Consider the following 57671-nt stretch of genomic DNA (forward strand, 5'->3'; position numbering starts at 1 on the left):
GTTAATCCAAACGGAGTTTGGAAATACAGAAAGGAAACCAACAGCCTAAATCTGGTGTGGGCGAAGCGCCACGACGTTAATAAAACGGAGTTTGGAAATATTTAAAAAAATAAATCAGGTGTGAACGAAGCGCCACAATGTTAATCCAAACGGAGTTTGGAAATAAAGGATGTAGGTCTAAATCCGATGTAAATTAAACCAACACTTGTTTAAGCACTCTTTGCCAGTTACCACCTAAAAAGCGGTCTCTATCGCTCGACTTATAACGTGCTTTGGCCAGTGCATCGTCAATGCGACTCATTCTGTCGATATGGTTAAATTCTGGGATCACCACATGCTCTGGGGTATGGTCAAAGCCTAATACATTTTTATCAGCAAGACTTTGCCACCAACCCAGGTATTGTTTTACCCCTTCGGCGTTATTGTTATTTAACGCCAGTAAGTTTTCTTGGCCCCGCAGTGGGAAATCATTGGCAATGGCTACTGCATCCATGCCGCCCAGTCTAGCGACTCTATCAAGTTGACGAATATAATCATCAATACTCGGCACAGGCTTATTGGTGAGCCAAAAGCTCATCATGAAAATACCAAACACACCGCCAGTGTCGGCAATAGCGCGGATCACTTCATCGGGTGAGCAGCGAGCATTATTGACGATGGAGCGCACAGCGCCATGGCTTTGCACTATGGGTTTAGTGGAGACTTTAGCGGTATCCAGTGCGGTTTGCGGACTTGAGTGACTGACATCGATAAGAATATTGTGACGATTAAGCTCGGCGATTAATGCCTTACCATCAGCGGTCAGTGGCTTATTGAGGCTTTGAAAGCCATCATTGTCTAATGCGCCACCGGCAAAGCGGTTGCCGTAGTGGTGGGTTAATTGCAGCACCCGTAAACCATGTTGGTGAAATTGGTCTAGTTGTGGCCAAGGTTTATCGCCAATGTTAGTGATATCGGCATCGGCTTCAACACAGTCAGCGCCTTGGATTTGAAAGTACACCGCGGTGCGCTGCTCATTTCGGGCTTTGGCAATGTCGTTGCCTGTTAGCCCTTGTAATAAAACTGAAGGGTTATCATCGACCACTTTTTTAGCTTGTTTTATACTTTCAATACAGGCTTGGTAGGTGCGTTTGTAATTGGTGGTGCCATCGGGCTGTGTAATAGTTTCGATAGCGGAGATATCACAGATGTAAGCATCAAGTTTTGATTCGCGAACATCTGCTAGGTTTTCGGGCAGAAATGATAAACCATCAATATAGAGGCGCTTTTTGGAGGCGGCAAACACAGAAGTGCTATACAGCGGGCAAAGTAAGCTGGTTGCAGCGATCCCTTTAAGTAGGGTTCTTCTGTTTTGGTTACAAGCGCTTTCAGACATTGTTATTCCTTTTAACGCTCGTAATCATTATTGATTAGTTTGCGGCGTATTGCTTAATAGCATTGGCGAGTGCGGTAAGCCCATTGGTACGAGAGGGGCTTAATTGGCCGCTAAGTCCTAATTGTTCAAAATACTCAGTTAAGTCAAATGCACTAATGGCGGCACTGGTTTTTGTATGAGTTGCATATAACAGTATAGCAATTAGACCCTTAACTATACGTGAATCACTGTCGGCACAAAAAAAATGTTTGCCATCAATCGCTTTATGGTAAAGCCACGCTTGGCTTTCGCAGCCTTTTACTTGGGCTGACTCTAGCTTAAAGGCATCATCAAGTGTCGGTAGGGCTTTACCAACCAGCATGATTTGACGGTATTTATCTTGCCAGTTGCTTGCTGACTCAATCGCGCTGACGGCTTGTGCGACCTTATTATCTAGCGGTTTAAAACAGTGCTCTTGGGGTTGTGGTAATTGGTTAGTCATTTTCTCAATTTACTATCAGGTGGTGGAGAGTATTTGCAGCTATAAAGCTAAGGTTAAAAAGCCTGGCTAAAACATCAGGCTATAACATAAGGCTATAACTTAAGGCTATAACAGTAGATCTTTAACATTACCCAGCGCCGCGATAAACAGGTCAATGTCTTGCTTATTAGTATAGAGGCCAATGGATGCTCGGCAACAACCTTTAATGTTTAACTGCTGCATTAATGGCATGGCGCAGTGGTGGCCACAACGAACGGCTATGCCTTGTTGATCAAGTAGTATCCCAACATCTTGATGATGCTCTTGTGCCAAGTTAAACGCAACCACGCCAATATTATGCGGCGTTGCACCAATAAGGGTTATATCGCCTAAGTTTCTGAGTTCATTTTGCAAATAGTTCAGTAAGCTTTGCTCATGGGCCAGTAACTCAGCTTTTGGCAGTTCATTGATAAAACTAATTGCTGCGCCTAAACCGATAACCGCTGAAATCGCTGGGGTGCCCGCTTCTAATTTATTGGGCAGTTCCCCAAAGGTGGTAGCTTCAAAACTCACCGACTTTATCATTTCGCCGCCTGTTAGCAGCGGTTCAAGCTTATCGAGCTCGGCATAACGGCCGTATAAGATCCCAACGCCAGTGGGGCCATACATTTTATGGCCTGAAAACACATAAAAGTCGCAGTTAATTTGTTGTACATCGACATCGATATGGGCGATGGCCTGAGCGCCATCAACAAGAGTGAGTGCACCTACTTGCTGGGCAAACTCAACTAATTGGCTGACATCATTTACCGACCCCAGCGCATTGGTCACATGGCTTATGGCCACAAGCTTAGGTTTTAAACTAAGCAGTGCTGAATAGGCATTGATATCAATGGATAAATGCTCATTCAGTGGAATGGGTTTAACCACAGCGCCGGTATTTTTGGCCAATTGTTGCCATGGTACTAAGTTGGCGTGATGGGCGGCGCTATCAACTAAAATAATATCATTAGCTTTAAGCTGTTTGCTTAAGCCTGCAGCGACCATGTTGATCGATTCAGTGGTGCCGTGAGTGAAAATAACTTCTTCAGTTTGGCTAGCATTAATAAATTGCTTAACTTGATGACGAACGTGTTCATAGTTGGCTGTGGCTCTGGCTGATAACTGATGGGCGGCGCGATGCACATTAGCGTTATCATGCTGATAATACTGAGTCATTGCCTCAATGACACTAACAGGCTTTTGGCTGGTGGCTGCCGTATCTAAATAACACAATGGATTATCATCTAGCTGTTGATCCAATATTGGAAACTGAGATCGAATAGCTTGGTGATCAAAGGCATTATTAATTAAAACGGTATCCACAGGCACTGTCATTGAAAGCTCGTTAAGTTAATGATGAATCGCTGAAGTTATCGCTTCAGCATAAGAAAAGCGCTACGATCTTCATAGATTGTAGCGCTTATTGCAAGCATCAATATGCTGATTGGCAAAAGGTCTTATTAACCCCTGTTATCCACACTTGTTATGGGCAAGGCAAGCGATAAAGGTTAGACAGCTCGTTGATGCGGCCAATAAGCTCTGCGGACAAACTAACATCAAGGCTATCGATATTTTCTTTTAACTGTTCAAGATTGGTAGCGCCAATAATGTTTGAAGCGACAAAGCGTCTTGAATTAACAAAGGCTAAGGCCATTTGGGTTGGCGACAAACCAAACTCACGGGCTAAATCCACATAAGCTTGAGTAGCTTCAATTGCCATTGCTGTGCTGTTATAGCGGGCAAAGCGCTTAAATAACGTTAATCTGGCGTTTTCAGGCCACTGATTATTTTCATATTTACCTGTTAATGCGCCAAAAGCTAAAGGCGAGTAGGCCAGCAAAGGCAATTCTTCACGGTGGCTGATTTCAGACATGCCCACCTCAAAGCTGCGATTAAGCAAACTATAAGGATTTTGCACACTGACGATGCGGGGTAAGCCATGCTTTTCAGCTAATCGAAGGTATTGCATTAAGCCCCAAGGGGTTTCATTGGACACGCCGATATAGCGCACTTTTCCTTGGCGGATGACTTCAGCTAATGCTTCTAAGGTTTCTAAAATAGGGGTTTGATGTTCATCATCCAGTTGGTCGTAAAGTAGCTCACCGAAGTAATTACAGTGTCTATCAGGCCAGTGCAGCTGATATAAATCAATGGTATCGACTTGTAGTCGCTCTAGTGATGCATCAACCGCTTGGTGGATGTTGACCCAATCTAAGGCCATGTTTGGTCTAACAAAATCACTTTTAGGGCCTGCAGCTGACACTTTTGATGCAATGACTAAATTATCGCGATTACCTCTTTGTTTAAGGTAGTGACCAATAATGCGCTCAGTTTCACCTTGGGTGTCAGCACTGGGTGGCACAGGATACATTTCAGCGGTATCAATAAAGTTAATTCCACGACCAATGGCGTAATCCATTTGTGCAAAAGCTTGGGCTTGGGTATTTTGTTCGCCCCATGTCATGGTACCAAGACAAATCTTGCTAACATCAAGGCTAGAATGCGCTATGCGTTGATATTCCATTTAATTCTCCTATGGAAACGAGTTACTTCGAAGTTAGCAATCTTTATCCATAAAACAAAGTAACTTATTCCTATGGGCAAACTAATTGTTGAAAAATTCAGCATTCATAAAAGGCGCCATCGCTAAAATAATCGCTTGGGTGTAAATGCTTTCGCGGGTTGCTAAGCCGTGAGTGAGTAATCCAATTGCGCCGCCTTTTTGCTTAATGTTGTGGGTATTAAAGAGTTTATCCATTACATGGCCCAGCTCTTCACCTTGCTCTAGTGCTTGGTAAACTTGAGTGGGTAATGGCAGTAGCGCGCTGCGACCAACTGATAGTTGTTGCTTATGAATGATGGCCATATAAGCAAATGTCGCAGGGCCATGGTCAAAATTATCAACACCGCCTTCCATCGCGATAAAAAAGTCAGCCTCTTGGGCATTTGATTGGTATTGCGACTGGCAAAACTGGGCGCGATTAATGGCCCCTAATTTGGTTTCTGCATCTGTCATGGGTTGATCGGCCACTAACGAGGGGGCATGCATGCCGCTGCAATTGATTTTACGATCAGGAAAATACTGACTGATGGCCACTTTGGCGGCATTGATTTTTACGGGGTTATTTGAGCCGACAATAATCGTTAATGGTGCTTGAGGCATAAATTAGTATCCAAGTTTTACTGAACAGTTGGTGATTTTGCTACGTCATACGCTAAACTGGTGCGCATTGAGTATCTTAAGCGATTTTATAGAGAAGTCATTATGGCGAAGAAGTTTTATGTGGTTTGGGCAGGGCGTGAGACCGGCATTTTTACCAGTTGGGATTATACCAAGAAGCAGGTGGATAAATTTCCCCAAGCAAAATACAAATCTTTCCCGACTGAAGCAGAGGCTAAAGCGGCATTTGGCGCATCGGCAAGTAAAAGTATAGATAAAGCGGCTTTTAGCGCGAAAAGTAAAGCTAGCACTGCGGCTAAAACAACATCGACCAGCAAAGCTAAGATTGATTTATCCACTCATGAGGTGATGATATTCACTGATGGCGGCTGTGAGCCCAACCCTGGTAAAGCGGGCTCAGGCATGGCGATTTACCGTAATGGCGCAGTCGCTGAGTTGTGGTTTGGTTTATATAATCCCAATGGCACCAATAATAGCGCCGAATTGAATGCGCTTTATCAAGCGATATTAGTGGCACAAAAGGCCATTAAGGCTAATCAAACGGTTAAAATACTCAGTGACTCCCAATATTCGATTAATTGCATCACTAATTGGGCTTATGGCTGGAAGTCAAAAGGCTGGAAACGCAAGACTGCCGGTGATATCGCCAATCTTGAAGTCATTAAGCAGGCTCATGAACTTTATGATGCCATTAAAGATGATATGGAGATTGAACACGTTGCCGCTCATGTGGGGATTGAAGGCAATGAATTGGCCGACCGTATGTCGATTTATGCCATTGATCAAAAACTGACTGGGTTTGTCAAATATGACAAGGCGCTGGATGTCGCCGCCATATTAAGTTTAAGAACGGGCTAGCGATATTGTTATATCGTATATAACTTCAGTTGAGTCGAATTTACCGCTGTAAAAATGTAAATTCGACGCTTTTCTGGGTGAATATTAACTTTGCTTTTAGCTTACTTATCTATTTCCAGCTAACTTTCTTTTTCAAGCTAATCTTCTATTTCAAGCTAACCTTCTCGTTTCCCTTTCGACAGTGATAAGGCTATTTTATCATCGAAAAACCTTGAGTTACTTGATTGAAATAGTCAAGTATTCACTAGGTTATTAGTGTTTAAACCCCTTTGGCTTGTGACTTTGCAGTACATTCGCAGTTGATCATTTGTATCTAATGTTGGCAATTAAATTAATTGTTGTTAATGAAGCTGTATTAGTAACCAAGTTAATATTTGATCATGCGCACATTGCGCCTCTCTTATTGCTGTGTGGGATCAAAAAAATGAACTAGGTCACTATTCTCAAATAAGAACACTGTATTCTCCGCGCCAAATTAGTTACCTCAAAGGTTATTCCATGCAAAGAGATTCAATCAGTGCGCAGGATGTTGCTGTAGCAACTCAAGGTGAGCAAACTCAAGTTAAAGGCTGGAGTCGTCAAGATACCACTTGGATGTTAAGTCTATTTGGCACCGCTGTTGGCGCCGGTATTTTGTTTTTACCTATTAACGCGGGTATGGGCGGTTTTTGGCCTTTAGTCATGATGGCCGTTATTATTGGACCTATGACTTACCTTGCTCATCGCGGTTTATCTCGCTTTGTGTGCTCTTCTAAGAATCCGGGTAGTGATATTACTCAAGTGGTAGAAGAGCACTTTGGCGTTAATGCGGGTAAAGCGATCACGCTGTTATACTTCTTTGCTATTTTTCCTATTGTGCTTATCTATGGTGTTGGTATTACTAACACAGTTGATAGCTTTATTGTTCACCAGCTTGGCTTTGCCTCACCGCCACGTTTTTTATTATCGGCATTACTTATTATTGGCATGATGTCAGTGATGGTTGCGGGTGAAAAATTCATGCTGAAAGTGACACAATTTTTAGTCTACCCACTGGTTGCGATTTTGGCATTTATGTCATTTTACTTAATTCCTGACTGGAAAATGGATGCTTTGCAAGTGGTGCCATCGGCAGGTGAGTTTTTTGGTACTGTTTGGTTAACTATTCCAGTATTGATCTTTGCTTTTAACCATTCTCCTGCAATTTCACAATTCTCTGTGTCACTTAAGCGTGAGCATGGCAACAATGCAGCTAAAAAAGCAGATGTGATTTTACGTAACACCTCAATGATGCTTGTGGGCTTCGTGATGCTGTTCGTGTTCTCTTGTGTTTTATCATTAAGCCCAGCGCAACTTGCTGAAGCAAAGAGTGAAAACTTAGCTATTTTGTCTTACTTAGCCAATGTTCACTCAAGTGGTTTTGTGAGCTACTTTGGCCCTATTATTGCGTTTATTGCGATTATTTCTTCTTTCTTTGGCCACTACTTAGGGGCGACTGAAGGTTTAAAAGGCATGATCACTAAGCAATTACGTAGCAGTAATAAAGAAGTATCAGAGGCTAAGCTAAATAAATTCATTTTGGCTTTCATGTTCTTCAGCATCTGGATTGTTGCGGTTATTAACCCAAGCATTTTAGGCATGATTGAAGCGTTGGGCGGTCCGATTATTGCTGCAATCCTTTATCTAATGCCTATGTATGCTGTCCATAAAGTACCTGCGCTAAAAGCTTACCGTGGCCGCATTAGTAATGTGTTTGTGGTTATTGCTGGTTTACTGGCTATGACAGCGATTCTATTTGGCTTAATGAGCTAAATTAATTCAAGTTTTGCTGTAGTAGAGGAGTATCTTTGATGCTCCTCTTTTCTGTTTTATCTTTGCTGTTTTAGTGTGTTGTTTTGGTCCAAGTGAATTAAGTTAACTCAACTGATTAACTACAATCGATGTTGATTTGACATGATAGCCAAAACCGCGCGCTTAGATACAAAAGTGTTGAGGTACATCTATGTTTAGTGCATTTGAAATCTTTAAGATTGGTATTGGGCCATCAAGCTCGCATACCGTAGGCCCAATGAAAGCGGCTAATCGGTTTGTTGATGATTTAATTGAACAAGGACAGCTAACACAAATTACTAAATTTACCGTGGATGTTTATGGTTCTCTTTCACTAACGGGAAAGGGTCATCATACTGATATCGCTATTATTATGGGTTTAGCCGGTAATGAGCCTGAAACTGTGGATATTGAAGCTATTGAACATTTCATTGCTCAAGTGGCTAAAACCGAAGAAATTATCATTGGTGATGCGATTCATCATGTGGCGTTCCCTACTGATGCATTAGTGTTTCATCCTGAAACGCTGCCATTACATGAAAATGCGATGAAGTTGCATGCTTGGATTGGTGATGAGCGTGTTTACTCAAATACCTACTATTCAATCGGTGGTGGCTTTATTGTTGATGAAGCTGAGTTTAATCAAACACACTCTAATGGGGTAAAAGTACCTTATCACTTTAATTTTGCTGATGAACTCATGGCGCACTGCAAAGAGTCAGGTTTAAGCGTCAGCGGTTTGATGAAGCAAAATGAGCTGTGTTTTCGCACTGAAGAAGAGATGTACACTGGCTTTAGTTTAGTATGGAAAACCATGCAAAACGCCATTGAAAAGGGCTGTCATACTGAAGGGGTGTTAGCGGGGCCGCTAAAAGTGTCACGTCGAGCGCCAGCGTTACATCGTGAGTTATTACGCTGTGAGCGTTTAAGTAATGATCCAATGGAAATAATTGATTGGGTTAACTTATTTGCCTTAGCTGTGAGCGAAGAAAATGCTGCTGGTGGCCGCGTGGTGACGTCACCAACCAATGGCGCTGCTGGGATTATTCCTGCGGTATTAGCTTACTATAATAAGTTTATTCAAAAGGTTGGCCCTAAAGAATGCAGTCGTTATTTTTTAGCAGCAGCGGCAGTCGGCTCGCTTTATAAACGTAATGCGTCAATCTCTGGTGCTGAAGTGGGCTGTCAGGGTGAAGTGGGTGTGGCGTGTTCTATGGCGGCGGCGGGCTTAGCTGAGTTAATGGGCGGCTCACCTTCACAAGTGTGTATGGCGGCTGAAATTGGCATGGAGCATAACCTTGGCTTAACTTGCGATCCAGTCGCAGGTCAAGTGCAGGTGCCTTGTATTGAGCGTAATGCCATAGCATCGGTTAAAGCGATTAATGCCTCACGTATGGCGCTTCGTCGTAATTCAGAGCCTAGAGTAAGCTTAGATAAAGTGATCGCGACTATGTATGAGACTGGCAAAGACATGCACTCTAAATACCGTGAAACCAGTCAGGGTGGCTTAGCCATTAAAGTGACTAACCTTTGTGCTTGATTTTTAGCTTGAGATAACAGCTTGAACTCAATAAAAAGGCTTTCATTTGAAAGCCTTTTTTATTGAGATTTTTTGATAGTTGACGCTGATTAGTGAGCTTCTGGAAGCTGTTCAAACATCAAATAATGGCTTTGCTCCATGCCGAGTGCCTTATAGGTTTGCTGAGCGGCATGATTATCATGCTCTACATATAATCTGAAACTGGCCGCGCCGCCCATGTCCTCAGCCATTGCTTTAACTTGCTGATAAAGTTTGCCATATATTCCTTGGCGGCGGTTTTGCGGGCGTATATACACACTTTGGATCCAGCAATAGTTAGTTGCGCACCAATCACTCCATTCAAGGGTGACCATTAATGAACCCACGATGTCACCATCTATCTCAGCCACTAAATAAAAGCCTTTTTCTGGGCTGCTTAGCATAGTGCTCACCCCTTTAGTGAGCTGTTCATTATCCAAGTGAAGCTGCTCAGTTTCCATTGCCATGGCTTGGTTAAATTCAACTAATGCTGATAAATCTGATAGTTGGCCTTTTCTTATTTTCATTGTGGCTCCTTGATATAAAAATAGTGCTAATTTTTATTCGACTAAAGTCTAAGCTGCTATGCTTAATAATTATACTTGTTTTGTTTTTGGGGGCAGTTATGGCAAAGCCACATGCTCAATGTCAATCAGGATTAAATTCTACGGTTCAGGCTAATAAAGCTGTCAGCTCATCGATTTACCGACGCTATCAATTTAGGGTTAGGCGATATTTTAGCCACCCTAATAGGATTCACTTAGCTCATGCTACTACAGTCAGATCGCTTACACAGCCTTCGATTAATCATTTGTTGCATTTTTTGCTCACCATAGTCACCTTTGGCTGTTGGGGCATGGTCTGGTGGTGGTTAATCTTAAAATCACGTGGCGAGGGCAATAATTTTCTCGCGGGATTTGATGATGATTACTGGAGTTACTTAATTGAAAGGGAGCGACCTCCGGCAGCACTTTATACTCTAAAGATCGGTACTGATGAGGCTGAAACTGTTTTTGAAGCTTAATGCGCTTAAACCCTGTAATTTATAGTGTATAGACCTTATAAGGTGACCTAGATCATCTAATGTAGTTGAGGTGTCATGCTAGTATGCGTCGCCGATTTTTATCGTGATATATGCCACCTTTAGCGGTGCATTCGTTAGTCATATCATAAGCAGCGTACTTAATTACTCAACTATCAATTTTACAGGGTTTAAATCATGTCAAAACATGCTCCTTCACTTCTTGGTCGGGCCTGGTCTCGCTGGATGTCAGTTCCTTTGTGGTTACAAATCCTCATAGGTATGGTGCTAGGTATTATTACTGGGGTAAGCCTAGGTGAAGATGCCAACTATTTAAAACCCATTGGTACTTTGTTTGTAAATACCATCAAAATGTTAATTATTCCTTTGGTATTTTGCTCGCTCATTGTTGGTGTGACCTCGATGCAGGATACGGCGAAAATGGGCCGAATTGGCTTTAAGTCTTTTGCCTTTTATTTAGGTACCACTTCGATTGCTATCAGTATTGGCCTGCTTGTCGGTTATATCATGCAGCCTGGTGCAGGTCTTGGTCTTAAAGGGGCTGCAGCTGCAGCCGATGTAAAGCAAGCGCCAAACTTAATGGATACCTTGATTAATATTGTGCCGACTAACCCTGTCGCGGCACTAGCCAGTGGTCAAATTCTGCAGGTAATTGTATTTGCTGTGGCATTAGGTATTTCACTGGTGTTAATCGGCGAGCGTGGCAAGCCTGCGATTAAGCTATTTGAAAGCTTAGCAGAAGCCATGTACAAGCTGACTGACATGGTGATGAAGTTAGCACCTTATGGCGTGTTTGGCTTGATGGCTTGGGTTGCAGGTGAGTATGGCTTAGAGATGTTGTTGCCGCTAATTAAAGTCATTGTAGCGGTTTATTTGGGGTGTGCATTACATATTCTTGGTTTTTACAGCTTAGTATTAACTGTGTTTGGCAAACTCAATCCGCTGCAGTTTTTTAAAGGCATTGCTAATGCGATGGCGGTGGCATTTACCACTTCAAGTTCAGCAGGAACCCTGCCTGCGAGCATGAAGTGTGCCAGTGAAAACTTAGGTGTGAATAAAAAGATTTCAAGCTTTGTATTGCCACTGGGAACCACCATTAATATGGATGGCACAGCGCTTTATCAGGGCGTGACTGCGTTATTTGTTGCTCAGGCATTTGGGGTGGATTTAACTTGGGTTGAATACATAACGATTATTCTTACCGCGACTTTAGCCTCAATTGGCACTGCGGGTGTGCCTGGCGCTGGTTTAGTGATGTTGACCTTGGTGTTAACAACGGTAGGCTTACCACTTGAAGGTGTGGCAATTATTGCCGGTATCGACCGAATATTAGATATGGCGCGAACAGTGGTTAACGTTTCAGGAGACTTAGTGGCAACGACTATGATTGCTCGCTCTGAAGATGAACTTGATGTTGAGCATTATAATGCGGATATGGAGCAGTCTGCGATGATTGTGCAGCAGGCAGAAACTGAATTACAACAAACTGAGTCACAGGTAAAAATACCTAGCTAGCATCATGCTGTGAGCGATTGATACAAAAAGAGTGAAGCCATGGCTTCACTCTTTTTTTGTTTAATCGCAAGCTAATCTTGTTTAGCCAATACCAATAAGGTGGCGCCATCTTGAGATTTTAGTAATAGCTTACCCGATTTCGCTTGTTTGATATTGGTGACTAACGTCATTGCTTTCATAATACTTTGCTCTTGCTGCATCAATACTTCAACACAGGCCATTCTGGTAGTGCCTGCAGGCGTTAAGCTTAGCTTATCTTGTTGCTGGCTATAATCACCAAAGAAGCGGTTACAGCTGTTGTTGCCAGATAATTTACCTTCTTCAGCAAAGGTAATTTGTGCAGGGCTATTATCAATCACAGGATTTGATAGCGCGGTTTCAATATGCCAACTGCCAAGTAGATTGACTTGTTCAACTGGAGGCGGCGCACTTTGACAAGCACTGAGTCCAAAAATAATACAACACGCGCCGAGGAGAGGTTTGAACATGAGAGGCATTTCCAAATAGGGTCGTTAATAGCCATAGTATATACTGAGTCACATTGATTTTTTTCATCTTGAATAATAATTAATGATAATTTACTGATTTTATTACCGCCTTATTTAATCAATAAATGTTAAATCAGCCGAATCTGCCCGATAAGGCGATACAATAAGGCTATTAGCCAAAAAGAGTGAGTTTAATGAGTAACATTTTTAAAATTTTGCATGCCGTTGGATTGATTTTTGTCGCCGTCGGCGCTGGTTTGTATTTATTCACTGAAGTGGCTAGTCAAGTCTCTGGCATGTTAGTCGTGGCGTGTTTAATTGGGCTTGGGTTTGTCATCATGGCGCCTTATCCGGTAGCCCTGGTTTTTAGTTGGGCGCAAAAACAAGCCGTAAACTCAACTGATGATGAGCAAGATAAATGAAAGTTAGTTATCGATTAGCCCAACGAGATGATGCCGCTGAAATTGCTCAGCTTGAGCTAACTCATATGCATGATGAGCTAGGGGCAAATGGACAAGGGATGGCAGGGCAACACTTTTCGGAGCCGCAAATTACCAGCTTAATTAATCAAGGCTGGATAATGCTGGCTTGCTGCGATAGCAAGATTATTGGTTATGTTATTGCTGGCCCTTGGTCCCTATTTAAATCTTGGTCTATCTATCAAGCGATATTAAAGCGCTTACCCAGTATCGAAATGGGTTATAGCCGTTTATCTGAGAGTAACAGTTGCCAATATGGTCCTATTTGGATCCATAGTAATCATCGCGGCCAAGGTATTTTTGAACAACTGGTTAGTCAGTTAGCAAGGCATGTAGGCAAAAAGCTACCTTATATGGTCACCTTCATTGCTGAAGATAATGCATTATCTTTTGCCGCACATACCCGTAAGGCATCGATGGAAGTGGTCGATTATTTTGGCTTTCAGCAGCGTGATTATTATTTACTGGTGTTAGCTAATTAGTATCGTACTCTCATCGAAAAAGACATCAAGATGAGGTTTAAGAGGTCACTATGGAACAAAATACAACTCAGCTGTTTAATGAGTTATTTGCATCTTATTTGTCGTTAAGACTATCAGCATTCGAGAATTTAAAAATTGTAGTGGGTGTGCTTGCGGTTAATGATTTGGATTGTGAAGCATTTGAGCTTAATAAGCAGCCGACAACCAGCGGGAATGCTCAGTCAATATATGCAGTAAAATGGCAAGACCAATGGATTTTATGCGGGCGTTCAAATGGTTATCAAGAGCAAATTGTGCTGAGTACTGACAATCACCTACTTGATACTGACAATGGTCGAGTGATGAATGTACCAGTTTTATCATTACAGCAGATTTCCTTTATGTGTGTCGAAACTGCGCATTTTGATCACTGTTAACGAAACGATTATTAACGCGAAGTTTTTAACAAGCGGTTGCTTTTAAACTATTTTCTAGAAGAAAGTTGAGTCTGCAGCTGCATTAGCACCAATGGTTTTTGTGGTGAATGATGTTTTAGATAAAGTTGTTGAATATCATTTGTCGCCAGTTTTACCTCATTGAAGCCATGCTCTTGATAAAGTTGGGTTAAATGGGGTAAGGAAAATACAAAACATTGCTCGCATTTTAGTTTTTCAGCAATGAATGCTAGCAATGTATGGGCAAGTCCACCGCCTCTATACTCACTAGCAACGACAAGGCCGGTTACCAACTGATATTGGCCAATGGGCTTTATTCTTACTACCGCAATAATACTATTGTCAGGATTATTGCGACTCTTTCCTTTAGCAATAGCGGCACTAGAAACTGTATTAACAGGTTCATTCATTTCTTTATCAATATTCGACTGCTGTAACTGAGTATCTTGAGCCATGATCACCGCTATATCTTCTTTCATTGTTGGCTTTGAATAAGGCATCTGTTGTTTGTAAAACTGTTTCAGCATTGACCAGCACTTTTGTTGCCCGGCTGTCATCGCTGGTGCTATTGACGTTTTGAATTGAGTGACATCATCAAATAACCATTGGGTTTTACGCATTAAATTTTTACCTATTGAGTATGTAGAGCGATAAAGTTCTGAAAGGTGAAAGCTCATTCTTTTGTTATTGGATGGCACAATTTTAATGTTTAATTGATGGCTTAGATAGAAAAGACTCGCTTCATTACTCCCTTGTTAGAATTGAGCAATTGTCATTCTGAACAGCGGTTTGATATCTTGCAAAGGAGTTTCATCTTTAACCGATCAAAATGTGTTGGGTTAACATATTTTTAAAACCTATACAGCGTACATACCTGACATAGTACTGTTAAAGTTGAATGTGATTTACCCTATTAAGAATATTTGCGAGAGCCTAATGTTATTGTCGCCACAACAGTTAAGTAAGCAACAAATATATAAGTTATTGATTGGTGGAGTAACGCCTAGACCCATCGCATGGGTTTCCACTATTTCTGTTGATGGGGTGGCCAATTTAGCACCTTTTTCGTTTTTTACTGTGGCCAGCGCTAACCCGCCAGTGCTGTGTTTCAACCCTATGGGCATGGATGATGGTCAGGAAAAGGATACGTTAACTAATATTCGCCAACAGGGTGAATTTGTCATCAATACAGTGAGCTATCCTGATTTAGCGGTGATGAATGAAACTTGCCATCATATTCCTGCGGATATAGATGAATTTGAGTATGCCAACATTGAAAAAGCCCCAGCATCTATAGTTAAGCCGAGTCTCGTTAAGCAAGCGCTAATTAGCTTTGAGTGCCAGCTTAATCAGATTATTGATTTGGGCAATGAACCGTTATCTGGCCATTTAATATTAGGTAATGTCGTCGCTATTCATGTTAAAGATGACATCATTGAGGATTTTAGAATCGATAGTGACAAATTAGATGCCATAGGAAGAATGGCCGGCAGTGATTACTGCTTAACCAGAGAGAAGGTTAAGCTTACTCGTAAGTAGTGACAGTTTATGTGCTCTGCAGAACTGTAGCGAAATAAAACTATAGCGAAATAGTCCAAGTTGAATCAATCAGCAAATTATAGATATAAAAAAACCGTCAATTGACGGTTTTTTTAGTTTTACATACTGTAATGAGGGCTAATTATAGACCGGCATCAGCACGTAAGATTTCAGCTTTATCAGTCGCTTCCCATGGGAATTCGTTACGGCCGAAGTGACCATAAGCAGCAGTTTGTTGGTAAATTGGACGAGCCAAATCCAACATCGCTGTTAGGCCGTAAGGGCGCAGTTCGAAGTGTTGACGAACTAACTTAATTAATACGTCTTCTGATACTTTACCGGTACCAAATGTTTCGATGCTAATTGAGGTAGGCTCTGCTACACCGATTGCATAAGAAACTTGGATTTCACAACGATCTGCAAGACCTGCAGCGACGATGTTCTTCGCTACATAACGTGCTGCGTATGCAGCACTACGGTCAACTTTTGATGGGTCTTTACCTGAGAAAGCACCACCACCATGACGCGCCATGCCGCCATAGGTATCAACGATGATTTTACGACCGGTTAAACCACAGTCACCTACAGGGCCACCAATAACAAAACGGCCAGTTGGGTTGATGAAGTACTTAGTATCTTTGTTTAACCACTGTGATGGTAAAACTGGCTTAATGATGGTTTCCATTACGCCTTCGATTAAGTCTTCCTGACTAACATCTTCACGATGTTGAGTTGATAGAACGATTGCATCGATACCAACAATTTTACCTTCATCATAAGCAAAGGTAACTTGGCTTTTTGCATCTGGGCGAAGCCAAGGTAAGGTGCCATCTTTACGTACTTCAGATTGACGTTTCACAAGTTTGTGAGCGTAAGTAATAGGAGCAGGCATTAATACGTCAGTTTCGTTGCTGGCATAACCAAACATTAAACCTTGGTCACCAGCGCCTTGTTCTGCAGGATCACTGCGGTCAACACCTTGGTTGATATCAGGAGACTGCTTACCAATGGCATTTAAAATGGCGCAAGAATCAGCATCAAAACCCATATCAGAATGAGTGTAACCAATTTCACGCACTGTTTTACGCGTGATTTCTTCGATATCAACCCATGCAGAAGTTGTGACTTCACCACCGACTAATACCATGCCTGTTTTTACGTAAGTTTCACAAGCAACACGCGCTTTAGGGTCTTGCTCTAAAATTGCGTCTAATACTGCATCAGAAATCTGATCAGCGATTTTATCTGGATGACCTTCTGAGACCGACTCAGAGGTGAACAAGTGGTTTGCCATAATGGGAAATCTCGTCTTTTTGAATTTGAACGTGTAGAGGTATCTACATCTAGACGTCTATTTTAGTCGAATTTAAAAATGATAACACCCCCCAATACGATAATAAGTCAAAAATTGTGCAATGCCGCAAATAATTAAATTCAACCTAAAAGCTTGTTTAGGAATTAGTTGTGCTTATCTTTATGATTGTATTAGTTTAATGTGTTTTTTGTGGTGATATTTTTTAAGGCTGTATGCTAAATTAAACAATTTATTTAGCCAGTGGATTTGGGCTTATCAATAGAGGCCCCCTTATTGACTTACTAGAAATATGGTCATTAAGCCTTATGTAAACCAGCAAGATTCCACTTTATTGTACCTATACAGAGTTTGATAAGCCTTAAGAGAGGCTAAGCTCTGAAAAAATACTGTGGTTAACCTCGTGTCTTTATTGAATAAAATCAGACAAGTAAGTTGTATTTTAAATAATGCTGCTGTGCCTTTAGCATTTATCACTAAAAAAAGCGCTAATATCAACACAAATCGCTTGTTAAATAAATGTAAACGTAATTGTTAGCTGGTACGCTATTTTGTATACTACCAAGCTATAACTCATAATATTTATTTATATAAAGTGACTGTTTATATTTCGATACAAGTTGTAACACTGGTCAATTCCTTTATTAACAGTGGCTTAATTAATTTTGTATCAAACAACTTGTGCGTAGAATGGTTTTTATTTGATTTATATTTATGATGACTAGTGAAAATAATAATAATAACAAATTACTAGGTGAGACTTGATGGCATTACTTCAGTATCAAATAGGGCCGTGTACGTTAGATTGCAGCATAATGACCTTAAGCTGTGGTGATAAGACAATTAAGTTGTCGGCTAAAGTGTTTGAGTTGCTGAAACTGTTTATTGATAGTCCAGATCATATTGTTTCTCGCCAAACAGCAATTGATACCATCTGGGATGGTAACCAAGCTGTTGGTGAAAAAGGTTTCACTAATTCAGTATGGCTAATACGAAAATCCTTTAAAGATTTACATATTGAAGCAGATTTACTGCTGACATTACCAAAACTTGGTTACCAATTAGTGTTACCGATTTCATTAATTTCTTCAGCTAATGAGGAGACGAGTCTTTCAGATATCACTCACAAAAAGGCAGGCCGTAAACATACCGTGTTGGCAGTTTTTGTGCTCGCATTTGTGATACTACTCAGTTATTCCGCTTATCAATTTATCAAATCTTTTACAGAGCCTGAAGCCGCAGCCGCTTTGGCGTCACCAATAAAAAGTAAAGTGACCAATTTTGAAGGGGTTGAAGAGCATATTGCCGTGTCCAATGATGGCAAATACCTTGCGATGCAATGGCGTAATGGTCAGCAACCGGGCAAAATTTATATTAAAGAGCTTAATAACAATGACTCGCCACTGAAATTAATTTCGTTTGTCGATAGTGAAGAAGCTTCTCCCGCTTGGTCGCCGTCCGATCAAAAACTGGCTTACGTGCGAGTTTTAGCTAGTGGTGTTTGCCAAGTAAGAGTAAGGCATTTACAGCAAAATACCGATGATCTTGTGACTGAGGGCTGCTTTTATTTGCCATTTAAACGAGTACTGAGCTGGTCAAAAAATGATGAAGATACACTTATTTTTGCGAAGCAATTAACTGATAGAGTGGCTTTGTTTTCATATTCGATGTCGACAAAGCAAAGTACACAATTAACCAAGCCCGGTAAAAACGAGGTAGACTTTTCGCCTCATCAATTGACCAATAATGATGAAATTGCGTTTATCAGAGAAAAAAGTTCATCACTTCAAATGAGCCTGCTATTAAAACGTGGTGAAAGTGATGTAGTTGATTTAATAGCGAATAGTGTCAGTATTATTGACTATGACTTTAGTTATCAAAATGACAGCTTTTATGTGAATCATATTGAAGGATCAAATTTAGTGATTTCTAAAATTGATCTGTTAGGTAATGTTCAGCATACCATTCCATTTACTGGCTTAATCAGTAGCGTCACTTATTCCGATGTGACCGAGACGCTATTTATTAGCGAGCACATTTCAAAAGAGTATATTGCACAACTGAGCTATCAAAACCAAAAAGTACTGCGAAAAATCTCCTCATCTTCACGAGACATGTATGCCCGTTATTCAAAAAAGACTGGTGATATTTTATTTTTGTCAAATCGTTCAAAATTGTGGTCCACCTGGAAAAATAACCAAGTCACTAGTAAAAACCTGACTAAAAGCATGGGGAATGCAGGGGTCGTGGGGGTATCGCCCACCAGTGAGATGTTTGCCGTCACCATCAACCGTAATGATAAACAAACCTTATATTTAGGTAATATTCAGTCGGAACTATTTGAAAGAGTTGATATTGGCGATCTTGCAGCCGAAAACATCAGTTGGTCTAAAGATGGCAAGGCTATCTATTTTAAAGGCACTGAAAATGAGAGTAGTGGCATTTATCGTTATTCACTTGATGATAAATTACAGCCAATTAAGTTTGGCCAAGGGAATTATGCTGTTGAAGGTGAGTCCCCAGATATACTGTATATGTCGAAGTTTAATTTAAATGGTATTTGGCGTTTTGATGCCAATACTAATGAAGTTAGCCAGATTACCGATCGTTTAGCTAAATATGATTTTGGCTCATTTTACTATGAAGATGGCTTTGTATATTTCGTCGAACGCACAGTAAAACAAGACCTGATCCAACGAATCAATGCTGCTGGCGAGATACAAACTGTGATGTCATTTCCAGCGAATACAGTGCGCAAGTTTTTTGGTTTATCAAGCGCTGATGAACAGTCTTTATTGTTAACATTAAAGGTTGCTAACGAGGCCGATGTTGTTGGTTATCGCCTCTAACTAGTGTTGTTGGTATTATGTTTTTCGTAGTTAAATGACTGTATTTAAATAAAAAAGATAATTAAAAGATATAAGCTAGACAAGCGCAGATATAAATATGAGTATTAAATGAATCTGAGGTTGTTGTGACAATGTTCCTTGCACGTTATTAATTGGTTAGAGCCTGAAAAAGGCCGAATAACAAAAAATAACGTGAAGGAATGGAAATGAAATTTAATAAATGCACGCTCGCATTATGCGTCTCAACCGCCATTCTGTCGGGTGCTCTACATGCGAATGCTCAGACCGAATCAGTATCAGCATATGGTAGCGCTCAGCAGCAAGAACGCGCGACCTATACTCTATATTTAACAAATGCCGCAGCTATCGAGCGCCAAGGTGATAAACGCGATTACACGCAACGCCTTGCTGAAGTTAGCAAATTACAAGATCAAGTATTCAACCAAATTAAAGCCATTGATCCGCAGGCAATATTAACAGTGCGTTCAGGGTTAGTTGCGAATATAATCAATGTTGAACTGCAAAGCGGCTCAGTTGCTCAAGTTAAGGCGCTTGATGCAGTGCAACGTATTTTCAGTGCCAGCAATACTAGCAGCGTTAAGCAAACTGAAGCGACTCAGTCTGTTCAGCAAAATGCTACGGTAATGGCCGATGAAGAAGTCGCCTTACTGACTCCATATACTGGCAATGAATCGGCTGGTGCTGGTGTTAGCGTTGCAATCATTTCTACCGGTATTGATTACACTTTACCAATATTTGGTGGTTCAGGTGTTTATGGCGAAAATAATGACCCTGAAACGCCTCCACCGGCTGGCAGTTATTTAGAAGCCTTAGAAAATGGCGCTATTGAATATAGCGGCTTCCCTACAGCAGTAGTTGCAGGTGGTTGGGATTTTTCAAGCGAAAACTACGGTAATGACGCTAACCCAATCGATCAAAACCTAAGCTATGAGTCTTGGGATGGTTGGGTATACCCTACAGGCATGGGGACTGAGCTTGCGAGTATCGTGCATCAACTTGCACCTGGTGCATCACTTCATGCTTATAAAGTCTATAACGTATCGGGCGCAAGTTGGGACCCTACTTATATTACGGCGTCAGGACCTTCATTAGATAAACTTGTTCAAGCCTTTGAGCATGCTCTTGACCCTAACCAAGATGGTGATATTAGTGACCGTATCGATATTGCATTACTAGAGGCTTCTGGCGCGGGTGCATTTTTTGATATCGATGGTAATGCCTCGGTAAGCTTACTGCAATTGATGATTGAACGTGTATCAGCTCAAGGTATGACTGTCGTCACTCATGCTGGAGATTTAGCTGAGTACTCACTTTATGGTGACGCTGAAGCAAAACACCGTAACTGGATTTCAGCTGAAGGTAGTGCGACTTCGGCAATTACTGTTGGTGCAGTAAACTATGCTGACGATGGTGAAACACTTGTTGTACCTGAATGGGCTGCAATGGGCCCAGTGCGTGGCTCACAAACGTTAAAGCCTGAAATTGTCACTTTCACTGACAATCAGCCAGTGGTGCATATTTCCAATGCAGATGAAACTGCAGCTAAGTACGGTATGCGCTCTGGCTCTATGGCAGGTGCTGCAAGAATTGCTGCCGCTGCTGCGGTGATTAAAAGTCAGTTCCCAGGTTTTGGTCCTGCTGAAATTAAAGCTGTTTTAGCTAACACTGCTAATATCGATAGTATTTTAGAAAGTGATGAAATTACCCCTGCTGAAATCTATTCTATTGGTCATGGTGTTGAAGATTTAGATGCTGCAATCAGCTCGCCTTTAGTGGCTTGGGAAAGCGCTTCAAATCAACCTTACGTTCAATTTGGTATGCATGAAATTGCAGATACTAAAACAGTTCATAAGAATATCACTGTTCGCAATGTCTCAGATACCGCTCAGACCTACAGCTTATCGTTTAAAATGGTCGGTGATAAAGCTGCCCATGAAGCATTAACACTTAACTTGCCTGAATCAGTGAATATCCCTGCTAATTCAAGTGTGGTTATACCTGTGTCTATGATAGTTGATGCTAATAAACTGCCACAATGGCCGTTGATGAGCACTGCGGATCATACTGACGCTAACTTAAAAGCAACTGAGCTAAATGGTTACATTAGCTTAATGTCTGAAGGTAAGCCTGAGCTTAACCTTGGTTGGATGGTAAAAGCGCGTCACAGCACCTCGATTACTAAACGCCCAAACGCGATTGAGTTTCCGACTTATCTAGGTTGGAACCCAGACACTTTCCAAACAGAATGGAATCACTTAGCTTGGGGTCGTGAATTATACCCTGATGATGAGTTTGGTAATGGCAGTTATCAAGGTTATGTGGCTTCATTCATTAATGATTCTAAGACTGAAACAACCTTTCAAGCTTATCCGTTAATTTTACAAAACCGTACCGTTAGACCTGATTTAGAAAATGTTAAAGGTCATAAAATCAAAGCTGTTGGTGGCGCTATTTTTGATGATGCCATGTGTACGGTTTCAGGTAAGAAGCTCAATATTGCCGTAAGCTTATTCGACCGCGCAGATGTGGCACTGGCTAACTTTCAAGAGCGTGGCCCACAGCTATTTGCTTATGACCTATTTTTTGAATCGGTTGTTTTAGAAAATGGTTGGAATGAGAGTTTTTCAGATGGCTACATTTGGGATGAAGCGCAGCAAGTAAACCAGCCACGTATTGCGTTAAATGCCAAAGGTCAACCAGCGACATATGTAATTGATTACAGCGTTGCTTATGACTACACCAACCCAAATGGTCGTATGAAAGAATCTACCCTACCAACGTATTTTACCAATAATGGCAAAAATATCGTTTCTCAGGTTTGTCTTGAAGACCTATATCACCACGAGCTTGATAGCGTAGAAGATTTTGACCAAAACTTTGGTTTCCATATTCAAACCGACCGCCACACAGGTAAAGAACAATACGAACCAATTGCACAATTTAACCCGATTAAAGGTGGTAATTATGCAGTTGAAGAGTCTTGTTACTTTGATTGGTTTACCGGCATGGATGTGTGTACCGATGTAGCAAATGACCGCTCTGTTCATGTTGGTTTTGCGGCAATGGGTCAAGATGCTGAAGTTGGCGAGCTAGCGTTTTCACCAACCTATACTGCTCAACCAGGTGAAGAGGTTTATATCGCTTCAGTGGGTGCATCTGATTTAGGTGGTATCGGCCAGATCCCTGCACCGAAAGATTTCATGGTTGTTAGTGTAAACGATGACTTCATGCAAATTGGCTATAACGCAATGGTAGATGATGATGGTTCTATTGTTGCAAGAGCACAGGCTAACCAAGTCTTTAGCGTTGCAGAAGGCGCTGAAATGAATACTGTTTTAGGAAAGATTGAGCTGGATACTCAGGGCTTCTTTACTTACGGTTCAACAGACTTTGAGCCGCTTGAATTGCATATCGTTAATTCAGTTACAGGTACGCCTTTTGCGATTGACCAAGAAACTCATGAGTTATACGTGGTTAATCCATCAGCGCTTGATTTTGAGAACAACCAAGAATTTGAACTTAAAATCCTTGCTCAAAAAGGCAACACAGTTGGTGAAACCGAAAGCATTAAGGTGATGGTCACGGACGTGAATGATATTGCGCCAGTAGTTGATGAAGACGTTGCCGCTGCTATGCCGACTCCTCAATTGACCTTCAAAAAAGGCGATTCAGCAAGCTTTACCATGGATATCGATGGACTGTTTATGGATGTCGAAGGTAACAGCTTAAGCTACACAGTTGAAGGTTCAGGCTTTACTGCACTGGCTATCGCTGGCACTCAAATCACGGGTGAACTTGATAGTGAAGGTAGTCATCAACTAACTGTTACGGCTTCTGACGGTGTGAATGAAGTGAGCCATACGTTAACTGTAGAGTCAACGTATGAAAAAGACAGTGGTGGTAGCTTAGGTATGTTATCTCTGCTGTTCGCAGGTCTTATCGCACTGCGTCGTCGTTTCTAACTGGCTAAACACTTGCTTGTTTAACCCTGGTAGGGAAAGCCGAATTCGGCTTTCCCTTTATAAAAAGAATAATAGGTTATCAAATGAAATTAAGTAGTAGATATTTGGTTCTTAGTGCTGTGAGTTCAGTATTGGCATTTTCTAGTCATGCTGATTCAGGCAAACCGCTTAACAGCATCAATCCTGGCCAAGAAAAAATAAAACTAGAACGTGCCGGAAAAATGCGTACTGACGGACTGTACTTTGTCCGTTTAAAAGATAGCGCGCTAGCAAGTTACGATGGCTCGGTTACAGGCTATGCCGCAACCAGCATCAAAAGTAATCAAAGTAACAAAACTACAGCGGGCGTATTAAATCTTAAATCTCAAGCCAGTGTGAGCTATAAACGCTACCTTGAGTCAAAGCAGACACAAATTACCCAAAGGTTAAGCGGTAAACTTAACCGTACTTTAAAGCCAACACAACAGTATCAAGTCGTTGCTAATGCATTTGCACTGCAGCTTGATGCCAGTGAAGTTAAAACCATCCAAAAAGATCAAGATGTATACAGTGTTGAACCTGTCGGTATGCATTATATTCAGACTTCTACAGGACCTGAATTTATCGGAGCCAAAAAAGTTTGGCAAGGTGTCAATGATATCCCTGGTACCAAAGGTGAAGGGATTATTGTCGGTATTATGGATACCGGCATTAACGCTACGCATCCCTCATTCAAAGAAGTGGGCGATGATGGCCATGTATTTGTTAATCCAAATGGCGAAAATCAATACTTTGGCGATTGTCAGCAATACCCTAAATTTTGTAACAACAAACTGATTGGTATTGTGAGTTATCCAGAGCTTGTTGATTATCGGGCAAGTGTTGCATATAACCTAGATGACCCAAGTTATGATGACCTAGCGGATAAAGCTAAAGTGGGTTATGACTTCCACGGACATGGCTCACATGTGGCATCTACGGCAGCAGGTAACGTCGTTCAAAACGTTAATTATTACCTTCAAGTGGAAGAAGAAGATGGCAATATCATTGCCGAAAAAAGTGCCTTTGAGTTTCCTGAGATTAGTGGCGTGGCCCCCCATGCCAATATCGTCTCTTACCAAGTGTGTGACGATGTAGGCTCTTGTTACCCTGAATTTACGATTCAAGCTCTTGAGCATGCCATTGAAAATGGCGTGCAAGTACTTAATTATTCAGTTGGCGGCTCTGCAACTGACCCGTGGGATTCAGTAAGCGCTGAGGCATTCTTAAATGCGCGTGAAGCTGGTATTCATGTGGCAACAGCAGCTGGTAACGCAGGACCTACAGCGAGCACAATTGGCTCTCCTGGTAATGCGCCTTGGGTAACAACCGTAGCAGCTTATAGCCATAACCTGAGTTTTGACGAGAAAGGTTTGACTGATTTCACCTCTGTTGGTGGCACTTCTCTGGCTGATTTATCGGGCCGTGGTGTTACCAAAGGCTTTACCGGTAAGGTGGTTCAGGCTAAAGATTATGATGAAGCCAATGCTATGTGTACTGAGCCTTTTGAAGCAGACACATTTACTAGCGATCAAATTGTTGTCTGTGAACGTGGCCTTAACGCTCGTGTACGTAAAGGTATTATTGTCAGAGACGCCGGTGCGGGTGGCATGATTTTGATTAACCTGGAAGGTGGTGCAGATACGGTAAATGATGATAACCACGTACTTCCAGCTATTCATTTAAATGATGTTGACGGCCAATTATTGACTGACTGGTTAGCAACTGGGACTGATCACCAAGCAGCAATAGCTGCCAGTGTAACCAGCACTGATGATAGTTTGGGTGATATTGCCGGCGCATTTACTTCTCGCGGACCAAACCTGCCATATCCGAATATTTTTGCTCCTGATATTGCTGGACCGGGTGTGGATATCTATGCTGCAAATGCAGAGGACAGAGTATTTGAAGGTGAGATTGGCCATATTCCTTATGTGTCATTCTCTGGGACATCCATGGCAAGCCCACATGTTGCTGGCGCACTTGCCTTGATCAAATCAGCTTATCCTCAATGGACGCCTGCGCAAGCGCAAATGGCTATTATGTCTACAGCTTATCAGGTGACTTACCAAGATGATGACTATGACGGTGTTAAACAGCGCTCTGATTTCTTCACTCAAGGTGCCGGTAGTATCCGTATTAATGATGCCCTAAAAGCGGGTTTATTAATGGATATCACTAAAGAAGAATATCTTGCAGCTAACCCATCGATTGACGGTAACCCAGGTGATTTGAATACAAGCTCGATGGTTAACAATGAGTGTATTTCAAATTGTACTTGGACACGTAAAGTCACAGCGACGAAAAGCAGTAACTGGACAGTGGGTTATGAGTACTTAAATGATGGCTTTACTTTTGAAGTGTCACCTTCATCATTTGCACTTAACGCTGGTGAGTCTCAAGTATTGACGATCAAGGCTATCGCTAATGCAGAGTTAGTTGATGAATGGGTGCATGGCTACATTAATCTAAAGAATTCAGCTGATGACATGAGTGATACTCACTTACAGGCCACTATTGGCTTTAAAGCGGGGCAAATCGTAGATAGCGTTTCAGCTAAGTTAAACAACCTAGATAATACAATCGAGATCAATGACATCGTTACATCTGGTAGTAATGATCTGCAAGTTAACGGCTTTGGTTTATTTAAATCACAAAGCTTTAGCGGCACAGCGATCGGTGCATCTAATGATGTTGAGCGTAACAGCCCTGCATACAATCAAGAGGTGTTATTTACCACAACGACTGTTGTTAAACCCTATACCAAACGTTTAGTGGTTGAAATCACAGATACAACTTCACCTGACATGGACTTATATGTGGGTATTGATGAGAACAATGATGGTAAAGCGGATGCAAGCGAACTGTATTACTCATTAGTGTGTATCAGTGGTGAAATTGACTCTAACGAGCAGTGTATTATTCCAACACCTACCACAGGTAATTACTGGATACTTGCGCATAACTATGAAGGCACAGTCGCTGATGAGGCTGATGACGTTACAGTGCGAGTGACTCATGTTAGTTATTCTTCTCAAGCCAGTTTCGACATTGATGCGCCAAGTACTGTTGCCCAAGACGAAGAGTTTGATGTCAGCATGACAGTTAATGGCTATCTTGATGACAGTCAAACCTTAACTCCGCTAGAAGAAGGTGAGGTTTACTACGGCTTACTAGAACTGGGGACAACGTCAAATTTAGTGCGTAACATTGGTGGCACACTGATTAAAGTTGAAGGTTTGGCTCCAGTTGAAGTACCTGTTAATACCGCTCCAACAGTGGCTAATCCACTTAGCGATGTTGAAACTGAGCTTACTGACTCAGGCAGTGTTGCATTCAGTGTTGATTTAACAGATGTATTTGCTGATGCCGAAAATGACACTCTGACTTATAGCGTGTCAGGCTTAGATACATTAAGCATTGATGGCATGAGCTTATCTGGCAGCTTGACTGAAGCGGGAACATTTGAAATTAAAGTGACAGCAACGGATGGTGAGTTATCAGCATTTAGCATGTTCACACTCACGGTTGCCGCAGCGCCAGAGGTTATACCTCCGGTAATCGAAGAACCAACTAAAAGCAGTGGTGGTGCTTTGGGTTTGGGTTGGATGATGTTGCTGATGATGGCATGTATTCGCCAGCGTAAACGTGTTCAGAAATAGCTTAAAAACTAACTGTAAACTCGCTGTTAATATCAGCCCGATGAATTATCAAGTCATATAATTAATCGGGTTTGTGGCAGTACTTCTTATTGTTTAATTACCTTTATAAGGCCAACAAGGATGTTGGCCTTTTTTTCCTTCCCGTTATCATTTCAGCTATTGCCTCCCCAACGCATCCAAAGTTCAACTTTTACAAAATGTTAATTATTGGTGTAAATGTGATTTAAATGTTACCGATAACATGGTATAAATCGAGCCATTAATAATATCGTCAGGTGTAAGCAGTATTGCTCGGGATAAAAAATTGCTACTTATATTTAATTATAATTTGCGTCCCATCGCTGAGTAGGGGAAAATATGTCCCCACAATTGCCCGCTAGACCTCATCATCAACAAGCAGGAGAGAGCATGTCATCTCGTAAAGAACTCGCCAACGCAATCCGTGCGTTAAGTATGGATGCCGTTCAAAAAGCAAATTCTGGACACCCAGGCGCACCAATGGGTATGGCAGATATTGCTGAAGTGTTATGGAATGATTTTTTAAAGCATAACCCAACCAATCCTAACTGGGCCGATCGCGACCGTTTCATCTTATCAAATGGTCATGGTTCAATGCTTATCTACTCTTTACTGCATTTATCGGGTTACGAACTTCCGATTGAAGAACTAAAACAGTTCCGTCAGCTGCATTCTAAAACACCGGGTCATCCAGAGTTTGGTTACACACCGGGTGTTGAAACCACAACCGGTCCTTTAGGCGCTGGTATCAGTAACGCTGTCGGTATGGCGATTGCTGAAAAAACCTTAGCAGCACAATTTAACCGTCCAGGTCACGACATTGTTGATCACAACACTTATTGTTTCTTAGGCGATGGCTGTTTAATGGAAGGTATCTCCCATGAAGCATGTTCATTAGCGGGAACGTTAGGTCTTGGTAAGCTAGTTGCATTCTGGGATGACAACGGTATTTCTATCGATGGTCACGTAGAAGGCTGGTTCACTGACGATACCCCTAAGCGTTTTGAGTCATACGGCTGGCATGTTATTGCGGGTGTTGATGGTCACGACAGTGATGCTATTCGCGCTGCAATCGAAGAAGCTAAGTCAGTAACAGACAAACCAACAATGATTTGTTGTAAAACTGTCATTGGTTTTGGTTCGCCAAACAAGTCTGGTAGCCATGACTGTCACGGCGCGCCACTTGGCGATGCTGAAATTGCAGCAGCTCGTGAGTTCCTTGGTTGGCCACATGCCCCATTTGAAATTCCTACTGATGTTTACCAAGGTTGGGATGCTAAAGAAGTTGGTATTGCTAACGAAAAAGCATGGGATGAAAAATTTGCAGCTTATAAAGCGGCAGAGCCAGCACTTGCTGCTGAATTTGAGCGCCGTGTATTAAACGGTGACTTACCAGCTGATTTTGAAGCTAAAGCTCAAGCATTTATCCAAGAGTGTCAAGATAAAGCAGAAGGCATTGCCAGTCGTAAAGCATCGCAAAATGCCATTGGTTTCTTCGGTGAAATGCTCCCTGAGTTATTAGGTGGTAGTGCTGACTTAGCGGGTTCAAACTTAACCCTTTGGTCTGGTTCAAAAGGTATTCAAGACGATCCTGCTGGTAACTACATTTACTACGGTGTACGTGAATTTGGTATGAGTGGCATCATGAATGGTGCATCATTACATGGCGGCTTTATCAATTATGGTGCAACTTTCATGATGTTCATGGAATATGCACGTAATGCGGTACGTATGTCAGCACTGATGGGCATTCAAAATATCTTTGTTTACACCCATGATTCAATTGGCCAAGGTGAAGATGGTCCTACTCACCAACCTGTTGAGCAATTAGCTAACTTACGCATGACGCCAAACATGACGGTATGGCGTCCATGTGATGCTGCTGAAACAGCAGTATCTTGGAAATCTGCGATTGAAACTCGCAAGTCGCCAACCTCATTAATCTTTAGCCGCCAAGGCCTAAAAGCCCAGGCTCGAACAGCTGAGCAGTTAGCCAATGTTGCTAAAGGTGGTTACGTACTGTCTGATTGTGAAGGCACAGCAGACGTTATCTTGATTGCCACAGGTAGTGAAGTACAACTTGCCATGGACTCTGCTGCTGTATTGACTGTAAAAGGTCAAAAGGTTCGCGTTGTGTCTATGCCATCTACGAACGTATTTGATAAGCAAGATGCAGCGTATAAAGAGTCTGTATTACCTTCATCAGTACTTAAGCGTGTTGCGATTGAAGCTGCACACGTTGATTTCTGGCATAAGTATGTTGGTTTCAATGGCGCAGTTGTGGGTATGTCTACCTTTGGTGAATCAGCACCTGGTGGCGACTTACTTAAACACTTCGGCTTTACTGTTGATAATGTCGTTAATACGGTTAACTCATTAGGTTAATCCCTAAGCGACTCAATTAAAGGGTAAACTTTTAGCCTTTTAATCTGTATAATGGCGGCCTGCAATCACTTGCAGGCCGTTTTTTTTCTAAATTCTGCTGAGTACTGTTAAGAGGAAGCTTAACCCTCAATGATCCGAGTTGCTATCAATGGTTATGGCCGAATAGGCCGTTCAATCTTACGTGCCTTATACGAATCGGGTAAACGTCAACAGATCCAAATTGTTGCCATTAACGAGCTTGCTAAACCTGCTGCTATCAGTCATTTAACCCAATATGACACCACCCATGGCCGCTTTCAAAACAGCGTTAAATTGCATGAAGACCAATTACATATTGGTGATGATGTCATCCAATTATTTCACCAAGCTGACGCCAGTAAATTACCTTGGGCCGAATTAGACATCGATATAGTGTATGAGTGCAGTGGCAGCTTAATTGAAAGGCAAGCCTGTGAAGCCCACATCTATGCAGGGGCCAAACAAGTGTTAATAAGTCACCCATCTTCTGCAGATGTTGATGGCACTATCGTATTTGGGGTTAATGACCACTTACTTCAGCCGCATCATACTGTGGTGTCAAATGCATCTTGCACCACCAATTGCATCGTGCCAATCATCGATGTACTGGATAAGCACTTTGAAGTAAAAAGCGGCGCAATTACAACAATTCATTCAGCGATGAACGATCAGCAAGTGATTGATGCCTACCATGATGATTTACGTAGAACCCGCGCAGCAGGTCAGTCAATTATACCGGTTGATACTAAACTTGCCCGTGGCATCGAGCGGATTTTACCGCACATGAAAGACAAGTTTGAAGCGATCTCAGTGCGTGTTCCAACCATCAATGTGACCGCAATCGACTTATCAGTCACCGTTGATAAACTGGTTGATATTGCCAGTGTAAATCATGTGCTAGAGCATGCCGCCAGCGGTCGTTTTAATGCTATTTTGGGTTATACTGATGAACCATTAGTATCGTGTGATTTTAACCACGATCCCCGTTCCAGTATCGTCGATGGTACCCAAACACGCGTCAGCGCAGGGCATTTAGTGAAGCTATTACTGTGGTGTGACAATGAATGGGGCTTTGCTAATCGAATGCTTGATACCAGTTTAGCGATGATTTGCGCTAAAAATAACGGTAATTAATTTATATTAATTGAGCGCTTTATCTTATGAGGTAAAGCGCTCAATTGTAACAGCAGCTTTGTTTTTAAATTAAAAGGAAATATCTCCATGGCTATTATCAATATGAGTGAGTTGGATTTGACCAATAAGCGTGTGCTTATTCGTGAAGATCTTAACGTGCCAGTCAGTGACGGTGTTGTGACCAGTGATGCACGTTTACGCGCTGCTTTACCGACAATTAAGCTGGCCCTTGAAAAAGGCGCCGCAGTGATGGTGATGTCTCACCTTGGGCGCCCAACAGAAGGCGAATTCAACGCTGAATTTTCTATGCAACCAGTGGTTAACTACTTACAAGCGGCATTAGACTGCCCAGTGACTTTAGCTGCTGATTACCTTGATGGTGTTGCTGCGAACATTGGCGAAGTGGTTGTGTTTGAGAACGTGCGCTTTAATATCGGCGAAAAGAAAAACGATGAAGCATTAGCTAAAAAATTGGCTGCATTATGTGATGTATACGTAATGGACGCCTTCGGCACCGCTCATCGCGCACAAGCATCAACCCATGGCGTTGGTCTACATGCGCCTATTGCTTGTGCTGGCCCGCTACTTGCAGGTGAACTAGCTGCATTAGGTAAAGCACTTGATAATCCAGCTCGTCCAATGGTGGCCATTGTGGGTGGCTCAAAAGTATCAACTAAGCTAACGGTACTTGAAAGCTTATCAACTAAAGTTGATCAGTTAGTTGTAGGCGGTGGTATTGCTAATACTTTCGTTGCGGCAGCAGGCCATCAAGTGGGTAAATCACTCTTTGAAGCTGACTTAGTTGATGAGGCTAAGCGTTTAGTGGCCAATGCACAAAGCCGTGGCGGCGATATCCCTGTCCCTACAGATGTTGTTGTTGCCAGTGAGTTTAGCCCGACTGCAGCGGCAACCTTAAAGTCAGTGGCGGATGTTGCTGACACAGATATGATTTTTGATATCGGCCCCGATAGCGCTGAAGCATTAGCAAAAATCATTGAAGCTGCAGGCACTGTAGTATGGAATGGCCCAGTGGGCGTATTTGAATTTGATCAGTTTGGCGCAGGGACTAAGCGTATCGCTCAAGCGATTGCCGATTCAAGTGCATTTTCAATTGCGGGTGGTGGTGATACTTTAGCGGCAGTGGATAAATACGATATAGCAGACAAAGTCTCTTATATCTCAACAGGTGGCGGCGCGTTCTTGGAATTCCTTGAAGGTAAAGAGTTACCAGCCGTTGCTATGCTCGAACAACGCGGCAAATAATAAGCACTAATAGCTTAAGCGGCGAATTTAATCGCGATTATCAGAGTTATCTCGGCACAACTGAGTCAAGATGAGTCGTGGTTTATCGCGAATAACGAGTAAAAATTGTAGTACGAAACCGATAATAATTAGAAAAAAACCGCTCTTATACTTGCTAGTTTACTGTTTGAGTGCTTGCTGACATAAGTTAACAAGCACTTTTACATCGGATATTAGCAAGATGTAAGGGTATAAAAATCAATCCAAGCGATAGCGACCTAGGTGAGTAATCACCCTATTTTTGGAGTAAAAAATGGCCTTAATATCTCTACGACAAATGCTAGATCATGCTGCAGAACACGGTTACGGTGTTCCAGCATTTAACGTAAATAACTTAGAACAAATGCGTGCAATTATGCAAGCAGCTGAAGCGACTGACAGCCCTGTTATCGTGCAAGCATCAGCGGGTGCGCGTAAATATGCTCGTCCACAGTTCCTTAAGTATTTGATGGCTGCCGCACTTGAGCAGTATCCAGATATTCCAGTATGTATTCACCAAGACCATGGTACTGATCCTGATATTTGTCAGCGTTCAATCCAGTTAGGTATGTCATCAGTGATGATGGACGGCTCTTTGATGGCAGATGGTAAAACACCTGCATCATACGATTACAACGTTGATGTAACTCGTCGCACTGTTGCTTTCGCACATGCTTGTGGTGTATCTGTTGAAGGTGAAATCGGTTGCTTAGGCAGTTTAGAAACTGGCGAAGCAGGCGAAGAAGATGGTATCGGTGCTGCTGGTATCTTAACGATGGAGCAAATGCTAACAACCCCTGAAGAAGCGGCGCGTTTTGTATCTGACACTCATGTAGATGCTTTAGCTATTGCGATTGGTACTAGCCATGGTGCTTATAAGTTCAGCCAACGTCCAACGGGTGATGTGCTGCGTATTGACCGTATTAAAGAGATCCACGCCCGTATTCCTAACACGCACTTAGTCATGCATGGTTCGTCTTCAGTACCACAAGAGTGGCTGCAGATCATTAACCAGTACGGCGGTGAAATCCCAGAAACTTACGGCGTGCCTTTAGAGGAAATCGTTGAAGGGATTAAGCATGGTGTTCGTAAAGTGAATATCGATACCGATTTACGTTTAGCATCAACAGGTGCAGTACGTAAATTCTTAGCTGAAAACCCAGCTGAATTTGATCCACGTAAATTCTTAAAAGCGTCAATGGAAGCAATGGCTGACATTTGTACCACACGTTATGAAGCGTTTGGCTGTGCTGGCATGGGTTCTAAAATTAAGCCTAAGTCACTACAAGCAATGTACAAAGCGTATCAATCTGGTGAGTTAGATCCGCAAATTAACTAACTTACTCAATAGTGCATACAAGATGTTCAATGGTTTTTTACTGCTGCTTTTTGTGTAACTAATTGATTAATAATAGTACTAAAAACCCAACCTTTCGCGTTGGGTTTTTTTATGGCTTTTTTTCTAAAACCACTTATATCCCTTAGGTAAATAGCGCAATATCGCCGCCCTTAAAAACGGACTTAATTTCATATTGATAATAAGCTGGGCGAAATCTCATAAATTATTGTTAAGCTTTAGAAGGAACTGACTAACCTTTAACCTATATTGAATATGACGTATGCACGCTAAACCCAATGCCCAGTTATCGCTTTTCTCCCTCACTTGGCCATTATTTTTTGACTTTGCGTTGCACTTTTTGACCGCAGCTTTAAATACATTAATGATTAGCCGAGTTTCTTATCAAGGGGTTGCCGCACTGTCAGTGGGCAACATGGTATTTGAGCTATCGATTACGCTTTTTAGCTTCGTCAGTATTGGCGCCAGTGTGGTGATCACTCAATATCTCGGTGCCAATAATAAGGCAACGGCTAGCGACGTTGTTTACTCGTCGATAGGGTTTAATTTATTAGTGGGTGTGGTTGCGGCATTAGGGGTATTTAGTGGTGCAGGATTAATTCTACATCTAATGAATTTACCTGCTGAGCTGATCCCAGATGGTAAACTTTACCTGCAAATTGTCGGTATTTGTTTAATACCTGAGGCGATGGCAATGTGTCTTGCTGCAGGGATGCGAGCCCATGGCTTTACCCAACAAGCCATGTGGGTCACTTTACTGATGAATGTGATTACCTTTTGCGGCAACTTGCTGTTACTTTACGGCTGGTTTGGTTTGCCGCAAATGGGCGTTGCAGGTGTGGCTATTAGCACGGTTGTAGGGCGCTTAGTTGGCATGACATTAATGGCTTACTTATTTGTTAAGTACACCAAAATCCAACTTAAACTGCTTGAAATTATCAAACCTAAAAAGCAGCTTCTTAATAAAGTTTTTCATATCGGACTGCCTGCAGCGGGAGAAAATATTTCTTGGATGCTGCAATTTATGGTGGTGACCGCCTTTGTGGGATTAATGGGCGATAAAGCCCTCGCCGCACAAGCTTTGTACTTCCAAATTTGTATGTTTATCTTGTTATTCGGCTTATCTATTGGCATTGGTAATGAGATTATTATTGGTCATATGATAGGCGCCAAACAATATCAAGCTGCTGAAGCACAAATGTATAAAGCACTCAAGATAGGGCTAATCGTCACCACTATAGTGGCGGCATTAGCTGCTGCTTTTGGCGAGCATTTAGTGGCCTTTTTTACCAAGGACCAAGATATCCTTACTATGGTTGGTCAGCTATTTATTCTAACTCTATTAATGGAACCTGGTCGGACATTTAATCTGGTCGTCATTAATGCCTTAAGAGCCAGTGGCGACGCTCGTTTCCCAATTTTTATCGGCCTTTTATCTATGTGGTGTATTGCTTTGCCTGGGGCATACTTTTTAGGAGTACATTTAGATTTAGGCTTAGTAGGCATTTGGTGCGCTTTGGCTGTGGACGAGTGGGTTAGGGGCTTATTGATGTTATGGCGCTGGCGCAGTGGGCGTTGGCAGCAAAAGTGCCTAGTGATGGCTTAGTGATAATTTGGCAGCGCTAAGCTGATGCAGCACAAGAGATTATAGAAAATGGTTTTTAGGGTTTTGTATTAATCGCTTTAATAGGTGAGTAGTTTTTTCATTTTCGCTATCAAAGTGTTAGAATTCGGTTCGATTTTTGGGGTGAGTTTGAAACTATTGTAATTAAAGGACTTGATGACATGAAAAAATTGCTACTTGCTGCAGCTGTAACTTTAGCTATGCCGTTTGCTGCCCATGCTGGTGCAGACTTTGTTGAAGGTGATAAAACCTTCGCTGGTGAGGCTGAATTAGGCGCAACACTAACAACGGGTAATACCGATACTTCTTCAGTTAAAGCGCGTTTAGGTTTGAAACAAGAATTAGGCAATTGGGAGAATGCATACCTGCTAGAAGGTTTGTATAAAGAAGATTCTGGTGAAAATACTGCTAAACGTTACTATGCCGGTGTTCAAGGCAACTATCAGTTCGACGAAAAAAGCTATATGTATATCACCGCAAACTATGAAGCCGATCCTTTTACTGGTTTTGATTACAAAATGATTGCTTCAGCGGGTTACGGTTACAAGTTTATTGATAATGAAAGAGCTTTTTTGAGTGCAGAAATCGGTCCAGGTTATATCTATAAGCAATTAGATGATGAGCAATCATTGGCATTAGGTTATGACACTGAGGACAGTGTTGTTGCTCATGGTATGATGAACTTTACCTATAAAATTACCGATAGCTCAACTTTTAGCCAACTGTTTGTTGCCGATTACGGTGACAACTTAGAAGGCCGCTCTGAAACTGCGCTAACGGCTAATATCATTGGTGCATTGGCAATGAAGTTTGCTGTTATTGTGCGTTATAACGATGCACCACTTGAAGATAAAAAGAGTACTGATACTGAAACCAATATGACTTTGTTGTATGCATTCTAATTAGTTTTTGGGGCAAGCGCCCTTAAAAAAATCGTCATATCAGAAACCGAGCTATGCTCGGTTTTTTTTTGCTTAATAATACAGCTTTATTGATACAAAATTAGCGCAAAAAAAAGCTCGCCAACTATTGAAAATGATTTTTATGTTCGCTAGGGGTGGTGGGTGGTGTTACTAAGTATCGGTTGATGTTGATCTGTGTTGGTTTCGGTGTGACTTTGATGCAACTTGGTTAACAGTTGTATGCTTTTGCGGGCCGTTGGAGTTGATTTATGTCGAAATTTCGCGGCGTAGTTCACGAATTTTAATCTTGTCTGACTATCAGTTGTGTGGATCACAAATAACTATTTACTGCTCCGCTATAATCTAATGATATATAGAGCAATATGAGATGGACTAGGCATGCAAATTGGGTGTTGTTGGTTTGATGATAAGCAAAAAGTGCTTAGCAACCAATCCAAAGCTACCACATGGCAGCTCAATAATAACGAATTCTGGGTGTTGAGCTTATTAGCAAAACATCGCGGACAAGTTGTGCCTATCGAAAGCCTCTCTTTCCCCACTGATGGCCAGCATCAGCAGCAAATTTCAGAAGAAGATTTACAACAAATAATTGTGTTGTTTCAGGATTATTTAGGCGCTTCTCATAGCAGGCTAATAGAGTTAATCCCCAATCAGGGTGTCATTCTTTATACTAAAGTCGTTTCTGGTAAGAATAGCCTATTTGATTCACCTAATAAGGTGATTTCTTATGGTCAGTATATTGTGATTATTTTGCTAACGTTAATCGCACTATTTTTTGTTCATTCACACCTTAATAATCAAGAATCGGTGAAGCCGGATGCTAGCCGAGAGTTTTTAACTCAACAAGGCAATGTTTCTAACCTGTATTTATATGCCTCTAAAGCCAGTGAAATCGATTTAGATTTAAGCAGTATTGCAGACCGTATCTCTAATCAGTTAAGAAATTGCCCCATCATGCCTTGGGATGCTATTTCCGCCACTTTGGCTGAAGATAATAAAGCCGTCAGCATCGTAATGAAAAAACGCCTACCCGATCGCTGGCGTTTTTATAATATCAAGGTTTTGAGGGATCAAGCTCAGCATAGCTTTGTAACGCCTGCGTGGCTAAAAAAGGTAAATATTTGTGGTTAAAGCAGTAACAGATTTTTTGTTAACTAGAATTGGTCGTGTTGTTTTTACTGTCTGTTTCATCGTAGTCTCTTGTATTTCGGTGTTAATGTTAGAGCAGTTTGCTGATACAAGAGATATATGGGCCTTTGATTGCCAGAGTGATTTATATGAATTTAGCGCTGACAAAGAGCATACAATCGAGCTTGATCATGGACCACTATTTTTAGCATTAACAGTTAAAAATAAGCAAATTCAGTTGAATTATTACAATGCCAAAGGTTCAAAAAACCATGAATATGCAACATTCGATGGCGATTTGACTGAACTAGAGGTTGGTGACATGACCTATAAATTAGATTTAGTGTTAACCGATGCTCAGTTTAACCAAAATAATTCCTATTTGAGAAAGTACCTCGCCAAAGAGCTTAAAACCACAGCGGCTCAGTTGCAAACTCAAACACTGCTGCATATAGCTGTTCAAGTCTTAGAAATGGATATTGATAATAAATATATCTTAATGAAATTTAAGCCCTACAATATGCTTTGGGCATGCCGTTTACATGAATAATGGTATAGTTTTAGTTATTTACGCCTCCTTTATCTGCTGAAATTCGTTATAGTTAAGGCAAGGCAAACTCTGAGATAAAATACTTCCATAGTGGCTAAAGTCAAAGTAAAGAAAGAAGAATCATTATCGATTAAATTCAGCCATCAAATGGAGGCTGGGCAGCAGCGCAGCTTTGATTTATATTTTTACTTACCCACAGAAATGGGGGTTGGCGAAAAAACCCTAGACGAAGAAGAGTATTACCACAGCGCAATGCTTGGGCGGCGGTCTTATTACTCTCAAGGGTTACACCTACCATTAGTACAAAACCGTTTTGCCAGTATTAATAAACGCACTAAAGAAGAGTTCCGTTTATACCTCAACTTATTTGCCTATCAATTTGCCGTAGCCATTGAGACTGATGCAAAAGAATTGCGTCTTATCACTGACCCTGACGACTTTTATCCCGCATTAACTGAATTAGGTGAGTCGGTCACGCAGTTACTTAAAAAGTTTCGCCGTAACGAGCCCAGCGATGAAAAGCTCAAATCCTACTTCAATAATGCTGACAATTACCTGTCCTGGTTTTGTGAACAACAACTGTTAAAAACCTTAGCTTATCGGCCGCGTAGTGCTGAATATAGTGATGTTAAAGATCAACTGGTGGCGTTATGCCGCGCTGAGCATCATTACCGTGAAGAGGAAAGAAAGTATAACTCATCCGGCACCAAGCAAGATGCTAATCGTATTTCAAATAAGATGCTGTTATTAAGGCGCTTAATACAACAAGGTGTGGTATTAAAGGAGGAGCTAAAACCTTTAGGCATAGGCTTGAAAAAGTTCGTGACGGGATTAGCTACGGGGTTAGTGATGATGGTGGTATCAGCACTGATCATTAAGGCCCAAGGGGTGTTTAGCGGCTTAACCATGAGTTTGGTGGTTACCTTAGCGGTGATATACGGTTTTCGTGAAATTTTTAAAGAAGATGTACGGGTTGCGATGTGGCGTTATATTCAGCGAGGACGTCCACGCTGGAGTCAGATTTTAAGGGATACCACCACCCAAGCCGTGATTGCTAAGCAGTTCGTATGGCTGGATTTTATCCGCACCCAGGATATTCCCGCTGCAGTCGCTGAGATAATGAAACAGCGGCATAGGCAAAATAAAGTCGATGCCGTGGTGCTGCATTACCGTATTGCTTCAAAGGTGACCAACAAAGAATTTGAAGCCGGCTACTCCAAAATCCAAGAGCAAGTAAACTTTAGCTTGGTGCCATTTGCCCGTCACTTAGAGCGTGGTAAGGCAAAAATCTATAGTGAACAAGATGGCAAAGTCAGTAACGAATCAGTAGAAAGGCGCTATCAAGTCAACCTTGTTGCAGTGCTAAAAGATGGCAAAGGCCCACTTGAATATGCCCGTTACAAAGTTATTATGAGCCGCTCTAGTATCATTGAAATTACTCAAAGCAAACTGCCAGGTGGGCTGTTAGAAATTGGCGAATAAGTTGCTTATTCGCCAATTAGACTTTAGCTGTAGTGATGATATAAGGCTGGCTATGATTAGCGAGCCTTACGGGTAAAGGCTTGGCAAATATTTTGGTTACCGGTTTGCTTTGCACGCCTTAATGCTACCTCTGCATTACTGAGATAATGTTCAAAAGACTGCTGCTCTAGATACCCAGAAATACCGATATTAATCCCTTCATTTAATTCATTTTGCTCCAATCTATCCATAATGCTCATGGCGTATTTGTGTGCTTGAACGGAATCACTTAGTGGCAGCAATATCACCAAAGAGCCTAGACGCCAATGGGCGATTTGAAAGCCTGTGGGTAAATCGATGAGTAACTGCATTTCAATGTCTTTTTGGCGTTGCTCTAAATGGTCTATATCACTGATGTGACTTATGAGCCCCTCAGGGTTAATGTCCATGATCAATAAGCAGGTTTGTTCACGGCTAGACTCTGTTAGGGTATTAAAATGTAGTTCTAATTCTGAAAGCTGCAATACCATTGAACTCAGTGGCGTTTGTTGATTAGGTAATTGTTTTAGCGCTGTTTGCGGCAATAGATTTTCAAAAGTACAGATAAAATACTCGTGTTCACCGTCGACAGAATGCTCCGAGCGAATATTGGCTTTTAAGCTAGTTGCAAAAGGGGTTTCACTGCTGGCGATTACTTGGCCCTTCCATTTCCCTTGCAAGCTGATGCGGCTATTGATATCGGCCCATTGTTTGGTGATGTCTTTACCTAACAGGCTTAAGATATTGACATTGCTGTCAGCAGCGAGGGCCATTAAGTTTTTAAATTTAAGGTTATATTTGAGTAATTGACCGCTGGAATCCGTTAATGCCGTGGCTACAGCGCTCTCAGATAATAACTGGTAACGGTATGCTTGATGCTTTGCTTGGGTAAGTTCGGTGATGTTTTCAAAGGTCACCAGCCAGTATTGCTCACTGTGTTTATTTTTATAGCTGGGCTGACAACATAGTGAAATAGTGCAGTTGTCATTATTTAAATTGACCACCTGCTTCCAAGTGACATTGTCACGCATGGCTTCAGTGAGCTGTTTATATTGCTCATCTTCTAATGACAATACGCGCTGTAAACTGCGCTCAAACAGTGATTCAATACTGGTTGATAGGGTATTAGCTGCTTGTAAATTGGCTTTGATGATGCGACCGCTAGTATTCACTATTAAGCAATTTTGATTACTGTTAAATAATACGCTGGCTAAATTAATACTATTGCTATTGGCGGTGCTTTCTAAATAGAAGCGATGCTTTAACACCAATAAACTGGAGGCTAACGCGGTAATGATCAAAGAGAAGCAAATTAACATATAGCGCCAGTGATCAAACTTTGCAGCGATATCCTCATGGCGAATATAAGACAGTAGATAGTATTCTCTTACCTCTGCATCTTGAGGTGCTACTTCAACCTTTAAAAACACAAAAGTGCCACTGTCAGTATGAAATTGACCAAAATGGGTGTTGGCCATGTGTTGCCATAATTCTGGGTATGACTGAATAATACTGCTGCCCAATGTATTAGGTAGTCTTTTCATGGGAAACTGCTGATTACCGCCCGCATAGAGCACGCCTTTAGAGCCAATAAGCAGTAATGGCGAGTTATGGTTAAAAAATGCCGGTTTAATGGATTCGAGTATTTCAGAAACCGAGTTGTAGGTCACTAAGTAACCGCGAATACTTTGGTCGTTATTTTCAATCCATGCCAACTGGTAAACATAAGGGGTTAACTTGCCATTTATTGGCACAAATTGAATATTGGAGTAGTAAGTGTCATTGCCTCCCATTGTATTGGAAGCTTCTAGAATAAATTCAGGGATAGTGACGTTACTAAAAGCATCTGTTGAGCTTATGCGTGGATTACCTTGGGGATCAAACAGGGTTAAACCTAATAACTCAGGAATATTGTTAAGCAATATGTCCCAGTTTTCTTCTAGCTTATGACGTTGCGCCTCAGATGGATTGGCTAAATATTGTTTCACAAGCTCTGCTTTCGCGAAAGCTTGGGTGCGAAATTGAAGGAAGTTAATTTTATCCGATGCGAGGGTGCCTACTGTTTGTATTTCACTATAACGCTTATCTGCCCAATCTTCTTGTAGGCGCCTTTCGCCTAACTTAAGCAGTAGCACAGTCAAAATGACAATACTTAACAGCATAACCAATAATTGACTAGACAGCGCTAATACATGTTGTCGCGCCCATTGAATATCTTGGGTGGAGATTAAAACAGACTTTGAGACGTTTTTATTAGTATATCTCTTAAACATTCACTTACTTATTTTTAACAGTCCCGGTAAGTGAATGTTAGCACGAATGCCCCATAAGGTTGACCTTAGAGACTGAGTTTTTCAGTAATTTTTTGTTCAAAGGTAAAAGTTACCATAAGGGCAAGTGGAGCCAATAATAAAGCTTAATCCAGAAGCCTCTTGGTTTAGTTAGCCAACAATATCCAGTTGACGACATTTAAAGGTTGCGCCTCGTTGCTCAACTAATATTTTACAACGGGCAATATCAACCCCTTCAAGGCCATTGATTGCCGACACATGTACATCACTTATAAAAGTGGGCGCCATTTCGATAAAGCTGAGTACAGCAGCAAATGCGTGTTTCAATTTGGGCTGACAATGCTGAATATACAGGGCTTCAGTATCGGCATTGAGCGATATTGACAAGCTATCAATACAAGATGCTAACTCAGGTAATATATTGCGCCGATGGAAAAGGTTAGCTAAGCCATCGGTATTTAAACGCACTTTCGCACCTGATTTTTTAAGCTGCGTAGCGACCACTAATAAGGTCTCAAGGTTTAAGGTTGGCTCGCCATAACCGCAAAAAACATACTCATCAAAGTCAGCAGCATTGCCTAATAAAGGAATAATATCGTCAGGCTTCACTTGCCTATCAAGAGATAATTCATATTGATGAACTTGTTTTGAGTCATTATGTTTGGGGCAAAACTGGCATCTTAAGGTGCAGCGACCAGTAATATTAAGGTAGCGACTGCCGCGAATATCATAGACTAAGGTGTTGGCTGCGGTATCATTTGTCGCCGTTGCTGTGGTATTCGTTTTTGACATTGTGGTTTCAGGCTTCATCTGAATATCATTATTGCAGTGTGATTAAATGATATTAACTCAAGCCAATATTGATATCTGTTTGTGAGTTCGCATTATTGGCTAAAGCGCCAATTTCATGAGCTTTAGGCATAAAAAAGGGAGCTAAGCTCCCTTGTTAATGTACTTGGACTAGGCGCTAATAATAAGCTTCATCGTCTTCTTTTTTCGGCTGCCACCACCAGTTAAATATCCGCCGCGTTAACTGCTTCACATCATCTAAAATGATGTACAGCACAGGCACTAAAATCAGCGTTACTACAGTGGAAAACAAAATACCAAAGGCTAATGATGTTGCCATCGGAATGACGATTTTAGCTTGCAGGCTTTTTTCTAACAAAATAGGTACTAAGCCAACAAAGGTCGTCATTGAGGTTAAGATTATTGCTCTGAAGCGATAACAGCCCGAGTCGATGGCTGACTCCATTAACGAGAAGCCTTTGCGGCGGGCGCGGTTAACAAAGTCCACCAAAATCAGTGAGTCATTGACCACAACCCCAGCCAAGGCAACAATGCCACAAAGGCTTAATACACTCATGGATATCCCAAGAATGAAGTGACCCACCAAAGCGCCAATCATGCCAAATGGGATCACCGACATAATGATTAATGGCTGGCTATATGACTTTAATGGAATCGCCATCAAAGCATATATGGTAAACATGGCAAAAAAGAACCCTTGCAAAAGGCCCAGCATGGCATCTTGTTCATCTTGACTGCCACCATCTAATGCGGCGTTGACCTCTTTGTAGCGCTCAGTCAATTGCGGTATAAATTCTTCTTGGATTTCACCAACCACTTTTGATGGCTCAACGGTGTTTTTGTTCACATTAGCGCTAATGGTAATCGCTCGGCGACCATCAACACGAGTAATTGATGCAAAGGATTCACCTAGCTCAATATCTGCCACCGTTGAAAAAGGCACAGCAACACCTTGTGGGGTGCGAATTAACATGTTTTCAAGGTGACCAATGGTGCGGCGCTGCTCTAATGGGTAGCGCACCATCACTTTGATCTCTTCTTTGTTACGAAGAATTCGCTGGGCTTCATAACCATAAAAGCCATAACGCACCTGACGGGCTAGATCTGACAGGGTTAACCCTAGTGCTTCGGCTTCTGGGCGAATGTTGAGTCTGATCTCTTGGCTACCAGATGAAAAGTTATCCGAGATATCGAACACACCTTCATAGGTGGCAAGTTTGGCTTTTAACTCTTTTGAGGCTTGGGCTAGTTGCTCTAAGTTACTTGAGGTTAATCTAAACGAAATATCGCCGCCGGCATCATTGGTACTGGCAGAAATATTAAGCTTTTTCACTGATAATAATTCAGGTAGCTGTTTACGCCACTCTTCAGCTATTGTGACACCGTCAATTTCACGATCTTCACCTTTTGACAGCTCAGCAAATATAAACCCAGAGCTACTGGAATTTATCGCGATAAAGCTGTGCTTTAACACGTCAGAGCCAGTCTCTTCGACAAACTTTTCATTCATGGCGTACAGCGCTTCTTCAACTTGCTGTACCACATATAAGGTATTGAGCTCGGAGCTGCCTTCTTCCATCTCAAGGTTGACTTGAATAAAGTCCGACGGAATATCAGGGAAAAATACCCAACGAACTTTGCCACTGGCAACCAGTGCGATAGATAAAATCAGTACCCCGACAAACACCGCCACAACGTTGTAGCGATTTTTAATACAAGTACCTAAAAAGTTGCGATAATTGTTGTGAATAAAGTATTGCAGCTTCTCATTAATCCACAGTTTAAATTTTGAGAATATGTTAGTTGGCGGGCGCTTTTTCTTCACTTTCATATGAGCTAAATGCGCCGGTAAAATCAATTTTGATTCGATAAGTGAAAACGCTAACGCTAGGATCACCACCATACCGATGGACTTCCAAATTATCCCCATAGGTCCTGACACCATGATCATCGGTATAAAGGCGGCAATTGTGGTGAGTACGCCGAAGGTTGCGGGCATGGCGACCTTTTGCACCCCTTTAATGACATTCTCTAAGGAGTGACCGTTGTTTTCTACTTCTGTGTAGGCACTTTCGCCGATGACAATGGCGTCATCCACCACGATCCCCAACACCAGAATAAAGGCGAATAGGGTTAACATGTTGATTGACATGTTAAAGGGCTCTAATGGCATCAATAATAAAGTGCCAAGAAAACACACGGGTAAGCCGACCATAACCCAAAATGCCAGTTTCAAGTCGAGAAACAAGGCTAAGATCATAAACACCAATAATGCACCATAAAACATGTTTGATAACATCATGTTTAAGCGGCCTTCAAGGTAATGGGTTAAATCTCCCCAGGTATCTAGCTCGACATTGGCGGGTAGGGTGGTTTTCTTATCGGCGATATAGCTTTTAACTTGCTCTGAAATCGTCAGCGCGTTTTGATCGTCAATGCTGGTGATTTCAATAATCGCGGCAGGTTTACCATTAAAGCGGGTGTATTCAATGCGCTCTTCGAAACCATCTTTAATGGTGGCAACATCGGGTAGCATGATACGGCTGCCATCTGGGCGGGTGGAAACCACAATGTTGGCAAAGTCGGCTCCAGTATAGGCCTGGCCTTTAGTGCGCAGCAAGATATCACCATCTTGGGCTCTAATTGAGCCACCGGGTAAATCTATCGAAGAGTTTTGTACCGCTTGTGCGACTTGAGTGAAGGTTATTTCATATTCACGCAGCTTATCTTCTGATAACTCAATGCCTATTTCATAATCTAGCACGCCATTAACTTGGGCACGTGTGACAGCAGGTAAATCGGTAATATCATCACGGATGCTTTTAGCCATTTCTTTCATCTCATGGAGACTTAAGTCGCCATAGACAGAGACCCAGATGACATTGTTTTCAGGTTTTATTTGGAAAATATTCGGCTTTTCTATGTTGTCAGGAAAGGTTGAAATCGCATCGATACGCAGCTTAGCCTCATCTAAAACTTGCTGAACATCATAACCGTCTTCAACCTCAATGGTGACTGTTCCTACGCTATCACTGGCAACTGAGGTGACCTTGGTAATACCATTAATATCTTGAATGGCCTCTTCGATTTTAATATTAATCCCTTCCTCAATCTCTTGAGGTGCAGCGCCAGGGTAGGCTACTGAGATCGTCAGCAAATTAAGTTCAAAGCTAGGGAAAACTTCCTTATTAATTAATTTGGCGCTGAATAAACCACCAATGAGCAGGGCTGCCATAAGTAAGTTAGCGGCAACACTATTGCGAGCAAACCAAGCAATAATGCCTTTGTTGTAATCGATATCGTTATCGGAGGCTGAGTTTGAATTAGTGTTATCCATTACAGATCACCTGCTATGGTTATTTCATCACTGTTTTCTGCTGGCGCTTCTAGTTCCTCATCTGGCGCGTCAGCTTCTTCACCTAACAATTTCACTTTCTGGCCTGAGGTCATATTATTGATATCGGTGATCGATACGCGCTCACCACTTTTCAGGCTACCCTTAATATAGACATGTTCAATATCGGTGCGCACGATATTAACTGGGCGTATTTCAATGGTATTGTCGTCTTTAACAATGGCAACTTGATTGTCTCTTACCACATAGCGGGGTAGCTTCACTATGCCATCGACAGTGCGACCGGTGATAACGGCAGTCACAAAGCTGCCATATTTAAGTGGGAGTTCATTTTCGCCGCGCTGTTGTCTTAGGTAAGGATCTTTAACTTCTGCGACTAAGTAAACCATACGGTTTTGCTCATCAATGACGTTTTCACTGCGGACAATATTACCTTGCCAAGTAAATGAATTACCCGCCAAAGAAGCGCTTAAAGTGACTGAGGTATCAGGGTTATCCACCGACTCTAAGTAAGCTAAATCATTGTTGCTTAACGGTAAGCGAACTTCAGCAATGCTGATATCGTATAGCTCACCTAAATTTGTCCCTAAAGAGACATATTGGCCTAAATCGACGTTACGCGCTTTAATGAGGCCATCAAATGGGGCTCTTATCACTGTGCGCTCTAAATTTCGCTGAGCACGGGCAAGTGCGGCTTTAGCGTATTTGACATTGGCTTGTTCTTTTTTCAGTTGCGGTATACGCAGGCCTAACTCTGGCGGTAGGCCATCATCAAAATCTTTAAATTCAATTTTAGCGACTTCACCACGGGCGACTTCTTCATTAAGCGCTGCATAGGCTTGGGCAAGGCTAGCTTCTGCTTGGATAAAATCAGCTTCATAATCTGAAGGTTCAATTTGTGCTAAAGCTTGACCTTGTTTGACTATACCGCCGGCGACAAAACTTGGATCTAGGCTAACTAAACGGCCTTGTACTTCGGTGACTAACTGGGTTTTGTATTTAGGGCTGACAACACCATACGAAGGCAGATTTAACGAGACTGTTTGTAGCTCGACGTCAATGACATCAACAATAGCAATTTTAGCTTGTTCTTGTTTTTGCTCAGGAGCTTCTTTGGTACTTAGCAGCACAAAAGCTAAGCCTGCGAAAATGATCAGGATAAATAAAGGCGATAGGATTCTTAAGATTCGTTTCATTGGTAACTGTATCCATACAAAATATTACATCAGAGAGTAACTCTATTTTTTTCATGACTTTTAGAGTCTTATACCCGCTAAATTAGCAGAGTTCGTCAGCGAGCTAAAGCGATAGATGTAAATTAAATGTTTCATAAGATTTTTTCATCTTTATTTAGGGTTTTACACTATAAAACTGATTTTTAGATAAAAAAAAGCCCTGAAGCATTATATTGATTCAGGGCTTAAACAGTTTTTTAATCGCGAGAGAAAGGCTTACTTTTTCTTTTTCGCTTTTGCTTTTTTAGATTTTTTCTTCGCAGCGATTTTCACTTTGTCTTTTTTCTTGCCAGGCACTTTCGCTTCTTTGTGCGTTGGTCGTAAACCGTCGATGTAACGACGTTTTAGTGGCTGCTCAATATAGCGCTCAATTTTATTAACGATGCGCATATCATGGGCTTCAATTAATGAAATTGCCGTGCCTTTCGCGCCTGCGCGTGCAGTACGTCCAATACGGTGAACATAGGCGTCGGCTGAGCGAGGCATATCAAAGTTAATCACGTGGGTGATACCTTCAATATCAATACCACGGGCTGCAACATCGGTTGCCAGCAAGATATTGACTTCGCCTTTACTGAATTTACTTAAGGCTTGGAAGCGCTTTTTCTGCTCCATATCACCACGTAAGAAAGCGCAAGGAATTCCGGCTTTAAGCAGCTGGCCTTCAAGGCTTGCTACAATCTCACGGGTTTTTACGAATACGATAGTGCGCTTAACTGACTCTTGCTGAAGAATGTTGCATAGCAAGGCAAACTTATGGGCTTGATTATCGGCAAGGTGAGCCCATTGGTGAATTTTGGCTTTTTCACTGCGAGGTGAGTCAACGTCAATCGTGACCGGGTCATTCAATAGCACTTGCGCGAAGCGCGATACACCGCTGCCTTCAAGGGTGGCAGAAAATAACATATTCTGCTTACGGCCTTGGGCCTCAATGGCGATAGTTTCTACCACTGACGAGAATCCCATATCTAACATACGGTCAGCTTCATCAATGATCAGGATTTCAACTTCTGTTGCTTCAAACTGGCCTTTATCAAGATATTCAACTAGGCGACCGGGAGTGGCAATCAATAAATCGACATTGTCTTCAAGTTGTTCTTCTTGGGGGCCGTATGGCACACCACCGGTGATAATACCAATATCGAGATCTAAATCGGTGGCAAGGTGGCAAGCGTAACGATGAATTTGGCTAGCAAGCTCACGTGTTGGGGTTAGGACTAACACACGGGCTTGACCATTGAATCGTCTTGGGAAATCAATCAAGTGTTGTAATGCCGGCAGCAAAAAGCTGGCCGTTTTACCGGTACCTGTTGGCGCTTTAGCTAAAATATCCCGTTGTTCCATCGCCATTGGCAATGTTTGTTGTTGAACTGTGGTCGGGCTCAAATGTCCCATGGCCTTTAATGAATCTAAAAGCATTGGATCTAGGTCAAAATCTTCAAATAGCATGCGCTGTAGGTCTCACTGATTGATAGCCGAGCATTATAACCTAAGAAGCGCAACTCAGCGAGAGCGATATCTATACAAAGCTTAAAGTTTTAGATAGAACTCACGACAAAGGGCGATCATTTGCTGACTATATTGACCGCTGGGATCGCTTATCACCAAACTTGAGTGCTCGGTGCTTTCAATCTTTGCTTGATGCTTAAGCTCAAGCAGTAATCGTCTTGGTGGCTTTTTGCTAACCGTTGAAACGCTGACGCCCTTAGATATGGCCAAAGAGGTTTGTGTTAATGCGCCGGTAAAGCGCGTTTCACTTTCAATTGGAAGAATCAAGCTCGCCGCGCCATGTGGCGCCAATAATAACTCAATATGTTTCAGTAACTCGCTAAAGCTTAAGCTATCGGTATGTCTCGCGGTTGCTCGCTGCTGCTGCTTTGATTGCGGCCCATTATCAAAGTAGGGCGGGTTACAAATGATGCTATCAAATAATGGGCTTAGCTTAGCTTTATACTGAACTAAGTGCTGGGCACTAAAGTCTTGTATTGCCCCATGGTGAAACTCAATCATCTCAGCCCAAGGGCAATTGGCGATATTGTGTAAACAATCTTGAGCGGCTAAATCATCGAGCTCAACAGCGACAATTTTAATCGCTTTGCTTGATAACCCTACTGCTGTTTTTGCCAATTGCTCAGCTCGCTGAGCAGCCATGAGGGTTAATAGTCCACTGCCGGCACCGATATCCAAAATGGTGTTGCTCTGTTTGATATTAGCCCAAGCGCCTAACATCACCCCATCTGTACTGACGGGCATACCGCAGCGGCTATCATCAATATGAAATTGTTTGAAACTAAAAGGCATAGGACTATAGATTGAGAAATGGCCGATTATGGTAACTGTTTTTGCAATTTTTCCCAAACGGATAGTAGGTTGATTTATTGTTGCTAATATACTGGCAGCTTCGGTGCTTGTGTTGTTATTGTAGCGCTAATGTTTGGCTGTTTTTAAGCTTGTTTTCAGATGATGGTTGTTTTTGCTTTATGCGGGTTTTGCGCTTGTGTATCTAAGTGCTATTTGCTATTAGTTCCTACCCGTTTGAGCACATTATTGCGGTTTAAATGGGAAAAATGAAATCAGCTTCACAAATCGGCATAGGTATTACGAAAATACGCTGAATTTATCAGCAATATTGCAGTGATTTTAGTGAGCTTAAGTGTAATTTAAAGTTTACGGGTTTGTCGGGAGGTTAGATTAGCGATAGCTAATTGGTGACTATTCCCTTAAGTTTGTAAAAAAACAAAACAACAAGATGGGGCAATGTGTGCAAAACAATAATATGAGTATTGGCGATACGATAGGCTTAGGCTTTATGACGTTCGCATTTTTCTTAGGTGCTGGTAACCTAATTTTTCCACCGTTTGCAGGTATGTTAGCTGGTGAGAACATGACACTAGCAATGTTAGGCTTTCTTATTACTGCCGTGGGTTTACCCCTTGCTGGACTTATTGCGATTGCAAAAGCAAATGGTAAGGTCATGGCGATGTTACCGGCATTTGCGGCAACTGCTTTAGCGATTTCTATCTATATTATTATCGGCCCAGCCTTTGCTGCTCCGCGTACAGGCTTGGTGGCTTTTGAAATTGGTGCTCGTCCATTTTTAGATAATGCCGATGCAATCATCCAACTTGGTGCACTGTCACTTAATAAAGCACAATTGTTTTATACCATTGGCTTTTTTGCCATTGCGATGTTGTTGTCGTTATTCCCAGGTAAATTATTAGACAGCGTTGGTAAAGTATTAACCCCTATTCTTATTTTCCTATTAGTCGGTTTAGCATTATCTGTGATCATTACCCCTAGCGCTGCAATTCAAGCTGCAAGCGGTGATTACATTAATAGTCCACTTTCTAAAGGTATTTTAGAGGGGTACAACACTATGGATACGCTAGCATCATTGATTTTCGGTATGTTAATCATTGATATTTTGCGTAAAAAAGGCATCACTGATTCAAAAGCGCAAACTCGCTATTTAGTACGCGCTGCTATCATTGCTGCATCGGGTTTAGCTTTTGTTTATGTGTCATTATTCTATTTAGGCGCTACCGCTGGTGATATTGCTTTGGGCGCTGAAAATGGTGGCCAAATTCTAACAAACTATGTGACTCATGAGTTTGGCACTATGGGGACTATCTTATTAGCAACGGTAGTGAGCATTGCCTGTTTAACAACTGCAGTTGGGTTAATTACCGCCTGTTCAGAGTTTTTCAATGAGCTATTGCCTAAGATCTCATACAAAGCGTTTGTGATTTTCTTCAGTTTGGTTTGTGCCACGGTTGCCAATGTGGGCTTAACGCAGTTAATTAACATCAGTATTCCTGTGTTAATGACTATTTACCCAGTGGCAATTGCATTGGTAGCGATTACTTTCTTAACTGAGCGTTTCCCTCGTCCTGAATTTTCACATCGTTTAGTGTTATCTGTTGCTTTGTTCTTTGGTATTTTTGATGGTCTTCAAGTTGCTGGCGTAGATACAAGTTTCCTAAGCTTTATGCCACTTCATGCTGAAGGCATGGCATGGTTATTACCAGTAGGGCTTGCGATTATTGCTTGTTTATTTGTTCCTGCCAAGGATCAAGCTTTAGCTGCAAGCTAGGTAACCTTTGTCAAACTAAGCTAACTTTAGTTACACTAACGGCGTTATTTCATCTTGAAATAACGCCGTTTTTTTAGGAATTCATGTGACAGATAAGTATCAAGCCGATCCCATTATCGATGCATTTTTAGATGACCTTTGGTCTACGAAAGGACTTAGTGACAATACACTGGCTTCCTATCGTACTGATCTACGCCATTTTGAACGTTTTGTGCTAACGAAAAAACGCCAGTTGATTAATGTCGATCAATTGCTGATCCGCGATTACTTAGCCTTTCGAGTGGAACAAAATTTTGCAAAAAGCAGTACTGCGCGGTTATTGAGTAGCTTGCGGCGTTTGTATGGTTATTTGTTGGTTAATGTGCAGATAGCTGTTGATCCCACCGCGCTGGTTGAGTCCCCTCAATTAGTTAGGCAATTACCCGAGGCACTCAGTGAAGCCCAAATAAACAGCTTACTGGATGAGCCCAATGTTGATGATCCGCTAGAGTGCCGAGATAAAGCCATGTTGGAGTTACTTTATGCCACTGGGTTGCGGGTAACCGAACTGGTTAGCTTAACCCTTGAGCAAATAAGCTTACGCCAAGGCTTAGTGAGAATTGTCGGTAAGGGCGGTAAAGAGCGCTTAGTTCCCTTAGGTGAGTTAGCGGTGACAGAAGTAGATCAATACCTTGTTGCGGCAAGAGCTAAGCTACTGGGTAATAAGCAAAGTGATGTACTGTTTCCATCAAAGCGCGGTCAAATGATGACAAGGCAGACCTTTTGGCACCGAATTAAGCTATATGCGTTACGGGCAGGAATACACAGCCATTTGTCGCCCCACACTTTGCGCCATGCTTTTGCGACCCATTTATTAAATCACGGCGCAGACTTACGGGTAGTGCAGTTGCTACTGGGCCACAGTGATTTATCGACTACGCAAATTTACACCCATGTAGCTAAAGCGAGGCTGCAACAGTTGCATAGTGAGCACCATCCAAGAGGTTAGTGCAAAATGAATGTTTATTATTGCTTACACAAAATGAGCGCTGTGTAGTTGCTTTCATGAAATATTGTCTGTAACTTTTGCGCTGATGAGCGGGTCTATATAGTGAGTAGACTAATACAGATTGACCAAATAGGATTTTAAATGAAGTTAACCAAAGCATTCTCTTTAGCGATAACGCTTGCAGTAGCCCCGTTATTACATGCCGCTTCTGCCTCTGATATCCCTAATGAAGCAGAACTCAAAAAACAAGTTTCAGATACCTTAGGTGTGAATGTTTTGAGCATTGAGGCATCGCCAATTGATGGTCTTTATCAAGCGCTTACTGACCGTGGTCTGCTATATGTGTCTCCAGATGGCAGTAAGTTACTTCACGGTAATATGTATGATTTACAAAAGGGCATGAAAAACTTAACCGAGGCAGCACTAGCAGGCCCTCGCATTGATATGCTAAAACCTTTTGAAAAGGATATGTTGGTTTATAAAGCCAAAAATGAAAAACATGTGGTGACTATTTTTACCGATGTTGATTGTGGCTATTGTCGTAAGTTGCATCAGCAAATGGATGGCTATAACGATTTAGGAATTACCGTAAGATATTTAGCTTATCCTCGTGCGGGTATTCCGTCAGCGAATGCCGATGAAATGGAAGCTGTGTGGTGTGCTAAAGATCCACTACAAGCGATGACCGATGCCAAAACTGGTCGTAATGTAAAAGCGGCAAAATGTGATGCTAATATCGAAGGTCAATACCGCTTAGGTGGCTCATTTGGTATTAACGGTACCCCAGCAATTGTGTTAGAAAATGGCGTATTAGTACCAGGCTATCAACCGCCTGAAGCATTATTAAATACCATTAAAACCAATCTTTAATCTACAGTGAGTTAACGGATTTAGCCGCTAAAGCGCGTTAAAAGACGTTAATTTATAACAAAAGGTGAGCCCAAAGCTCGCCTTTTTTGTTATGGTAAATTCAGTTTCAATGATTCATTCCCACTTCATAATTCGATATTTTCTTAAGGTGTTTTTGTGGCCCATAAAATTGTTCGCCGACCTCTAGTAGACGATAGTCATTTACCAGCTAGTATTCCTGCTATTTTAAAGCAATTGTATGCCCGTCGAGGCGTCGACCTTTTGGGCTGTGATCTGAGTCTTTCAAAGCTATTACGCCCAGATTCTATGATGGGCTTGGCTGAAGCTGCGCGTATTATTGCCGATGCTATTATGGCGAAAAAGTCCATTTTGATTGTGGGCGACTTTGACGCAGATGGCGCTACCTCAACCAGTGTGTGTTTGTTGGCATTACGGATGATGGGTGCTCAGCATGTGGATTATCTTATTCCTAATCGATTTGATTATGGCTATGGCTTAAGCCCAGAAATTGTAGCTGTGGCGCAGTCAAAAGGCGCTGAGGTATTAATTACCGTAGATAATGGTATTTCATCCATAGAAGGCGTAGCAGCGGCTAAAGCGCTGGGGATGACCGTAGTGGTGACAGATCACCATCTACCGGGTAAATCATTGCCCATAGCCGATGCCATTGTTAATCCAAATCAAGCTGGCTGTGAGTTTGCCAGTAAATCTATTGCAGGTGTGGGCGTGGCATTTTATTTGATGTCTGTACTGCGCAGTGAATTACGCGCCCGCGATTGGTATCAGCTTAATCAATTAGCCGAGCCGAACTTAGGCAGTTTATTGGACATTGTTGCACTGGGGACTGTGGCTGATGTGGTTTCCCTTGATAGTAATAACCGCATTTTAGTGCAAGCTGGCTTACAAAGAGTACGTAGTGGTCGCTGCCGTGTTGGGATCACAGCTCTGCTTGAAGTCGCTAAGCGAAACCCGCAGCGCATTGTCGCATCAGATTTTGGTTTTGCAGTAGGCCCAAGACTTAATGCCGCAGGACGCTTAGATGAAATGGCCTTAGGGGTCGAAACCCTACTTTGTGAAGATATGATGCTCGCCAGACGCATGGCAGGTGAGCTTGATGGTCTGAATGCTGAGCGCCGCGAATTAGAAACCGGTATGCAGCAAGAAGCCCTAAAAAGCTTACAAAAACTCAGCTTGGATGAAACTAAATTACCTTGGGGATTAGCCATTTTTCAAGAAGATTGGCATCAGGGCGTGATTGGTATTTTAGCATCACGCATTAAAGATAAATATCATCGCCCCGTGATTGCTTTTGCCGATGCGGGTAACGGTGAGATTAAAGGTTCCGCTCGCTCGATTAAGGGCTTACACATGCGTGACTTATTGGAGCTAATTAATAGCCGTCACCCTGGGATGATCCTTAAGTTTGGCGGACATGCGATGGCAGCAGGACTATCCCTAAAAGCTGATGCCTTTAGCGAGTTTGAACAAGCCTATGACAAAGCGGTGCGTGAAATATTAAAACCTGAGCAGCTTACCGGTGAGATTTTATCTGATGGTGAATTGCCAGTCGCGCTGATGAACCTCGATACTGCCTATTTGTTAAGAGATGCAGGCCCATGGGGGCAAGCATTTGAAGAGCCATTATTTGATGGTTATTTCAGTGTCATTCAACAGCGCATTGTCGGTGAAAAGCACCTAAAGCTGGTGTTAGAGTCTCAGTGTGGCGCTGTAATGATGGATGCGATTGCATTTAATGTTGATTTAACCACTTGGCCTGATGCAAGCATAAAACATGCTCGTGTGGCTTATAAACTGGATGTGAATGAGTTTAGAGGTAATCAAACCGTACAAATGCTGGTGGATTACATTGAGCCAGCTTAATGGGTATTGTCTGTGAGGTTAACTTAAGCCAAGGGTGACTTTGTGTTAGTTAGCTGCGGCGCTAATAAGTTGCGCTTTAATGAGCTGGTATTACTCAGGTGTGCTTGCTCAAGAGGCTAGTACAAGGAGCTAGTAAATGAGTCAGAGTACTGACTCAAAGTCGTTAAGGCGCTTTATTGATGCAATGGTTACCACATGAATGATAAATGACAGAAACAAAAAAGCCTCGCATTGCGAGGCTTTTTTGTTATTTGGTTGCGTTAGCCACCAAATCTAAATATGGTGCCCGAACCCGGAATCGAACCAGGGACACGAGGATTTTCAATCCTCTGCTCTACCGACTGAGCTATTCGGGCGACGGGATGCAATTTAAGGTTTTAAGCCGTTTGAGTCAACCGTTTTTTTAGCATTTAAGCTGAAAATGTGTCAACTGCATATCTTTTGTACCTTTTGTGATGTTTTATTCTACATGGCGTATAAATAAAAAATGCCTTCAAATTGAAGGCATTCTAGCGTAGTTAAGCAGTAAGGCTAAACATTAGTTACTGACTAACTCATTATTCGGGAAATTCGCCGCCATCACGGTTACCACGTTTTGCTTTAGCTGCTCTTGACCTAATTCTTCGTAAGCCTGAGCCATGATTTCAAGGGCATGTTCAGTTGATGGTGTTCCTGGGAATTGCTCCATCACAGTTTGTGCTCTTACCGCTGCAGCGCTCCAAGCGCCCATTTTAATATAATACTCAGCTACTTTGATTGAGTATTTTGCTAAACGGTTTTTTAGGTATTGCATACGATGTTGTGCATCTGCTGCATACTTACTATCTGGGTAGCTTTTGATTAAACGATCAAAATCTTTAAAAGCATCTTGGGCATTTTTAGGATCGCGATCGGTGCGGTCAATATTCATCATATCGTGAAAAAGATAATTATCAGCCTGCATATTAGTCAAACCACGCATATAATAGACATAATCAATATCTGGATGGGTTGGGTTTAAGCGTAAAAAGCGGTCAATGTTAGCAATACCTGATGCGACATCATCCATCTTATAATAGGCAAAAATCATGTCCAATTGGACTTGAGTTTTGTGGGGGCCGAACGGGTAACGCGAGTCTAACGCTTCTAGGGTTCTAACGGCTTTTGAGTAGTTCCCAAGTTCCATTGAGGTTCGTGCCTGAGCATAAAGTGCTTCTGGCGACTTGTTACTGACAACTTCTTCTTCAAAACCTTTAGAGGTGCTACAAGCCGTTAAAGTCAATGAAAACAATACTAGGGCGGCGCCTTTGGCAAAATTATGCATATGTAAATTCAATTCTTTTATAAGTTATTGTTAAGAATTTTTCCATTTCACTGTAAAATAGAAAACAATCCGATTGTAACAGATAGTTCATTCACTTTGGACCCCAAAAAAGGGGTACGGTTCCTATGACACAAGAGATTAATCTAAAAAGCGAAATCACAGCAAGTCAAACGGGTCTAAGATTAGACCAAGCTTTGGCTGAATTGTTCCCTGATTATTCCCGTACACGCATCAAAGAATGGATTTTATCTGGTGCAGTTTCAGTTGATGATACTGTCGTCGATATACCTCGTGAGAAGGTACTAGAGTCGCAGTTAATTGCTGTAGAAGCAACGCTTGAAGAAGAAGTTAAAGATAAAGCGCAGAAAATCCCACTAGATATCGTCTACGAAGATGACCATATTTTAGTGGTAAACAAGCAAGCGGGCTTGGTTGTGCATCCTGGTGCAGGTAATGCTGATGGCACATTATTAAATGCGTTATTACATCATTGTCCTGAAATCGAACATGTACCACGTGCTGGTATTGTGCATCGTTTAGATAAAGACACCACAGGTTTAATGGTGGTGGCTAAAACGGTTGAAGCACAAACTCACCTTGTTGCGGCGCTTCAAGCCCGTGATATCGTGCGTGAATACGAAGCAATTGTGATTGGTACTATGACAGCTGGTGGCACGGTTGATGAACCTATTGAACGCCATGAAACTCGTCGTACTCAAATGGCAGTGATTATGGGGGGCCGTCCTTCAGTCACTCATTATCGCGTTGCTGAAAAATTTAGAGCCCATACTCGTTTAAGACTGCGTCTTGAAACAGGTCGTACTCACCAAATTCGTGTTCATATGGCTTATATTGGCCACGTGCTAGTTGGTGATCCTGTTTATGGTGGTCGTCCACGTCCGCCTAAAAAAGCAAGCAAAGCGTTTTTTGAACTTTTAAAAGGCTTTGAGCGTCAGGCGTTACATGCGGTGCGTTTGGAGCTTGCACATCCGTTTACCCAAGAAATTATGACTTGGCATGCTCCTATCCCTGAGGATATGAAGATGCTAACCAAAGCATTGCGCGAAGACACAGAACTAAATCCAATAGAATACCTATAGGCGTTAGTCTTGCGTAAGCAATGGCATAAGGATTGATTGTGTTTAAAGCCAGTTGGCCATTACCTGATAATGTTGCTATCGCCATGACAAATCGTCATGGCGGTGTCAGCAAACCACCTTATGACAGCCTGAATTTAGGCTTGCATGTGGGGGATGTTGTAGCAGATGTCATGGCCAATCGGGCTTTATTACAAACAGCGCATTCAATCCAGTCGCCACTTGTTTGGCTTGAGCAAGTGCATGGCACTGACATCATTGATTGCTCTAGACTGACGACAGCTGATATTGCATCTCCTCTCATTGGCGATGGTAGTTATACCAACTCCCCCAATACTGCACTGGCGATTATGACCGCAGATTGCCTTCCTGTATTACTGTGTAATAATGCGGGCACTGAAGTTGCTGCAGTCCATGCCGGCTGGCGTGGCTTATGTGATGGCATAATTGAAGCCGCAGTTAGCAAATTTTCCTCTCCTACGACTGAAATCATCGCTTATTTAGGTCCTGCAATTGGCCCTGGTGCGTTTGAAGTTGGCGCAGAAGTACTTCAATATTTTACCGAAAAGCATCCTCAAGCGACTGACTACTTTAAACCGCAAGCTGAAAAGTATTTAGCAGATTTAGCGGGCTTAGCTCAAATGAGGCTGGCGTTATTAGGTATTCCCCAAATATATTGCGCTAATCGCTGCACTTTTAGCGATAGTGATTACTTTTCTTATCGCCGCGAACAACAAACTGGCC

The 57671-nt window shown here is 42.0% G+C and carries 43 protein-coding genes and 1 tRNA gene (1 of these 44 running past the window's edge); 27 read left to right on the top strand and 17 right to left on the bottom strand.

The window, feature by feature from the left end; all coding sequences use genetic code 11:
- Positions 1–193 precede the first annotated feature (193 nt).
- The 5 genes from AB4140_RS05715 to yjjX form a co-directional block, all read right to left on the bottom strand.
- Positions 194–1375, bottom strand: a complete 1182-nt coding sequence (locus AB4140_RS05715) for a membrane dipeptidase (protein ID WP_303460700.1) — start codon at positions 1373–1375, stop codon at positions 194–196.
- 34 nt (positions 1376–1409) lie between these two features.
- Complete coding sequence (locus AB4140_RS05720; protein WP_102439723.1) at positions 1410–1856, bottom strand: SufE family protein; 447 nt, start codon at positions 1854–1856, stop codon at positions 1410–1412.
- Positions 1857–1961: 105 nt separating this feature from the next.
- Complete coding sequence (locus AB4140_RS05725; protein ID WP_372000099.1) at positions 1962–3212, bottom strand: cysteine desulfurase; 1251 nt, start codon at positions 3210–3212, stop codon at positions 1962–1964.
- A gap of 148 nt (positions 3213–3360) precedes the next feature.
- A complete protein-coding gene (locus AB4140_RS05730; protein WP_102439721.1) occupies positions 3361–4401 on the bottom strand; it encodes an NADP(H)-dependent aldo-keto reductase in 1041 nt (346 codons plus the stop codon).
- An 81-nt stretch (positions 4402–4482) separates the two neighbouring features.
- Positions 4483–5040, bottom strand: a complete 558-nt coding sequence (gene yjjX, locus AB4140_RS05735; protein ID WP_102476923.1) for an inosine/xanthosine triphosphatase — start codon at positions 5038–5040, stop codon at positions 4483–4485.
- Positions 5041–5142: 102 nt separating this feature from the next.
- Here yjjX and AB4140_RS05740 point away from each other — a divergent pair, with 102 nt between their 5' ends.
- From AB4140_RS05740 to AB4140_RS05750, 3 genes are all read left to right on the top strand, one after another.
- A complete protein-coding gene (locus tag AB4140_RS05740) occupies positions 5143–5916 on the top strand; it encodes a viroplasmin family protein (protein ID WP_372000102.1) in 774 nt (257 codons plus the stop codon).
- 498 nt (positions 5917–6414) lie between these two features.
- A complete protein-coding gene (locus AB4140_RS05745) occupies positions 6415–7707 on the top strand; it encodes a serine/threonine transporter (protein WP_102476924.1) in 1293 nt (430 codons plus the stop codon).
- Positions 7708–7897: 190 nt separating this feature from the next.
- Positions 7898–9265 carry an L-serine ammonia-lyase gene (locus AB4140_RS05750; RefSeq protein ID WP_372000104.1) on the top strand — a complete coding sequence of 456 codons (1368 nt, stop codon included), beginning with the start codon at positions 7898–7900 and terminating at the stop codon, positions 9263–9265.
- Between the two features lie 89 nt (positions 9266–9354).
- Here AB4140_RS05750 and AB4140_RS05755 read toward each other — a convergent pair whose 3' ends face one another.
- A complete protein-coding gene (locus AB4140_RS05755) occupies positions 9355–9810 on the bottom strand; it encodes an N-acetyltransferase family protein (protein WP_372000106.1) in 456 nt (151 codons plus the stop codon).
- 98 nt (positions 9811–9908) lie between these two features.
- Here AB4140_RS05755 and AB4140_RS05760 point away from each other — a divergent pair, with 98 nt between their 5' ends.
- Together AB4140_RS05760 and AB4140_RS05765 are read left to right on the top strand one after the other, a co-directional pair.
- A complete protein-coding gene (locus tag AB4140_RS05760) occupies positions 9909–10307 on the top strand; it encodes a hypothetical protein (RefSeq protein ID WP_372000108.1) in 399 nt (132 codons plus the stop codon).
- Positions 10308–10502: 195 nt separating this feature from the next.
- On the top strand, positions 10503–11840 hold the full coding sequence (locus AB4140_RS05765; protein ID WP_372000110.1) for a dicarboxylate/amino acid:cation symporter: 1338 nt from the start codon (positions 10503–10505) through the stop codon (positions 11838–11840).
- 71 nt (positions 11841–11911) lie between these two features.
- Here the strand turns inward: AB4140_RS05765 and AB4140_RS05770 are convergent, their stop codons facing one another.
- Complete coding sequence (locus tag AB4140_RS05770; RefSeq protein WP_102439713.1) at positions 11912–12328, bottom strand: META domain-containing protein; 417 nt, start codon at positions 12326–12328, stop codon at positions 11912–11914.
- A 194-nt stretch (positions 12329–12522) separates the two neighbouring features.
- Between AB4140_RS05770 and AB4140_RS05775 the strand changes: the two genes are divergently transcribed.
- Genes AB4140_RS05775 through AB4140_RS05785 form a run of 3 tightly spaced genes read left to right on the top strand, consistent with a single transcriptional unit; the run spans position 12523 to position 13705 of the window.
- Positions 12523–12750 (top strand): hypothetical protein, encoded by a 228-nt coding sequence (locus AB4140_RS05775; RefSeq protein ID WP_102439712.1) that lies wholly within the window; start codon positions 12523–12525, stop codon positions 12748–12750.
- Positions 12747–13289, top strand: coding sequence for a GNAT family N-acetyltransferase (locus tag AB4140_RS05780; RefSeq protein ID WP_102439711.1), 543 nt, complete (start codon positions 12747–12749; stop codon positions 13287–13289). The genes AB4140_RS05775 and AB4140_RS05780 overlap by 4 nt, the downstream gene beginning before the upstream one ends.
- A gap of 50 nt (positions 13290–13339) precedes the next feature.
- Positions 13340–13705, top strand: a complete 366-nt coding sequence (locus tag AB4140_RS05785) for a hypothetical protein (RefSeq protein WP_372000112.1) — start codon at positions 13340–13342, stop codon at positions 13703–13705.
- A 47-nt stretch (positions 13706–13752) separates the two neighbouring features.
- On the opposite strand, the gene AB4140_RS05790 is transcribed toward AB4140_RS05785, so the two are convergent.
- On the bottom strand, positions 13753–14343 hold the full coding sequence (locus tag AB4140_RS05790) for a GNAT family N-acetyltransferase (RefSeq protein ID WP_157936101.1): 591 nt from the start codon (positions 14341–14343) through the stop codon (positions 13753–13755).
- A gap of 316 nt (positions 14344–14659) precedes the next feature.
- Here AB4140_RS05790 and AB4140_RS05795 point away from each other — a divergent pair, with 316 nt between their 5' ends.
- Positions 14660–15262: a flavin reductase family protein gene (locus tag AB4140_RS05795; RefSeq protein WP_102439708.1), complete on the top strand. Its 603-nt coding sequence runs from the start codon at positions 14660–14662 to the stop codon at positions 15260–15262.
- Between the two features lie 142 nt (positions 15263–15404).
- Here AB4140_RS05795 and metK read toward each other — a convergent pair whose 3' ends face one another.
- Complete coding sequence (metK, locus tag AB4140_RS05800) at positions 15405–16556, bottom strand: methionine adenosyltransferase (RefSeq protein ID WP_102439707.1); 1152 nt, start codon at positions 16554–16556, stop codon at positions 15405–15407.
- Positions 16557–17338: 782 nt separating this feature from the next.
- Here metK and AB4140_RS05805 point away from each other — a divergent pair.
- From AB4140_RS05805 to AB4140_RS05860, 12 genes are all read left to right on the top strand, one after another.
- Positions 17339–19423 (top strand): winged helix-turn-helix domain-containing protein, encoded by a 2085-nt coding sequence (locus AB4140_RS05805; protein ID WP_102476928.1) that lies wholly within the window; start codon positions 17339–17341, stop codon positions 19421–19423.
- Positions 19424–19629: 206 nt separating this feature from the next.
- The gene (locus tag AB4140_RS05810) at positions 19630–23406 is read left to right on the top strand and encodes a S8 family serine peptidase (RefSeq protein WP_372000115.1); all 3777 of its coding nucleotides are present in this window, start codon (positions 19630–19632) and stop codon (positions 23404–23406) included.
- Positions 23407–23489: 83 nt separating this feature from the next.
- Positions 23490–27086 carry a S8 family serine peptidase gene (locus tag AB4140_RS05815; protein WP_372000117.1) on the top strand — a complete coding sequence of 1199 codons (3597 nt, stop codon included), beginning with the start codon at positions 23490–23492 and terminating at the stop codon, positions 27084–27086.
- A gap of 408 nt (positions 27087–27494) precedes the next feature.
- Complete coding sequence (tkt, locus tag AB4140_RS05820) at positions 27495–29489, top strand: transketolase (protein WP_372000134.1); 1995 nt, start codon at positions 27495–27497, stop codon at positions 29487–29489.
- A gap of 129 nt (positions 29490–29618) precedes the next feature.
- Complete coding sequence (epd, locus tag AB4140_RS05825; protein ID WP_102439702.1) at positions 29619–30641, top strand: erythrose-4-phosphate dehydrogenase; 1023 nt, start codon at positions 29619–29621, stop codon at positions 30639–30641.
- 87 nt (positions 30642–30728) lie between these two features.
- Positions 30729–31904 carry a phosphoglycerate kinase gene (locus tag AB4140_RS05830; RefSeq protein ID WP_102476933.1) on the top strand — a complete coding sequence of 392 codons (1176 nt, stop codon included), beginning with the start codon at positions 30729–30731 and terminating at the stop codon, positions 31902–31904.
- Between the two features lie 292 nt (positions 31905–32196).
- On the top strand, positions 32197–33261 hold the full coding sequence (fba, locus tag AB4140_RS05835) for a class II fructose-bisphosphate aldolase (RefSeq protein ID WP_303501728.1): 1065 nt from the start codon (positions 32197–32199) through the stop codon (positions 33259–33261).
- A 280-nt stretch (positions 33262–33541) separates the two neighbouring features.
- Positions 33542–34885 (top strand): MATE family efflux transporter, encoded by a 1344-nt coding sequence (locus AB4140_RS05840; RefSeq protein ID WP_372000120.1) that lies wholly within the window; start codon positions 33542–33544, stop codon positions 34883–34885.
- 179 nt (positions 34886–35064) lie between these two features.
- On the top strand, positions 35065–35805 hold the full coding sequence (locus tag AB4140_RS05845) for a DUF481 domain-containing protein (RefSeq protein ID WP_102439698.1): 741 nt from the start codon (positions 35065–35067) through the stop codon (positions 35803–35805).
- 399 nt (positions 35806–36204) lie between these two features.
- Positions 36205–36957, top strand: a complete 753-nt coding sequence (locus AB4140_RS05850; protein WP_102439697.1) for a hypothetical protein — start codon at positions 36205–36207, stop codon at positions 36955–36957.
- Complete coding sequence (locus AB4140_RS05855; RefSeq protein ID WP_372000122.1) at positions 36950–37504, top strand: hypothetical protein; 555 nt, start codon at positions 36950–36952, stop codon at positions 37502–37504. Before AB4140_RS05850 ends, AB4140_RS05855 begins: the two co-directional genes overlap by 8 nt.
- 90 nt (positions 37505–37594) lie before the next feature.
- Positions 37595–38986: a hypothetical protein gene (locus tag AB4140_RS05860; RefSeq protein WP_102439695.1), complete on the top strand. Its 1392-nt coding sequence runs from the start codon at positions 37595–37597 to the stop codon at positions 38984–38986.
- A 56-nt stretch (positions 38987–39042) separates the two neighbouring features.
- Here the strand turns inward: AB4140_RS05860 and AB4140_RS05865 are convergent, their stop codons facing one another.
- From AB4140_RS05865 to AB4140_RS05890, 6 genes are all read right to left on the bottom strand, one after another.
- A complete protein-coding gene (locus tag AB4140_RS05865) occupies positions 39043–41277 on the bottom strand; it encodes a PAS domain-containing protein (RefSeq protein ID WP_102439694.1) in 2235 nt (744 codons plus the stop codon).
- Positions 41278–41445: 168 nt separating this feature from the next.
- Positions 41446–42087: a TatD family nuclease-associated radical SAM protein gene (locus AB4140_RS05870; protein WP_372000136.1), complete on the bottom strand. Its 642-nt coding sequence runs from the start codon at positions 42085–42087 to the stop codon at positions 41446–41448.
- Positions 42088–42262: 175 nt separating this feature from the next.
- Complete coding sequence (locus AB4140_RS05875; RefSeq protein WP_102439725.1) at positions 42263–45403, bottom strand: efflux RND transporter permease subunit; 3141 nt, start codon at positions 45401–45403, stop codon at positions 42263–42265.
- 38 nt (positions 45404–45441) lie between these two features.
- Positions 45442–46656: an efflux RND transporter periplasmic adaptor subunit gene (locus tag AB4140_RS05880; protein WP_102439693.1), complete on the bottom strand. Its 1215-nt coding sequence runs from the start codon at positions 46654–46656 to the stop codon at positions 45442–45444.
- 255 nt (positions 46657–46911) lie between these two features.
- On the bottom strand, positions 46912–48144 hold the full coding sequence (gene srmB, locus AB4140_RS05885; protein ID WP_102476937.1) for an ATP-dependent RNA helicase SrmB: 1233 nt from the start codon (positions 48142–48144) through the stop codon (positions 46912–46914).
- Between the two features lie 81 nt (positions 48145–48225).
- Positions 48226–48996, bottom strand: a complete 771-nt coding sequence (locus tag AB4140_RS05890; RefSeq protein WP_372000125.1) for a tRNA1(Val) (adenine(37)-N6)-methyltransferase — start codon at positions 48994–48996, stop codon at positions 48226–48228.
- A gap of 448 nt (positions 48997–49444) precedes the next feature.
- Between AB4140_RS05890 and brnQ the strand changes: the two genes are divergently transcribed.
- From brnQ to recJ, 4 genes are all read left to right on the top strand, one after another.
- Positions 49445–50788, top strand: coding sequence for a branched-chain amino acid transport system II carrier protein (gene brnQ, locus AB4140_RS05895; protein ID WP_303412070.1), 1344 nt, complete (start codon positions 49445–49447; stop codon positions 50786–50788).
- Between the two features lie 85 nt (positions 50789–50873).
- On the top strand, positions 50874–51776 hold the full coding sequence (gene xerD / locus AB4140_RS05900; protein ID WP_372000127.1) for a site-specific tyrosine recombinase XerD: 903 nt from the start codon (positions 50874–50876) through the stop codon (positions 51774–51776).
- A 141-nt stretch (positions 51777–51917) separates the two neighbouring features.
- The gene (gene dsbC / locus AB4140_RS05905) at positions 51918–52646 is read left to right on the top strand and encodes a bifunctional protein-disulfide isomerase/oxidoreductase DsbC (protein WP_102439688.1); all 729 of its coding nucleotides are present in this window, start codon (positions 51918–51920) and stop codon (positions 52644–52646) included.
- 156 nt (positions 52647–52802) lie between these two features.
- The gene (recJ, locus tag AB4140_RS05910) at positions 52803–54527 is read left to right on the top strand and encodes a single-stranded-DNA-specific exonuclease RecJ (protein WP_102476940.1); all 1725 of its coding nucleotides are present in this window, start codon (positions 52803–52805) and stop codon (positions 54525–54527) included.
- A gap of 280 nt (positions 54528–54807) precedes the next feature.
- Here recJ and AB4140_RS05915 read toward each other — a convergent pair.
- Both AB4140_RS05915 and AB4140_RS05920 read right to left on the bottom strand, forming a co-directional pair.
- A tRNA-Phe gene (locus AB4140_RS05915) sits at positions 54808–54883 on the bottom strand.
- A gap of 182 nt (positions 54884–55065) precedes the next feature.
- Positions 55066–55830, bottom strand: a complete 765-nt coding sequence (locus AB4140_RS05920; RefSeq protein ID WP_102439686.1) for an outer membrane protein assembly factor BamD — start codon at positions 55828–55830, stop codon at positions 55066–55068.
- A gap of 125 nt (positions 55831–55955) precedes the next feature.
- Between AB4140_RS05920 and rluD the strand changes: the two genes are divergently transcribed.
- Together rluD and pgeF are read left to right on the top strand one after the other, a co-directional pair.
- On the top strand, positions 55956–56930 hold the full coding sequence (rluD, locus tag AB4140_RS05925; protein ID WP_076540848.1) for a 23S rRNA pseudouridine(1911/1915/1917) synthase RluD: 975 nt from the start codon (positions 55956–55958) through the stop codon (positions 56928–56930).
- A 38-nt stretch (positions 56931–56968) separates the two neighbouring features.
- A protein-coding gene (pgeF, locus tag AB4140_RS05930) for a peptidoglycan editing factor PgeF (protein ID WP_372000130.1) crosses the window boundary here: on the top strand, positions 56969–57671 show its 5' portion. It continues 32 nt past the right edge of the window; only the first 703 of its 735 coding nucleotides appear in the window; it begins with the start codon at positions 56969–56971; its stop codon lies off the right edge, out of view.

The organism is Shewanella sp. 10N.286.51.B2 (genome assembly GCF_041469265.1).
Lineage (GTDB): Bacteria > Pseudomonadota > Gammaproteobacteria > Enterobacterales > Shewanellaceae > Shewanella.

Excerpts from the sequence above, each read along its gene's own strand:
- yjjX (WP_102476923.1), bottom strand. The coding sequence starts at position 5,040 with ATGCCTCAAGCACCATTAACGATTATTGTCGGCTCAAATAACCCCGTA.
- AB4140_RS05850 (WP_102439697.1), top strand. The coding sequence starts at position 36,205 with ATGCAAATTGGGTGTTGTTGGTTTGATGATAAGCAAAAAGTGCTTAGC.
- AB4140_RS05830 (WP_102476933.1), top strand. The coding sequence starts at position 30,729 with ATGGCTATTATCAATATGAGTGAGTTGGATTTGACCAATAAGCGTGTG.
- AB4140_RS05775 (WP_102439712.1), top strand. The coding sequence starts at position 12,523 with ATGAGTAACATTTTTAAAATTTTGCATGCCGTTGGATTGATTTTTGTC.
- AB4140_RS05770 (WP_102439713.1), bottom strand. The coding sequence starts at position 12,328 with ATGTTCAAACCTCTCCTCGGCGCGTGTTGTATTATTTTTGGACTCAGT.
- dsbC (WP_102439688.1), top strand. The coding sequence starts at position 51,918 with ATGAAGTTAACCAAAGCATTCTCTTTAGCGATAACGCTTGCAGTAGCC.
- AB4140_RS05870 (WP_372000136.1), bottom strand. The coding sequence starts at position 42,087 with ATGTCAAAAACGAATACCACAGCAACGGCGACAAATGATACCGCAGCC.
- fba (WP_303501728.1), top strand. The coding sequence starts at position 32,197 with ATGGCCTTAATATCTCTACGACAAATGCTAGATCATGCTGCAGAACAC.
- AB4140_RS05815 (WP_372000117.1), top strand. The coding sequence starts at position 23,490 with ATGAAATTAAGTAGTAGATATTTGGTTCTTAGTGCTGTGAGTTCAGTA.
- AB4140_RS05740 (WP_372000102.1), top strand. The coding sequence starts at position 5,143 with ATGGCGAAGAAGTTTTATGTGGTTTGGGCAGGGCGTGAGACCGGCATT.
- AB4140_RS05725 (WP_372000099.1), bottom strand. The coding sequence starts at position 3,212 with ATGACAGTGCCTGTGGATACCGTTTTAATTAATAATGCCTTTGATCAC.
- brnQ (WP_303412070.1), top strand. The coding sequence starts at position 49,445 with ATGGGGCAATGTGTGCAAAACAATAATATGAGTATTGGCGATACGATA.
- AB4140_RS05840 (WP_372000120.1), top strand. The coding sequence starts at position 33,542 with ATGCACGCTAAACCCAATGCCCAGTTATCGCTTTTCTCCCTCACTTGG.
- rluD (WP_076540848.1), top strand. The coding sequence starts at position 55,956 with ATGACACAAGAGATTAATCTAAAAAGCGAAATCACAGCAAGTCAAACG.
- AB4140_RS05745 (WP_102476924.1), top strand. The coding sequence starts at position 6,415 with ATGCAAAGAGATTCAATCAGTGCGCAGGATGTTGCTGTAGCAACTCAA.
- srmB (WP_102476937.1), bottom strand. The coding sequence starts at position 48,144 with ATGCTATTTGAAGATTTTGACCTAGATCCAATGCTTTTAGATTCATTA.
- AB4140_RS05730 (WP_102439721.1), bottom strand. The coding sequence starts at position 4,401 with ATGGAATATCAACGCATAGCGCATTCTAGCCTTGATGTTAGCAAGATT.
- AB4140_RS05755 (WP_372000106.1), bottom strand. The coding sequence starts at position 9,810 with ATGAAAATAAGAAAAGGCCAACTATCAGATTTATCAGCATTAGTTGAA.
- AB4140_RS05795 (WP_102439708.1), top strand. The coding sequence starts at position 14,660 with ATGTTATTGTCGCCACAACAGTTAAGTAAGCAACAAATATATAAGTTA.
- epd (WP_102439702.1), top strand. The coding sequence starts at position 29,619 with ATGATCCGAGTTGCTATCAATGGTTATGGCCGAATAGGCCGTTCAATC.
- AB4140_RS05790 (WP_157936101.1), bottom strand. The coding sequence starts at position 14,343 with ATGCGTAAAACCCAATGGTTATTTGATGATGTCACTCAATTCAAAACG.
- AB4140_RS05765 (WP_372000110.1), top strand. The coding sequence starts at position 10,503 with ATGTCAAAACATGCTCCTTCACTTCTTGGTCGGGCCTGGTCTCGCTGG.
- AB4140_RS05890 (WP_372000125.1), bottom strand. The coding sequence starts at position 48,996 with ATGCCTTTTAGTTTCAAACAATTTCATATTGATGATAGCCGCTGCGGT.
- AB4140_RS05880 (WP_102439693.1), bottom strand. The coding sequence starts at position 46,656 with ATGAAACGAATCTTAAGAATCCTATCGCCTTTATTTATCCTGATCATT.
- AB4140_RS05865 (WP_102439694.1), bottom strand. The coding sequence starts at position 41,277 with ATGTTTAAGAGATATACTAATAAAAACGTCTCAAAGTCTGTTTTAATC.
- AB4140_RS05750 (WP_372000104.1), top strand. The coding sequence starts at position 7,898 with ATGTTTAGTGCATTTGAAATCTTTAAGATTGGTATTGGGCCATCAAGC.
- tkt (WP_372000134.1), top strand. The coding sequence starts at position 27,495 with ATGTCATCTCGTAAAGAACTCGCCAACGCAATCCGTGCGTTAAGTATG.
- AB4140_RS05785 (WP_372000112.1), top strand. The coding sequence starts at position 13,340 with ATGGAACAAAATACAACTCAGCTGTTTAATGAGTTATTTGCATCTTAT.
- AB4140_RS05810 (WP_372000115.1), top strand. The coding sequence starts at position 19,630 with ATGAAATTTAATAAATGCACGCTCGCATTATGCGTCTCAACCGCCATT.
- metK (WP_102439707.1), bottom strand. The coding sequence starts at position 16,556 with ATGGCAAACCACTTGTTCACCTCTGAGTCGGTCTCAGAAGGTCATCCA.
- AB4140_RS05845 (WP_102439698.1), top strand. The coding sequence starts at position 35,065 with ATGAAAAAATTGCTACTTGCTGCAGCTGTAACTTTAGCTATGCCGTTT.
- AB4140_RS05715 (WP_303460700.1), bottom strand. The coding sequence starts at position 1,375 with ATGTCTGAAAGCGCTTGTAACCAAAACAGAAGAACCCTACTTAAAGGG.
- AB4140_RS05780 (WP_102439711.1), top strand. The coding sequence starts at position 12,747 with ATGAAAGTTAGTTATCGATTAGCCCAACGAGATGATGCCGCTGAAATT.
- AB4140_RS05720 (WP_102439723.1), bottom strand. The coding sequence starts at position 1,856 with ATGACTAACCAATTACCACAACCCCAAGAGCACTGTTTTAAACCGCTA.
- AB4140_RS05805 (WP_102476928.1), top strand. The coding sequence starts at position 17,339 with ATGGCATTACTTCAGTATCAAATAGGGCCGTGTACGTTAGATTGCAGC.
- AB4140_RS05760 (WP_372000108.1), top strand. The coding sequence starts at position 9,909 with ATGGCAAAGCCACATGCTCAATGTCAATCAGGATTAAATTCTACGGTT.
- AB4140_RS05920 (WP_102439686.1), bottom strand. The coding sequence starts at position 55,830 with ATGCATAATTTTGCCAAAGGCGCCGCCCTAGTATTGTTTTCATTGACT.